This is a genomic window from Microbacterium ginsengisoli (genome assembly GCF_000956535.1).
Taxonomy (GTDB): Bacteria; Actinomycetota; Actinomycetes; order Actinomycetales; family Microbacteriaceae; genus Microbacterium; species Microbacterium ginsengisoli.
In genome coordinates, this window is record NZ_JYIY01000062.1 from 1 (window position 1) to 45,444 (window position 45,444).

Genomic DNA, 45,444 nt, shown 5'->3' on the forward strand with positions numbered 1-45,444 from the left:
AAGGCGGCGGGAAGAGGGGGAGCGAGTGGGGCGATCGCTCGCAGAGCGCCGAAGCGCCAGCGAGCGCTAGCTGCGCGAGAGCACGGCCAGCACGTTGCCGGCGGGGTCGCGGAACCAGGCGATGTCGGGGCCCCAGCCCCGCACGATGCCCTTCGCATCGGACGGCACCTGGTCGTCGGGATAGATCTTCGTCTCGACGCCGCGGGCACGCAGGTCGTCGACCGCGGCATCCACGTCGTCGACCGAGAAGTTCATGATCGTGAAGCTCGCCGGCTCGTGGTTGGGTTTCGAGTACGCGAGCACCCGGCCGCCGGAGGGCAGCGTGATGTCGAGGAAGCCCATCGCGTTCACCTCGACGTCGAGCCCCAGCGTGTCGCCGTAGAAGACCCGAGCCGCCTCGACGTCGTCGACGCTGAATCCGCTGAACGCCCCTTCGGTCGTGAACACGGCCGCCTCCTTCGCGCGCGGGGAACTCGAACGCCTCCACACTGCTCCGCGCCGGCCGCGCTGTAAAGGGCGGGGAATGCCGCGGCCCCCCTCAGCGCTCGACGAGCACGCCGTCGGCGTCGGCCCAGACGTGCAGTCCCGGCTCGAACACGACCCCGCCGATCACGATCGGCACGTCGACCTCGCCGACGCCGTCCTTCGCGGACTTTCGCGGGTTCGAGCCGAGCGCCTTGACGCCCAGGTCGAGGCCGCCGATCGCCTCACGGTCACGGATCGCGCCGAACACGATGATGCCCGCCCACCCGTTCGCAACGGCGGATGCCGCAATGAGGTCGCCGACGAGCGCCGACTCCAGCGACCCTCCCCCGTCGACGACGAGCACCGCCCCGTCGCCGGGCGTCGCGAGCGTCGCCTTCACGAGGGCGTTGTCGCGGTGGCAGCGGATCGTGCGCACGGGCCCGTCGAACGCGGTGCGCCCGCCGATGTCCTGGAACGGCACCGACAGCGAATCAAGGTCGTCGCCGCGCTCGTCGTAGAGGTCGGCTGTCGCGATGGTCATGCGCCCACGGTACGGGCCGGATGCCGCGGCATCCGCTCTGTTGCGCGGGGAAGATCGTCGATCCTTCTGTATCGGTCAATGACGACCTGTGCGTACCTGGGAACACCTCATCGCGCCATGCTGTTGGATGCACTGGGCCGACGATGTCCCGCGCCATCCGATTCCGAGGAGCAGACATGTCTCAGTCCATCGCGCATCCTGCGCTCATCGAGGCCCCCGTGCTCGACGTCTTCGCCGAGCGCTGGAGCACCCGCATCTTCGACGCCACCGCCGTCATCGACGAGGACGCCCTGCGCAGCGTGCTCGAGGCCGCGCGCTGGGCGCCGTCCGCGTCGAACACGCAGCCGTGGCACTTCATCGTGGGCCGCCGCGGCACCGACACCCACGCCAAGCTCTTCGACGGGCTGCTCGACTTCAACCAGGCCTGGGCGGGCACCGCCTCGGTGCTGATCGCGTTCGTCACCGAGACCGAGCGCGACGGCAGGGCGCTGCCGTGGAGCGAGTACGACCTCGGCCAGTCCGCCGCGTTCCTCACCGTGCAGGCCCACGCGGAGGGACTCGCCACCCACCAGATGGGCGGCATCGACCGCGCCAAGCTGCGGGCGGCGTTCGACCTGCCCGCGACCTACGAGCCCGTCTCGATCATGGCGGTCGGCACGCTCGGCGACCCGCAGCTCGCCTCCGAGCAGTTGCGCGAGCGCGAGGCCGCGCCGCGTGTGCGCAACTCGCTCGAGGGCATCCTCATCGCGAACGACTGAGCCGCGGCATCCGTCGCACGACACCCGAGACCCCCGGCGCCGACGCGGCGCGCGGGGGTCTCGACGTTCGGAAGGACGACGCCCCCGTCGCCCGCAGAGCGGGCGGCGGGGGCGCGGAGGCCGGGCGCTCAGTCCTCGATGATCGCCTCGATGACGTCGCCCTCGTCGTCGGCGGCGGGCGCCTGGCCGTCGCTCGTCAGCACGAGCTGCGAGCCCGCGGCATCCACGTCGACACGTACCACGTCACCGTCGTGCACGCGTCCGGAGAGGATCGCCATCGCGAGGCGGTCCTGGATCTCCGACTGGATGAGGCGGCGCAGCGGACGCGCGCCGAACACCGGGTCGTATCCGCGCTCGGCCAGCCAGGTGCGGGCGTCGGGGGTCACGGCGAGGGTGAGGCGCCGCTCCTTCAGCCTGCGCTGCAGGGCGTCGACCGACAGTTCGACGATCTGGGCGAGGTCGTCCTCGGTGAGCGCCTGGAAGATCACGACGTCATCGAGACGGTTGACGAACTCGGGACGGAACGCCTGGCGCACGAGCGCCTGCACCTGCTCCCGCTTCTCGTCGGGGGTGAGCAGCGGGTCGATCAGGATCGGCGAGCCGAGGTTCGACGTCAGGATCAGGATCACGTTCGTGAAGTCGACGGTGCGGCCCTGGCCGTCGGTGAGGCGGCCGTCGTCCATGACCTGCAGCAGCACGTCGAACACCTCGGGGTGCGCCTTCTCGACCTCGTCGAGCAGCACGACGCTGTAGGGGCGCCGACGCACGGCCTCGGTGAGCTGACCGCCCTGCTCGTAGCCGACGTATCCCGGAGGGGCGCCGACCAGGCGCGACACCGAGTGCTTCTCGCCGTACTCCGACATGTCGATGCGCACCATGGCGCGCTCGTCGTCGAAGAGGAACTCGGCGAGCGCCTTCGCGAGCTCGGTCTTGCCGACACCGGTCGGCCCGAGGAACAGGAACGATCCGGTCGGGCGGTTCGGGTCGCTGATGCCGGCGCGCGAGCGGCGCACCGCGTCGGACACCGTGCGCACGGCCGGCTTCTGGCCGATGAGCCGCCGGCCGAGCTCGGCCTCGAGGTGCACGAGCTTCTCGGTCTCGCCCTGCAGCAGGCGCCCCACCGGGATGCCCGTCCACGCGGCGATCACGGCAGCGATGTCCTCGTCGGTCACCTGGTCGCCGACCATGCGCTCATCGGTCGACTCGGCCTGCTCGGCGGCGACGAGCTCGCGCTCGAGCGCCGGGATCTCGGCGTACAGCAGCCGCGACGCCTTCTCGAGGTTGCCCTCGCGCTGGGCGCGCTCCGCCTCGACGCGGGCGGCGTCGAGGCGGGTCTTGAGGTCGCCGACGCGGTTGAGCGAGGCGCGCTCGCGCTCCCACCGGGCCTGCAGCTCGGTGAGTCGGGACTCCTCGGCGGCGAGGTCGGTGCGCAGCTTCTCGAGACGCTCCTTCGAGGCCGCGTCCTTCTCCTTCTTGAGGGCGAGCTCTTCGAGCTTGAGCCGGTCGACGTGGCGGCGCAGCTCGTCGATCTCGAGCGGAGCGGAGTCGATCTCCATGCGCAGCCGCGACGCGGCCTCGTCGATCAGGTAGATGGCCTTGTCGGGCAGCTGGCGCGAGGGCAGGTAGCGGTTCGAGAGGGATGCCGCGGCCACCAGCGCCCCGTCGGCGATGGCCACCTTGTGGTGGGCCTCGTAGCGCTCCTTGAGTCCGCGCAGGATCGCGATCGTGTCCTCGACGCTCGGCTCGCCGACGTAGACCTGCTGGAAGCGGCGCTCGAGTGCGGCATCCTTCTCGATGAACTCGCGGTACTCGTCGAGGGTGGTGGCGCCGATGAGGCGCAGCTCACCGCGGGCGAGCATGGGCTTGAGCATGTTGGATGCCGCGACCGACCCTTCGCCGCCGCCGGCACCCATGAGCACATGCAGCTCGTCGATGAAGGTGATGACGCGTCCCTCGGACTCGGTGATCTCCTTCAGCACGCTCTTGAGGCGCTCCTCGAACTGACCGCGGTACATCGCGCCGGCGACGAGGGCGGAGATGTCGAGGGAGACGAGCTCCTTGTTCTTGAGCGACTCGGCGACGTCGCCCGCGACGATGCGCTGGGCGAGGCCTTCGACGACCGCGGTCTTGCCGACGCCGGGCTCGCCGATGAGGACAGGGTTGTTCTTGGTGCGTCGGGTGAGCACCTGGCTGACGCGGCGGATCTCGCTGTCGCGTCCGATGACGGGGTCGAGCTTGCCCTGGCGGGCGCGCTCGGTGAGGTTGATGCCGAACTGCTCGAGGGCGCTCTGCGCCTCCTCCTGGCCCGGCTGCTGTGTGGCGTTCACGATGCTCCTGAAGTTCGCTGCTCAAAGTTGAGTCTTACGCGCTCAAGTTTAGCACTCGCGGATGTCGAGCGCTACGGGGCGGGCCGGAGGTATCGTGCCCCGAGGGGTGCGTCGACCCGCGCGCCCACGCGAACGAACGGACGCCCATGGCCTGGCGCATGCCCTCCGAAACCGCCCCGCACGACCGCACCTGGATGGCCTTCCCGGTCGAGGGCGTCACCCTGGGCGACACCGACGCGCTGCGCGAGGAGGGCTACCGCGCGTGGACCGACGTCGCACTCGCCATCGCCGAGTTCGAGCCGGTCACGATGGTCGTCGACCCGTCCGAGACCGCGCGGGCGCGGCGCCTGCTGGGCGGCGCGGTCGAGATCGTCGAGGCCCCGCTCGACGAGTTCTGGATCCGCGACTTCGGCCCCACTTTCGTCGTCGACGCCGACCGACCCGGCGCGCTCGGCGCCGTCGACTGGGTGTTCAACGGCTGGGGCTCCCCCGACTGGGCGAACGCGGCGCTCTCGAACGAGATCGCCGGCATCGTCGCCGCCCTCGTCGGCGCCGAGCGCATCCCGTCGCTGCTGGTGAACGAGGGCGGCGGCATCCACGTCGACGGCGAGGGCACCGTGCTCGCGACCGACACCGTGCAGCTCGGCGCGGAGCGAAACCCGTTCGCGACCCGCGAGCGCGTCGAGGCGGAGTTCGCGCGCACCCTCGGCACCACCCGCACGGTGTGGCTGCCCTGCGGCCTCACCCGCGACTACGACCGCTTCGGCACGAAGGGCCACGTCGACATCGTCGCCACGATCCCCTCGCCCGGCCGCCTGCTGCTGCACGACCAGCGGGATGCGGGGCACCCCGACCACGCGGTCACCCGCGACCTCGTCGACCTGCTGTCGCAGGAGACGGATGCCGCGGGCCGCCCCTTCGAGATCGTGCGCCTTCCCGCCCCGTCGACGCTCCGCGACGCGCACGGCGTCGTCGACTGGAGCTACGTCAACCACCTCGTCGTCAACGGCGGCGTGATCGCGTGCGGCTTCGGCGACGAGCGCGCGGACGCCGACGCGCGGGCGATCCTCGCCGAGGCCTACCCGGGCCGCCGCGTCGTCTCGGTAGAGTCGCGTCCGATCTTCGATCGGGGCGGCGGCATCCACTGCATCACGCAGCAGCAGCCCTCCCTCGGCGCGTCGGCATGATCGACGTCGTCGAGGCGTCGATCGCCGAGCTGCGGTCGGCCCTCGAGGACGGCCGCACGACGAGCGTCGCGCTCGTCGACGCCTACCTCGCGCGCATCGCCGCCTACGACGCCCCCGGCACCCCCACCGCACTCAACGCCCTCGTCGTGGCGAACCCCGACGCGCGGGCGGAGGCCGCGGCATCCGATGCCCGACGCGCCCGCGGCGAGGGACGCGGGCCGCTCGAGGGCATCCCGTACACCGCGAAGGACAGCTACCTGGTGCGCGGCCTCACCGCGGCGGCAGGCAGCCCCGCGTTCGCCGACCTCGTCGCGCAGCGTGACGCGTTCACGATCGAGCGGCTGCGGGGTGCGGGCGCGATCTGCCTCGGCCTGACCAACATGCCGCCGATGGCCAACGGCGGCATGCAGCGCGGGGTCTACGGGCGGGCCGAGAGCCCGTATGACGCCGACCACCTGACGGCGCCGTTCGGCTCCGGCTCGTCGAACGGCTCCGGCACGGCGACCGCCGCGAGCTTCGCCGCGTTCGGGCTCGGCGAGGAGACCTGGTCGAGCGGGCGCGGCCCGGCCTCCCACAACGCGCTCTGCGCCTACACACCCTCGCGCGGGGTGATCTCGGTGCGCGGCAACTGGCCGCTCGTGCCCACGATGGACGTCGTCGTCCCCCACACCCGCACGATGGCCGACCTGCTCGAGGTGCTCGACGTCATCGTCGCCGACGACCCCGAGACGCGCGGCGACCTGTGGCGCACCCAGAGATGGGTGACGATCCCCGCGGCATCCGCCGTGCGCCCCGCCTCCTACCCCGCTCTCGCCCACGGCACCGACGTCCTGCAGGGAGTCACCGTCGGCGTGCCCCGCATGTACATCAACGCCGACCCCGATGCCGGCACCGCCGCATCCCCGGGGATCGGCGGCTCCACCGGGCGCCGCATCGTCACCCGCGACAGCGTGATCGCGCTGTGGCAGGCGGCGCGCGCCGACCTCGAGGCGCACGGCGCGCGGGTCGTCGAGGTCGACCTGCCCGTCGTCAGCAACTACGAGGGCGACCGGCCCGGGGCATCCACCATCGCCACCCGCGGACTCGTGTCGCCCGCCTATCTGCGGCGCGAGATCGTCGACCTGTCGGCGTGGGCGATGGAGGAGTTCCTCGCGGCGAACGGCGACCCGGCGCTGCACTCGCTCGCCGGCGTCGACGGCCACCGCATCTTCCCGGCCCCGCCCGGCGCGCTGCCCGACCGCTACGACGGGTTCGAGGACGACCTCGTCACCTACCCCGACTGGGTGCGCGCGCACCCCGGCGCCGGGTGGGAGGGCATGCCCGAGCTCGAGGACGGCCTGCGCGGACTCGAGGAGACCCGACGCATCGACCTCGAGCAGTGGATGGACGCCCAGGGCCTCGACGTGCTCGCCTTCCCCGCCGTCGCCGACATCGCACGCGCCGACATGGACGTGAACCCCGCCTCGGCCGACGCCGGCTGGGCCAACGGCGTCTGGGTCGCGAACGGCAACCTGGCGATCCGGCACCTCGGCATCCCGACCGTCACCGTGCCGATGGGGCTGCTCGCCGACATCCGCATGCCCGTCGGACTCACGTTCGCCGGCCGCGCCTACGACGACGAGCGGATGCTGCGCCTCGCCGCCGCGTTCGAGGCGATCCGGCCGCGGCGCGTGGCGCCGCCGCGCACGCCCGCGCTCTGACGCGGATGGGGCGGGCGCGCCGGTCGCCCGGCACGGCCCGCCCCATCGGCGTGCGGCGCGTCAGGCCACCGTCACCTGCATCGGCGTCACGTGGAACGCGTTGCACGGGTTGTGCTCCTCCGGGCAGTTCGACAGACCCACGTAGAGGTCGTCGAGCGCTTCGAGCACGATGCAGTCGCCGGCCTTCGTCGTCGGCTCGACGATCTCCATGCGTCCGTCGGCGTGATGGATGATGTTCATGAAGAGCGAGATGCACTGGTCGGGGTTGATCTTCGTCTCGTCCAGACCCAGCTCGCGCCAGTCGCCGACGAGGTTGTCGAGGCATCCCCAGGTCTCCTCGACCCCGTAGCGGATCGAGTTCGAGTACTTCGAGCAGTAGCCGCCGGTCATGTTGTGGATGCCGTTGTCGTCGCGCACCACGCGGAACATCGGGCGGCAGCGGTCGGAGTAGATCGTGTACCCCTCGTTGAGGTCCCACTTGCCCGAGCTCACGCGCGTGAACATCGCCGACAGGCGCTCGTCGGGGTCGGAGACCATCGAGGCGATGAAGTCCATGACCTGCTGCCCCTCGAGGTCGGTGATCGTGAGGGTCTGCCCCCTGCGGAGGGCCAGCGCGAGGCGCTCCTTGGGAGCGAGCACGGTGGAGCCCGGCTCCGCCCAGGCGATCGTGGTCGTGTCGTGTGCGTCAGTCATGTGTGTTCCTTCGTCCGTCGTCGTCAACAGGTCTGTCATCGGGCGCCGTATCCGCCGCCGCCCGGAGTGCGCATGAGGATGCGGGATCCCGGCGCCCAGCGGATGCGCCCCTTGGGTTCCGCGACATCGCCGCCGTCGACCCGCAGCACTCCCGGGGCGCCGTCGCCGCCGCCGGCGAGACCCGGCGCGGCGTGCTCGATGCGCTCCGTCAGGAAGATCACGTCGAGCGGGGCGTCGTGCCGAGACACCAGCGCGACCTCCTGGCCGTCGCCGCCGCGCCACGCGCCCTCGCCGCCCGAGCCGCGCACGATCGACTTCGACTCGACGAGCACGGGAGCCTGGCTCTCGACGATCTCGACGGGCGTGTTCGACACGTTGCTCGGCGTCGACAGCGTCGCGTAGCCGGCCTGGCCGCGCGCGGCGCCCTGACCGCCGTTGAAGCACAGCAGCGAGGCGAACGGACCGGTCTCCTTCTCGCCGCGGATGCCGACCACCCAGAAGGGCGTGCCGGCGGCCGCCGAGACCCGGTCGGGCAGCACGTCGGCGAGCGCGCGGGAGAGCACCGAGGGGATGGCGTGCGCGGGGAAGTTGGCGCTCACCGCCGCGTTCGTTCGCGGGTTCAGCAGCGACCCTTCCGGCACGCGGATCGCGATGGGGCGCAGGGCGCCCTCGTTGTTCGGCAGCTCGGGTGCCAGCAGGCACGCGAGCCCGTACCGGGTGTAGCCGAACGTCGGCGAGGCGGAGTTGATGCCGAACGTCGACTGGCGCGAGGTGCCCTCGTAGTCGACGGTCATCGAATCGCCGTGCACCTCGACCGAGACCACGATCGTCTTCGGCTCCTCGAAGCCGTCGAGATCGATCGAGGCCGCGTAGTGGCCGTCGGGGATCTCGGCGATCGAGGCGCGCACCGCGCGCTCGGTGGCGTCGCAGATGTGGGCCGCGGCCTCGTCGAGATCGAGCCCCGCGTCGCTGTCGAGCAGCGCCGTCACGCGGCGCTCGCCCAGCGCGTTCGCGGCGATGAGCGCGTCGACGTCGCCAAGCACCTGCGCGGGAACCCGCACGTTCGCGGCGAGGATGCGGCGCACGAGGGCGTTCGGCACGCCCGCTTCCACAAGCTTCACGGGCGGCAGGCAGAAGCCCTCTTCGAACGCATCCTGCGCGAACGCGCCCTCTGAGGTGCCGCCGATGTCGGAGAGATGGCAGATCGAGGCGACGTAGGCCACGATGCGACCGTCGCGGAAGACGGGGGTGGCCGCGGTCAGGTCGGGCAGGTGCGTGTTGCCGTAGCGCGGCGAGTTGGTGGCGATCACGTCGCCCGGCCGCAGGTTGTGCTCGCCGAGCTCCGCCACCATCGCGCGCACGGTGCCCGCGACGGTTCCGGTGAACACGGGCACCGAGCGCCCGTACTCGACGAGCAGGTCGCCGCGCGCGGTGAGCACGGCGCAGGCCAGGTCGTTCGACTCCCGCACCACCGAGCTGAAGGCGGTGCGCAGCAGCACCGCCGCCATCTCATCGGCGACGGAGATGAGTCGCTGCCAGACGATCTGCAGCGTCGCTGCATCCCACTGGGTCATGGTGTGTACTCCTAGAACTCAGGCGTGTCGGAGGCTGTCGCCTCGGGGAAATGGCGCTCGAGCAGCTGGCGATCGAGCAGGATCTGTCGGACGATGCCCGCGACGACGGCCGGGGTGGGCGCGTCGTCCGAGAAGTCCTGGGCGGCGTTACCGGCCTTCAGATAGACCGGGGCGGCGACCCGCACGAACTCGGGCACGTCGTAGCCGCGCACGAAGCCGCCGGTCGAACGGGGGTTGTCGGTGTGCAGGTCGAGTGCGACCGCGGTCGTCGCGCGCACGGCGGCGAGCATCGCGACATCCAGATCGCGCTGCAGGTTGACCGAGTCGGCACCCGCATCGGCAAGCAGCAGCGCATGGGCGGGGTTGGCGGCACCCATGTTCGAGGATGCCTTCAGCCGCACCTCGGCGGGAAGCTCCCCCGCCGCGCGCAGCCGCGCGAGCACATGCAGCAGCCCCTCGTCGAACACGAGGAACCCGCGCACGCCCAGCTCGACCGCGTGCAGCACGTCCTCGAGGCCCTGCGCGAGCTGTTCCCCGCCGCGCAGGCGGTAGGCGCTGGCCGCCGCCACCGGACCGGCGGCGAACTTCTGGCCGCCGATGTCGTAGGTGCCGCGCGGCCCCACGGCCATCCGCAGTTGGATGCCGCGCCCCGCCGCCTCGTTCACGAGGTCGACGATCTCGTGAACGAGGTAGCGCATCGTGCCGACGGTGTTCGTCGCCTGGTGGAGACGCGCCCCGTCGCGGCGCAGCGCGTCGTCGATCGCGGCGACGGCCGCGGCATCGAGCGCGCCCGCGACCTCCCACTTGTACCAGCCGCCGTCGGCGAAGCGTTCGGTGCTCGTGGCGGGCTCACCACCGCGACCGGTGGAGATCCCGAGTCCGGCGAGCAGGCCCTCGGCCCGCTCGAGGCTCATGAGAGCGCCCCGCTCAGCGCCGCGGCATCCGCCGTCTCGGGGCGTCGCACCGCGATCTCGACGTGCAGGTTGCCGTGCTGATCGAGCCAGGCGATGTCGTCGGGGCCGACGACCGCGGTGCTCTCGGGCAGCTGGAGGATCGCGGGGCCCGTCACCCGCTCCTCGGGCGGGAGTGAGAGCATGCGCCGCACCGGCACCTCGACCAGACCCGTCTCGGCGAACCAGGCGGTGCGGGTGCGGGTGCGCTCCTCGCTGGCGTCGGGGCTCACCGTGCGGGTGAGGGTCGGCACGGTGAACGGCCCGTAGACCCGCACGCGCCAGGTGACGATCTCGATGCGTTCGTAGTCGGGTGTGACGCCGTAGATGTGCTCGTACTCGCGCACGAAGCGATCCCGGTAGCCCGCGGGGTCGTCGCCGTCGCCGACGGCCACCTCGATCTCGAAGCCCTGCCCGAGGAAGCGCATCTCGACGAACCGGTCGATGCGGGCGACATCGGTGCCGAGTTCGCGCTGGGCCTGGGCGACGAGGTCGGCGTAGATCGCCTCGACCGCCGCGGCGTCCCAGTCGCGCAGCTCGAGCAGGCGCGTGCGCGACTCCTCGACCATCGGCGGGGCCACGAGAAGACCGGTCGCCGAGAGCACGCCCGCGGCGGCCGGGATCACCACGTGGGACACCCCGAGGATGCGGGCGATGCGCGCCGCATGCACCGGGGCGGCACCGCCGAAGGCGACCATCGGGAAGGTGCGCGGGTCGTGCCCGTGCTCGGTCGCGTGCACCTGCACGGCGAGAGCCATGTGCTCGTCGACGACCCGGGCGATGCCGGCCGCCGCGGCCACCGGGTCGTGACCGAACGCGGAGCCGAGTCGCGACACCATCGCCTGACGGGATGCCGCGGCATCCAGTGTCATGCGACCGCCGAGGAAGTAGTCGGGGTCGAGGTAGCCGAGCACGATGTCGGCGTCGGTGACGGTGGGTTCCTCGCCGCCGAGTCCGTAGCCGGCGGGTCCGGGGCGTGAGCCTGCCGAGTGGGGGCCGACCTTCAGCAGGCCGAGCCCGTCGAGCGCGGCGATCGAGCCGCCACCCGCGCCGATCTCGATCATGTCGACGACGGGCATCGACACCGGGAGCCCCGAGCCCTGCTTCAGCCGGTGCACGCGCCCGACCTCGAAGCCGTTGCGCACGGTCGGCTCGCCGCCCTCCACGATGCAGACCTTCGCGGTGGTGCCGCCCATGTCGAAGGCGATGAGGCGGTCCATGCCGAGCTGGGCGCCGACATAGGCGGCGCCGATCGCTCCGGCCGCCGGGCCCGATTCGAGCAGGCGGATCGGGTAGGCGCGGGCGGTCGCGGTGGTGACGACACCGCCGTTGGACTGCATGAGCATGAGCGACTGGTCGATGCCGAGCGTCGTGAGCGCACGCTCGATGTCCTCGAAGTGCTCGCCGGCGATCGGGCGCACGTAGGCGTTGGCGAGCGTCGTGACGGTGCGCTCATACTCGCGGATCACGGGCACGAGATGTCCCGAGAGCGTGACGGGGACATCGGGGAGCCGCTCGGCGAGGATCTCGGCGATCGTCTCCTCATGGGCGGCGTCGACGTAGGAGTGCAGCAGGCACACCGCGATCGACTCCACGCCGGCCGCGGCGAGCTCGTCGGCGATGCGCTCGACGTCGGCGCGGTCGAGCGGGGTGAGCACCTCGCCGCGGGGGCCGCGGCGCTCGGTGACCTCGAACCGCTCGGTCGGCGCCACGAGGGGGTCGGGCAGCTGCAGGCGCGGGTCGTAGAGGTCGTAGCGCCATTCGCGTCCGATCTCGAGCACGTCGCCGAAGCCCCGGGTCGTCACGAGCGCCGTCTTCGCGCCGCGACGCTCGATGAGCGCGTTGGTCACGAGGGTGGTGGCACCCACGACGGCGGAGTCGATCGCGTCGGTGTGGTGGTCGGCGTCGGCGAGCACCTGGGAGATGCCCGCGGCGATGGCGCGGCTGAAGTCGTCGTAGGTGGTGAGGGCCTTGCCGAGCCAGGTGCGCCCGGTGGTCTCGTCGAGCAGGACGATGTCGGTGAACGTCCCGCCGATGTCGAAGCTGGCTTTCATGAGTGTCTTTCGGTCGGAGAGGGGTCGATGTGTCGGGGGCGCATCGACGCTGTCGGGGGTCGCGCGGGGATGAGGATCGTCGCGATCTCGATCACGGATGTCACAGGGTCACCGCCGCGGTCATGAGCACCGGCGGCACGACCAGGCCGAGCTGTCCGGCGCGCTGCACGGTGACGAGGGCGCCCACGGCGGCGCTGCGCCGCACGGCGAGGTCGTACACGAGTCCGGCGGCGGCGCCGAGGGCGATCCCCGCGACGAGGGCAGCGGCGATCGCGATCGGCGCGGGCCCCGCGACGGCGGCGACGATGCCACCGGCACCGATCGCGAGCAGCACCGCGAGGGCGGTGGGAAGCCGGCGGGCACGGCCGGCGCCGACGAGCAGGCGGGCGGCACCGGCCGAGAGCATCACGGTGCCCGCCGAGAGGCCGGCGACGAGGCTCGCGCCGCCCGCGAGCCTCGCGATCTCGCCGGGGAGCGTGGACGTGAACAGGGCCAAGATGCCGTTGGCGGCGAAGACGGCGGCGGCCAGCGTCACCACGCGGCCGGCGGACGGCGTCACGGAGACCGGCACAGCGATCGTCGACGCCGACGCGGCGGGTGCGGCCGAGCCGGCGTCGCCGGGCGTGAGCAGCGCAGCGGCCGCGACGACGGCGGCGAGCGCGAGCGCCCCGACGAGGAAGACCTGCGAGGCGGAGAGGCCCGCAGCGGCCAGCAGCCCGGCCGAGAGCGATCCGAGCCCGACGCCGCCGAACACCGCGGCCGTCACCCCGGCCGATCCGGCGCGGGAGGACACGACGACCAGGGATGCCGCCGCCACCACGACCCCGAGCGCGGCCCCGCAGACAACGCGCGCCGCGAGAAGCACCCCGAGCTGGTCGAGCGGCGCGATCACCAGCAGCGCGGCGCCCGCGGCATCCAGCACGACACCCACGACCACGATCGCCACCAGGCTCCGCCGTCGGGCGGCGCGCGCGGCGACGGTCATGCCGCCGATCGACGCGAGTCCGTGGCCGGAGAAGAGCAGCGCGGTCGCCCAGGGCGTGCCGGTCGCCGAGACGATGTGCGTGTAGAACGCGCTCGGCAGCGCCGAGAACGCGCCGACGACGGTGAGCGCCGTCGCGGTCCACCCGGTGCGGCTCACCATCGGTCCCTCACGTTCTGCGGCTCGCCGAGGGCCACGCTCGCCAGCGCCACGTCGGTGACCGCCGAACCGGCCTGATCGATCAGCACCGCCCCGTCGGGCGCCGGATCGAGTCCCGCGACGAGGCGCGCGAGCCCGCCCACCTCGTGCGCGGTGCTGCGGTCGTCGATCAGAGTCGCGTGAGCGGTCTCCCACACGCGGGCGCCGTCGAGGCAGACGACGGCCGCGCCCGGGGCGAGATCTGCGACGGATGCCACGGCGCCGCCGGCGCCCGTCGCGCTCACCGCGAGCACGGCGTCGGCCAGGGCGTCCCTGCCTCCGACGACGACCTCACCCGGGAGCGCCGCACGCGCACGGTCGCCTGCGGCGTCCGAGCGCACGAGCACCCGCCACGACCGCACGCCGTGGAGGGTGGCGAGCATGTCGGCGACGGCCCGGTTGGTCGGACCGAACCCGAGGAGCGCGACGGGGGAGGCGGCATCCGCGCGACCCAGCGCCTCGATCGCGGCGACGGCCGCCGCCGCGGTGCGCAGCCGCGTCGGCAGCATGCCGCGCAGCACCGCGGTCGGCGCCGAGCCGTCGGCGGGACCCGCGAGGATCGTCGACGTCGAGCGTCCGGCGCCGCCCTCGGCGGGAACGTACGACGCCCACTTCGAGATCGCCCAGCCGAGCGCCGGGACCACCGCCGAGATCGACAGGAAGAAGCCGCCGCCCGCGGCGGGGAGCATCTGCTTCGCGGCCTGCGACGCCTCACCGCGCCCGAGGGCGGCGAGGGCTGCCGTGCAGGCGTCCACGAGCGCGCGGTCGTCGACCGCGGCACGCACCTCGGCGTCGGTCACCTCACGCACGCGACGCCTCCCGGGGGTCGAGTCCGACGGCGGCTGTGGGCGAGACCGCCCCGAGCGCGAGCGACACGATCGTCGCCACCGTGCGGAAGAAGCCCGCCACCGCCGGGCTGAAGGCCTTCGGCGAGCGGCTGAGGAACGCGAGATCGCCCCAGATGCGGCCGCCGGTGTGCAGGGGGAAGAGCACGCACGCGTGCAGGTCCTCGGCGGTCGACATGCGGGCGGTCACCGGGAAGCGCCCCGACAGGTTCGACATGTCGCTGAGCTGCACGGTCTGCCCGCTGCGGTACACGTGCGATCCGATGAACGCGTTGTTGACCGGATGGCCCGTGGCGATCGTCTGCCGCCAACGGGCCGACATCCCGGCGCTCGCGATGAGGGTCGCCCGGGGGTCGTCGCTCGTCCCGCCGTCGAGGCGGAAGACGGTCGAGGCGTCGGCGAATCCGCGCGACACGGCCCAGGTGACCGTCGTGTCGGCGACCGCATCGACACTGCCGGCCGCAGCGAGCGCGTCGGCGAGGGCGCCGAGCGCGTCGGTCTGGGAGGTCAGGCGGGCCAGGGCGGCGCGCATGCGATCCTCGTTGCGGTTGTCGCCGATCTCGGCGGTCGCGGGGAGGAAGCGGTAGCCGACCCCGCGCACGGACGCGATCCACCGGGGGTCGCCGGACGGGTCGCCGAGCTTCTTGCGCAGGCGGGTGATCGCGAGACGCAGTGCGTTCTGGGCGTCGTCGTCGCCCCACTCCCACAGCTGCTGCACGAGTTCCTCGTGGGAGACGACGCGGCCGCTGTTCGACATGAGCGCGGTGAGCAGCTCGAACTCGTGCCGGCTGAGAGCGAGGTCGTCGCCATCGAGGGTGCAGCTGCGGGTAGCGACGTCGAGCGCGAGACCCTCGGCCTGGAGCCACCGCACGCGCAGGCTCTCCTCGCCCGAACGGGCGCGCACGAGGGCGAGGAGGCGCGCACTGAACTCCCGCGGCGAGACGGTCCTCCCGACCACGATGTTCGCGCCGGCGTCGAGCAGCACGAGCTCGACGTCGTCGCGCACGTCGACGTCGACGACGGCGATGGGTGTCTGCCCCGCGGTGCGGAGCACGTTCACGGCCGCGGCGATCCAGTCGATGCTCGATCCGCTGACGAGGATGAGCCGCGCATCCCGCTCGGTCGCGGCATGCGCGGCCGGCACCGGCGCACCGACCGCGACCGTCGGCCACGCGGCGCGACCGATCTTCACCCGCAACGCCGCCGCGGGACTCCCCGGTTCGGCGCAGAGCACGACGGGTCCGAGCAGCTCGGCGTCACGGGCGGTCAGGCCGCCGGTGACGAGGGAGGCGAGAGTCGGCGAGGGAGCCATGGTCAGAGCACCTTCGACAGGAAGGCACGCGTGCGCTCGTGCTGCGGGTTGCCGAGCACCTCGGCCGGCGTGCCGATCTCGACGATCTCGCCGCCCGACATGAACGCGATGCGCCCGGCCACTTCGCGGGCGAAGGCCATCTCGTGGGTGACGACGATCATCGTCATGCCGCTGCGGGCGAGGTCGCGCATGACGTCGAGCACCTCGCCGACGAGCTCGGGGTCAAGCGCCGAGGTGGGCTCGTCGAAGAGCATGAGCTTCGGGCGCATGGCGAGGCCGCGGGCGATGGCGACGCGCTGCTGCTGCCCGCCGGAGAGCGTGCGCGGGTACGCATCCTCTTTGTGCGCCATCCCGACCCGGTCGAGCAGATCGCGCGCGGTCGCCGTGGCCGTGGCACGGTCGAGCCGGCGCACGCGCATCGGCGCCTCGATGACGTTCTCGAGAACGGTCAGGTGCGGGAACAGGTTGAAGTGCTGGAACACCATGCCGATGTCGGTGCGCTGGGCATTGATGCGCCGCGGCGACAGCTCGTGCAAGCGGCCGTCGGCGCGCTCCTCGTAGCCGATGAGGTGGTCGCCGACGTACACGCGACCGCGATCGGGGCGTTCGAGGTGGTTGACGCACCGCAGCAGGGTCGACTTGCCCGACCCCGACGCCCCGATCAGGCAGACGACCTCGCCCGCGGCGACGTCGAGGTCGATGCCCGAGAGCACCTCGACGTGGCCGAACGACTTGTGGATGTTGCGCAGGCGGACTAGCGCTTCGCGATCAGCCATCGCGACCACCTCCTCGAGGATGTGCCGTGGGCGCCGACGGAGCGGAACCCGACGCCGAGGCGTCGCTCGAGCAGATGCTCGAGCCCGGTCAGGATCGTCACGACGACGAGGTACCAGATGCAGACGACGATCAGCACGGGGATCGTCTGATAGGTGCGGGCGTAGATCAGCTGACCGCTGTAGAGCAGCTCGGGCAGCGCGATGACGCTCACGACCGACGAGTACTTCAGCAGCCCGATCGCCTCATTCGCGGCGGGCGGCACGATCACGCGCATGGCCTGCGGCAGGATGATGCGGCGGAACGCGGTGGCGCGACCGATCGCGAGCGCGTCCGCGGCCTCCGACTGGCCTTTGTCGACCGACACGATGCCCGACCGGATGATCTCCGCGAGGTAGGCGGCCTCGTTCAGGGAGAGGCCGAGGATCGCGGCGGTCCACGGCGTGATGAGGGTGTTGGTGTCGATCGACCAGAGGGTCGGGCCGAACGGCACCCCGATCACGACGTCGGGGATGATGATCGCCAGGTTGTACCAGAGGATGATCTGCACGAGAACGGGCGTGCCTCGGAAGAACCAGATGTAGACGCCCGCAGCCCCGCCCAGCAGACCGCTGGAGGAGAGCCGCATGACGGCGAGTGCGAGGCCGATGACCAGCGCGATGACCATGCCGACGAGGGTCAGCAGCAGCGTGGTGCCGAGCCCCGAGAGGATGCGAGGGTCGAACAGGTACTGCAGGACGACGTTCCACTCGTAGTGCGGGTTTGTGAGGAACGACCACGCGACCGAGAGGACGACGACCGCCACGACGGCGATGCCGAGCCATCGCCACCGCCGAGGGCGGGGGACGATGACGTCGGCATCGGCCGCCGTGCGAGGGGTGTCGCTCATCAGAAGGGCGACCCGTTGACGATCGGGGCGGTCAGGCCACGGGACGGAACGCCCCACTTGTCGAGGATCGAGGCGTACGTGCCGTCAGCCATGATCTCGGTGAACGCCGTCTCGACCTCGGCGGTCAGCGCGCTGCCCTTCGGGAACGCCGCGGCGAAGTAGCCCTCGTTCTGGTAGCCGCCCGAGACCTTGAGTCCGCTGGCGCTCTTCATGATGTAGGCGTTGGCGGCGGAGTCGTTCGGGGTGACGTCGATACGCTTGGAGGTGAGGGCGAGCACGACGGCGTTGAGGTCCGAGTACTCGTTGACGGTGATCGCCGCCTTGCCCTCGGAGGTGCACTTCTCGGAGGCGGTCGCGAGGAGCGAGCCTTCGATGGCGCCCGACGGGATGCCGACGGTCACGCCGCAGAGGTCGTTCATGTCGGTGATGTCGCGGTAGTCCGACCGGGTGAGGAAGTTGTTCTCCGCCTTGAGGTAGTCGACGAAGTCGACGCTCTTCTGGCGTTCCTTGGTGTCGAACATGCCGGTGAGAGCCATGTCGAAGCGTCCCGAGGTGAGGCCGGGGATGATCGTGTCGAATCCGGCGCTCTGGAACTGAATCGTGCGGCCGAGCTTGGTCGAGAGGGCGGCGGCCAGGTCGACGTTGATGCCCTCCCACGTCGAACCGTCGCTGCCGGTGAAGTTGTAGGGCAGCAGCGACGGGTCGGCGGCGGCGATGATGACGTCGCCGGAGGTGGTGGAGGACGTGGCCTGAGGCGAGCCGGCGGCGCAGGCCGACAGCGCGAGGGCCGACAGGGCGGCGACGGCGAGTGCCGGGATGCCGCGGCGGATGGTGGATCTCACGGGTGCTCCTCGAGTCATGAGGCGGTGGATGTGGGAAGCGGTGCCCGCCCGGTCCGGGTCGACGAAGGGCGTGATGACAGGAGAACCCGTGAATGTTTCGTCCAGATGTCCGTGGCAGTCGCTTTCCGGTTTCCGAGCGCGATACCGACACGGAGACGACATGGAGCGGCTCCTACGATGTCGATATCCGAGCCTCCCCGACACGTTCCCGACTGTCGCCGCGGCCCTCACGATGATCGAAGGCACCCCATGACCTCACCCACGCCCACGAGCGGTTCCGATGCCGTCGCCCGCATGATGACGACGTCGACGGTGGCCGGGGCGATCGATCTGGCGATCGGCGAGCCGGACCAGCCGCTCCCGCAGGAACTGGCGGATGCCGCGGCCCGCGCCTTCCGCGACGGCCGCACCGGCTACACCCCGAAGCTCGGACTCCCTGAGCTTCGGGCCCTCATCGCGGCCGACACGACCAGTTCCTCCGGTCGCGTCCCGGTCGAGGACGTGGTGGTCACGGTGGGCGGCACGGGTGCGGTGGCCGTCGCCCTGATCGTCGGGGGCACGGCAGGTGTGGTCATCCCCGACCCGGCGTGGCCGAACGACCTGGTGCTCGCCGAGCAGCTCGGACTCCCCGTCGCCCGCTACCGCCAGGGACCGTCCGGTGACGACTTCTTCGCCCTCGACGAGATCGAGCAGGCGCTGCGCGCCGGCTTCCGGCTCGTCGTCGCCAACTCGCCCTCGAACCCGACGGGCGCGGTCGCGTCGGCCGCCGCGATGGCGGCGCTGGTCGCTCTCGTCGAGCGCTACGACGCGCGCATCCTCTCCGACGAGGCCTACGAGTCGATCGTGTTCGACGGGGGTCGCGCCGCGTCGCCGCTCGACGTCGGCGGCCGCGATGTCACGTTCGCCGCGCGCACCTTCTCGAAGCGGTTCTCGATGACGGGACTGCGGCTCGGCTCGTTGGTCGCGCCCGCGGAGGCGCGGCTCGCCGTCGCGGCGGTGCACGGCACGACGGTCGGGTGCGCGCCGATCACCGCGCAGATCGTCGGCGCCACGGCTCTCGAGCGACTCCCCGACCGCGGCACAGAGCTCTCCGCGATCTACCGGGCTCGGTACGAGAACGCCGCAGCGGCACTGCCCGGCCGCCTCGCGTCGGTCACTCCGTCGGGCCTCGGCGGCTTCTACCTCTGGCTCGACGTCCGCGACACCGGCCGCTCGGGTGCGGCCCTCGCCGACGAGCTCGCCGCCCGCGGCGTGCTCGTCTCCGCCGGCACCGTCTACTCCCCCGAGGACGGCTTCCTGCGCGCCTCGCTCACGGCTCCCGACGGGGCGCTCGCCACGGCGTGGCAGACGATCGACGAGGTGCTCGGGGCATCCTGATCAGGCGGCGGATGCCGCGGCATCCGCCCTCTCGTCGGGGCACGAGAAGCGCGATCGGTAGGCGCTCGGGCTGAGTCCGAGCGTGCGCACGAAGTTCTGGCGCAGCACGGCCGCCGAGCCGAAGCCGCTCTCGTCGGCGATGCGGTCGATGCCGTGGTCGGTGCGCTCGAGCAGCCGCTGCGCGTGCAGCACCCGCTGCCGGGCGAGCCAGGCCGCCGGCGTCGCACCGAGGTCCTGCTTGAAGCGCCGCGCGAACGTGCGGGTCGACATGTGGGCACGCGCGGCGAGCTGATCGACGGTCAGGTCGAGGTGCAGGTTCGCGAGCATCCAGTCGGTGACTGGCGCGAGCGAGAGCGAGGCGACGGCGGGCAGCGGCTGCGAGATGAACTGCGCCTGGCCGCCGTCGCGCTGCGGGGGCACGACCATCCGGCGGGCGATGGTGTTGGTGACCTCGGCACCGAGCTCGATACGCAACAGGTGCAGGCAGGCGTCGAGGCCGGCCGCGGTGCCCGCGCTCGTGATGATCGTGTCGTCCTGGACGTAGAGCACGTCGGGGTCGAGGTCGACGGCCGGGTAGAGCCGGGTCATCTCGGTCGCGTACTTCCAGTGGGTGGTGGCCCGCCGACCGTCGAGCACGCCCGCGGCGGCGAGCACGAACGCGCCCGAGCAGACGCTCAGGAGCCACGCACGACGGGCGGCGGCCGCCTGCACCACGGCGGCGACCCGCGGGTCGATGCGGGACCAGGATGCGCGCGGCACAGGGGTGACGACGACGAGGTCGGCGGTCTCGGCGAAGGTGAGGTCGTCGACGACGTTGATGCTGAAGCCGAGATTCGACGGGATCGCCCCGGGGTCGGGGGCGCAGATGCGGAACTCGAACGGCTCGATGCCGTCGTCACTGCGGTCGAGGCCGAACGCCTCGCAGGCGAGTCCGAACTCGAACGGCGCGAAGCCGGGCTGCACGATCACGGCGACGGTTCTCATGGGGCATCCTCTCGGGCGCCGCGACCCGCGCGGCTGTGGCAGAAAGCATACGCTCTCTGTCCATTCTGCCACTTTTGGCGTGATCACGACGACCGTAGCGTGAGAGCCATGATCCTCCTCGTGCTGCTCGCGCTCCTCGGCCTCGCGGCCGCCCTCTGGACGGTCGTCGAGGTGATCCGCGGCGACAGCCGCCCGGTGCGCACCGACTGGTCGCGCCTGCCCGACCGCGATGACAGGGCCGCGGTCATCCCGCGTGCACGGCGTCCGCGCCGGGGCGCGCGGCGTGCTCAGGCTTCGACGGGCTCGCCGCGGTAGAGCTTCTCGAACGTCGAGAGGGTGCGCTGGATGTCGTGCACCTTCACCCCGTCGAGCGAGGCCTGCTGCAGCCGGCGGCGCTCGGCGGCATCCGCCGTGAGCACCGTCGTGAGCTTCGCGGCGAAGTCCTCCGCGCTCGTCGGATCGAACAGATAGCCGTTCTCGCCGTCGTGCACGAGATGCGGCAGCGCCATCGCGTCGGCGGCCACGACGGGCAGGCCCGAGGCCATGGCCTCCATCGTCGCGATCGACTGCAGCTCGGCGATCGAGGGCATGGCGAACACGCTGGCGCGCGTGTAGATGCGCCGCAGCTCGTCGTCGTCGACGCGGCCGTAGAAGTGCACCCGCCCGTCGAGGCCCTGCTCGTGCGCGACGAGCTCGAGCTGCTTGCGCTGGTCGCCGCCGCCGACGATGTCGACGTGCACGTCGAGGGCCGGGTCGAGCAACGCGACCGCTTTGAACAGCAGGTCGATCTGCTTCTCGCGGGTGAGGCGACCCACGAACAGCACCCGGTTCTCGGTGCGCGGCTCGAGGTCGGCGGTGTAGTTGCCGGCGTCGATGCCGCAGCTGATCGGGATGACCCCCTGCAGGTCGATCGCGGCCACCAGGAAGTCCGCCGCGCGCTTCGTGGGGGTCGTCACCGCGCGCGCCAGGTCGAAGGTGCGGCGGGCGTCATCCCAGGCCAGCTTCACGAAGAGCCTGTCGAGCAGCGGGGGCAGGGTCGTGAAGTCGAGGATGTTCTCGGCCATCACGTGGTTCGTCGCGATCACGGGGATGCCGCGCTGCGACGCGATGCGCGCAAGCCCCCGCCCGATCACGATGTGCGACTGGATGTGCACCACGTCAGGCTTCACCGCGTCGAGCACCTGACGGGCGTAGTGCTTCGCCAGCCACGGCCATACGAAGCGCAGCCAGTCGTGCGGGTACCAGCGCCAGGACGGCAGTCGGTGCACGGTGACGTTCTCCCCCTCGATGACCTCGACCCGGGGGCCGTGATCGCGGTGGGTGATGCTGGGGGCCATCACGTGCACGTCGTGTCCACGCGCGACAAGGCCCGCGGCGAGGCGCTCGGCGAACCGGGCCGCACCGTTCACATCGGGTGAGAAGGTGTCGCAGCCGATGAGGATCGTCAGGGGTCTGTCGGACACGGAAGTCGAGCCTACCTGGCGCCCCGGACGGATCCCGGGTGATCGACGAGGGAAGACGCGACGTCCAGGAGTGTCTCAGCCGAGCGCCGCCACGAATAGCGGGCGACATGCGCGCGGCCCGCGGCGATGACCTCGGCGCGGTGCGCAGGATCGTCGAGTCGCCGCACGGCGCGCGCGACCGACCCCGGATCGTGAGGGTCGAAGTACTCCGCACCGGGGCCGGCGACCTCGCGGAAGATCGGCAGATCGGATGCCGCGACCGGCACGCCGATCCCGAGTGCTTCGGCGAGCGGCAGCCCGAAGCCCTCGTCGAGGCTCGCCGAGACGAGCACGGAGCCGTCGGCGAGCGCACGGGCGTACTGCTCGTCGCTCACGCCGCCGGCGAACTCGACCCGCGCGCCGGGCGGCACGAGCGCCTCGAGCTCGGCGCGGCGCGCCGGGCCGATGCGGCTCAGCAGCTGCAGCGTCTTGTCGGGCAGGTGGGCCATCGCCGCGATGAGCGTCTCGACGTTCTTGTAGCCCATGAACGAGCCCATGTAGACGAGGTGCGACGGAGTGGCCGCGGCATCCGCCTCGGTGTCGAGGAACGCGCCCAGGTCGTCGGGGGCGTTCGGGATGACCACGACCGGACGCTTCGTGAGCCGCACCCGCGCGAACTCGTCGCGGCTGGTCTCGCTCACCGTCGCGACGACGTCGGCGGCGTTGAGCGTCACCCGCTGCGGCACGTAGGAGAGGTGGAACAGCCGCCACCCGAGCCGCACGAGCGGAGAGAACTCGGCGGGCGGCGTGCGGTGCCGATAGTAGATCGTGTCGTGGAGGGTCAGGATGAGCCGGAACCGCCGGCCGATCGTGCCCATCGTCTGCATCGGCGAGAACACCACGTCGGGCTCGTAAGCGTTGAGGATGCGGGCGGTGAACGGCTCCTTCGCCGAGGTCGGCGCGTGCAGGAACAGGTGCTCGACGCCGTCGGGGAGCACGGCGAGCTGCTCCGGGTCGTGCACGAGGAACGTCACGTCGGCGAGCTCGGCGATCGCGGTCGCCAGCCCCGCGGAGTAGCGGCTGATGCCGTCGTGTCCGTGCGGGCGGATGTACCGCGCGTCGAAGAAGAATCGCATGCGCCCCAAGCCCCTCTCGTCGATCCAGACTAAAGGAGGCCCTGTGGTGCCAAGATGTGCGCATGCCGCTCGATGCACCCCTGCCGTCCACCGCCGACCTCCACGCCCGGGGCGTCGAGGAGCGGCGCGCCACCGCCCGTCGCGACCTCGCGACACTCACGGTCGCGACCCGTGATCCGCTGGGCATCCTCGCGGCGCAGAACGAGACCCGCATCCCCGATCTCATCGGGCTACGGGCCGAGCGCATGTCGACCGACCCGTTCGCCTTCTACCGGGGCACGGCCGCACTCATGGCGGCAGATCTCGCCGACGACCCCCACTCGGGCATCGTGGTCGCCTCCTGCGGCGACGCGCATGTGGCGAACTTCGGCTTCTACGCCTCGCCCCAACGCACGCTCGTGTTCGACCTGAACGACTTCGACGAGGCCGCGTGGGCGCCGTGGGAGTGGGATGTGAAGCGCCTGGTGACGAGCATCGTCGTCGGCGGTCGCCACACCTCGCGCGACGCCGCCGTGACCGAGCGGGCCGCGCGCGCCGCCGTCGGCGCCTACCTCGCGACGCTGCGCCGACTCACCGCACTCAGCGCCCGTGAGCGGTATTCGCTGCACCTCGACCCGAAGAAGGGCATGGGCGCTCTCGCCAAGACGTCGCGGAAGGCGCTGGCGGCGGCGATGTCCGACGCGCTGCGGCGCACCGGCGACCGCGCCGCGCGCCGCTGGACGACGACGGATGCCGCGGGCCGCGCGGTGTTCGTCGAGGCCCCGCCCACCATGACCCACGTCGACGACGAGATCGAGGAGCGCGCACGGAGCCTGTACGGCGCCTACCAGCGCTCGGCGAGCGTCGACATCGCGCTGCTGCTGCAGCACTACGCGGTCGCCGACGTCGCCCGCCGCGTGGTCGGCGTCGGCTCCGTCGGCACGCGCTGCTACCTCGCCGCGCTCGAGGACGGCGACGGCCGCGTCATGCTCCTGCAGATGAAGCAGGCAGGTCCCAGCGTGCTCGAGCAGTACGGCCGCATCGAGCAGCCGTTCACCCTGCGCGCGAGCATCGCCGACGGAGGCCAGGGTGCCCGTGTGGTGTCGCTGCAGCGCATCCAGCAGGCCTTCAGCGACCCGTTCCTCGGGTACGTGCAGGCGCCGGCCGGCGACTACTACGTGCGCCAGTTCCACGACCTGAAGGGCAGCATCGACACCGACACCCTCGAGGACGTGTCGTTCGTGGAGTACGCCCAGGCGTGCGGCGGGGTGCTCGCCCGCGCCCACGCGCAGGACCCGGTGGCGGCGGAGATCGTCGGCTACGCGGGCAACGGCCGCCAGGTGACCGACGCGATCCTCGAGTGGTCGCTCGCGTACGCGAACCTCTCGGCCGCCGACTTCCGCGACTTCGTGTCCGCGAACGCGGCCCCGAGCGACCCGGTCGCCGCCTGAGAGCGGATGCCGCGGCATCCGTCTCACTCGGTGTGACGTAACGACGGCGCAACAGCCGTGGGCCATGCTGTGCTCATGTCGATCAAGGTCGCGCTCGAGCACCGCACGAGCTACCGGTTCGCCCACCCCGTCAAGGCGTGGCCCCACACGATCCGGCTGCGGCCGGCGCCGCACGCGCGCACGCCCATCGAGGCGTACTCGCTGACGGTGTCGCCGGCGGGTCACTTCCTGAACTGGCAGCAGGATCCGTTCGGCAACTGGCTGGCGCGCATCGTGTTCCCCGAGAAGATCGACCACCTCGAGGTGACGGTCGGGCTCGTCGCCGACCTCATGGTCATCAACCCGCTCGACTTCTTCATCGAGGAGTACGCCGAGCGGTTCCCGTTCGCCTACGACGACGCCCTCGCCGCCGACCTCGCGCCCTACCTTCGGCAGGTCGACGACAGCGCCGCGGCGCTCGCGTGGCGGGAGAAGCTGCCCCCGCTCCCCGCCGACGGCGTGCCGACGGTGACGTTCCTCGCCGACCTGAACCGGGCTGTCTACGGCGATGTCGCCTACTCGGTGCGCATGGAGGCGGGCGTGCAGACCCCCGACGAGACCCTCGCCCGCGGCATCGGCTCGTGCCGCGACAGCGCGTGGCTGCTCGTGAGCCTGCTGCGCGGCTACGGCCTCGCCGCCCGGTTCGTGTCGGGCTACCTGGTGCAGCTCGCGCCCGACCGCGAGTCGCTCGACGGGCCGAGCGGCGCCGCCGCCGACTTCACCGACCTGCACGCGTGGGCCGAGGTGTTCGTGCCCGGCGCCGGCTGGATCGGCCTGGATCCGACGAGCGCCCTGTTCGCCGGCGAGGGGCACATCCCGCTCTCCGCGACGCCGCACCCCTCGTCGGCCGCCCCGATCGCGGGCGCCACCGAGCCGGTCGAGGTGACGTTCGACTTCGCGAACGAGGTGCGCCGGGTGCACGAGGACCCCCGCACCACGAAGCCCTACCCGGATGCCGCGTGGGAGCGCATCGACGCGCTCGGCGAGGCCGTCGACCGGCGTCTGGCGGACGCCGACGTGCGGCTCACGATGGGCGGGGAGCCCACCTTCGTCGCCCTCGACGACGCGACCGCGGCCGAGTGGAACACCGCCGCCGACGGGCCGCACAAGCGCGCCCTCGCGAACGATCTGGCCGAGCGCCTCCGGCGCGAGTACGCCACCGGAGGCGTCGTGCATCGCGGCCAGGGCAAGTGGTACCCCGGCGAGCCACTGCCGCGCTGGAACATCGCCCTGCAGTGGCGCGCCGACGGCGAACCCCTGTGGCGCGACCCCGCCCTGTTCGCCGACCCCTGGGGGGACGAACCGGATGCCGCGGCATCCGCTCATGCCGACGCGCTCGCGCAGCGCGTGATCGAGGTGCTGGGGCTGCCGCGCACACAGCTGCTGGCCGCCTACGAGGATCCGCTCGTGCCGCTCGCCGCCGAGGTGCGGCAGCCGGTGGGTGCACCCGCTGAGGAACCGGGCGGTGTCGCCGACGTCGCCGCGTTGGACGCCGCCACCGACGTGCCGGTCGGATGGGTGGTGCCGCTCGTGACGGGCGAGGAGTGGACGAGTCCGCGCTGGCGGTTCCGCCGCGGTCGGCTCGTGCTGGCGGCGGGGTCGAGCCCGGCAGGGCTCCGGCTGCCGCTCGACCAGCTGTCGTGGGTCGACCCGGAGGGCACCGGCGAGCCGTCGTATCTCGAGGCCGGCCCGCGGGTGCGGGTGGAGATCCCCGAGGTGACGGTCGTGCCGGTCGACGGCGCGCCGACCACGGCGCTCTCGATCGAGGCGCGCGACGGGCAGGTGCACGTGTTCCTGCCCCCGACCGACACGCTCGAGGCCTACGCCGCCGTGCTGCGGGTGATCGAGCTCGCCGCCGCCCAGACCGAGGTGCGCGTGGTGATCGAGGGCTACGGCCCGCCGCCGGACGCCCGGCTGCGCCAGCTCGTCGTCACCCCCGACCCGGGTGTGATCGAGGTGAACGTGCAGCCGACCTCGTCGTGGGCGGAGCAGCGGGAGCTGACCACCACCCTGTACGAGCACGCCCGGCAGGCCCGCCTCACCACCGAGAAGTTCGATCTCGACGGCCTCCACACCGGCACCGGCGGCGGCAACCACCTCACGCTCGGCGGCGCGCAGCCGGTCGACTCGCCGCTGCTGCGGCGCCCGCAGCTGCTCGCCAACCTCATCGCCTACTGGCAGCGCCACCCGAGCCTGTCGTACCTGTTCTCGGGCCGGTTCATCGGCCCGACGAGCCAGGCGCCGCGCTTCGACGAGGGGCGTCCTGAGGCGGTCTACGAGATGGAGATCGCGCTGCGCGAGATCGAGCGGATGTCACGGGCCGCCGCGACCGCCGGCGAGGATCCGAGCCCGTGGGTCGTCGACCGCGCATTCCGCCACCTGCTGACCGACCTCACCGGCAACACGCACCGGGCCGAGTTCTGCATCGACAAGCTCTACAGCCCCGACTCGTCACGCGGCCGGCTGGGGCTGCTCGAGCTGCGCGGATTCGAGATGCCGCCGCATCCTCAGCTCGCCCTCGTGCAGGCGCTGCTGGTGCGCTCCCTCGTCGCCATGCTCTGGGATCGGCCCGACGCCGGCCCCCTCGTACGCTGGGGCACCCGCCTCCACGAGGACGCCCTGCTGCCCGAGGGCGCGGCCGCCGACATCGCGGCCGTCATCGACGACCTGCGCGCGGCGGGCATCGCGTTCGAGCACGGCTGGCTTGACGCGTTCACCGAGTTCCGCTTCCCCCGCATCGGCCAGGTGACCCTTCCCGGCGGCATCGAACTCGAGCTGCGCCAGGCGATCGAGCCGTGGCACGTGCTGGGCGAGGAGGCCAGCTCCGGCGGAACCGCCCGTTACGTGGACTCGTCGCTCGAGCGCATCCAGGTGCGGGTGACGGGCCTCGATGTGCGCCGACACCTCGTCGCGTGCAATGGTGTGTCGGTGCCCCTCACCGCCGGCCGCGCGCCCGACACGCACTACGCGGGTGTGCGCTATCGCGCCTGGCAGCCGTGGTCGGCGCTGCACCCGACGATCGAGGTGCAGGCGCCGCTGACGGTCGAGGTGATCGACACGGATGCCGCGGTCAGCCTCGGCGGCGCGACGTATCACGTCGTGCACCCGGGCGGCCGGGCCTACCATCAGCCCCCGATCAACGCGAACGAGGCCGAGGCGCGGCGCGCGAGCCGCTTCGAGCCGCGCGGCCTCACGGCGGGCGCCGTCGACGTCGCCGCCGTGCGCGAGCGCGGGCGCGCCGCCGCGACCGCCGACTACCCGCACACCCTCGACCTGAGGAGGGCGCCCCGCCCGTGACGGTCATCCGCGACTACGCCGCCACCCTCGCCCAGCCGGCCCTGCCGCTGGGCGGGAGCGGTTTCGCGCGCGTGCGGTACGACGAGGTGATCGCCCCCGACGGCACGCTGCGCGAGGCGTGGAAGGCGATGGCAGAGAGCGTCGTCGCGCTCACGCCCGCGGAGCTTCAGCGGGCCGAGGCGGAGGTGCGGCAGTTCCTCGTCGACGACGGAGTGACGTACGCCCCCGCGGGCGGTGACGCGCAGCCGTGGCAGCTCGACCCGGTCCCGCTCGTGCTCGCCCCCGACGAGTGGACGCGCATCGAGGCGGGCCTGGCGCAGCGCGCCGAGCTGTTCGATGCGATCCTCGCCGACCTCTACGGCCCGCAGACGCTGCTCGCCGACGGTTCGATCCCGGCGGCGGCGGTGTTCGGGCACGCGGGCTACGTGCGCTCCGCCGTGCGCGCGGGCACCGGCGAGACATCCCTGTTCCTGCTCGCCTCCGATCTCGGTCGCGACGCGTCCGGCGAGTGGTGCGTGCTCACCGACCGCACCCAGGCGCCGTCGGGCCTCGGCTATGCGCGGGAGAACCGGCGCGTCATCTCGCAGGTGCTGCCCGAGCTCTACCAGGAGCACCGGCTGCACCGCATGGACCCCTACTTCGCGGCGCTGCGGCAGAGCCTGCTGAGCGCGGCCGAGGGGGTCGCCGACCCGCGGGTGGTGATCCTCACCCCGGGCGCCCTGTCGGAGACCGCGTACGACCAGGCCTACCTCGCCGGAGCCCTCGGCTTCCCGCTCGTGCAGGGCAGCGATCTGGTCGTCTGGGAGGGCTGGCTCTGGGTCAAGCCGTCGGGCTGGCCCGAGGTGCGCCCGACCGAGCGCGTCGACGTCATCCTGCGACGGGTGGATGCCGCGTGGTGCGACCCGCTCACGCAGCGCTCCGACTCGCGGCTGGGGGTCGCCGGTCTCGTCGAGGTCATCCGCCGCGGTCGCGTGCGGGTCGTGAACGGACTGGGCGCGAGCGTGCTCGAGAACCCGGCGCTGTCGCCCGTGCTGCCGGAGCTCTGTGAGCGTCTGCTCGGCGAGCAGCTGCGGCTGTCGACACCGGCGACCTGGTGGGGCGGCGACGCGACTGGCCTCGAGGTGCTGCTCGCCCGCCTCGACGACGAGTCGTTCGCGGTGCGCACGATCGACGGCGCCGGCATGCCCGACGCGGATGCCTCGCCCGACGCGGTGCGTGCGCTGATCCGCGAGAACCCGTGGCGCTGGGCCGGGCACGAGGTGCTCACCCTGTCGCAGGCGCCGGTGTGCGGTGCTGATGGGCAGGCGCTGGCCGCCCCCGTGACGCTGCGCACCTTCACGCTGCGGCATGGCTCGACCTATCGCCCCCTCGTCGGGGGGCTGGCCAACGTCGCGCACGCGCAGCGTCCGGGCCGGGTCTCGAAGGACGTCTGGGTCATGAAGAGCACGCCGGGCGATCCCGACCAGGGTCTGCTCGAGCTCGAGCCGGTGTCGGTCTCCGGGGTCATCCCCGCGCTCGGACCCCGCGCGATCGAGGACATGTGGTGGATCGGCCGCTACGCCGAGCGGGCGGAGGACCTGCTGCGCCTCGTCGTGGCGGTGCACACGCACGCCGACCGGCTGCCGGCGGGCGACGCGGCCGCCGACGACGCCGTGCTGGTCGCGATGGCCGCGATCGAACGCCTCATCGGGCGACGGCCGGGCACGGTGCACCAGGAGCTGCGGTCGGCGATCGTCGAGGCATCCCGACCCGGCACCGCGGCGCAGTCGCTCGCGCAGCTGCGCTTCGCGCTCGAGGCGGTGCGCGACCAGCTCTCGAACGACGTGTGGCGCAGCGTCGCGGCGAGCGACCGTGCGCTCGGCGAGCTGCGCGCCTCCGGCCAGCGTCAGATCGCCGACGGCGCGGGCCGCATGCTCACCGGCATCCTGTCGCTGCAGGCGGTGACGGCGAACATGATCCGCGACGACGGCTGGTTGGCGATCGAGGCGGGCCGCTGGATCGAGCGGTCGCTGCAGGTGTGCCTGCTGCTGCGGTCCACGGTCGTCGAGAAGCGCGAGCGGTTCGTCGAGCTGTCGGTGCTGGAGATGGTGCTCGCCTCGGCCGAGAGCGCCGTGACCCAGCGTCGCCGTTACCGCGGCAACGTGCGCGTGTACGGCGTGCTCGAGCTGCTGCTGCTCGACGCCCGCAACCCGCGCTCGGTGGCCTTCGCGCTGGGCGAGCTGCGCGCGCGCCTCACGGCGCTCCCCCGATCGACGGGTTCCACGCGCCCCGAGCGTCTGCTGGAGCAGCTCGAGCAGACACTGGCAGAGACGGATGCCGCAGCCCTCGCATCGACCTCGGACGGTCACCGTGACGGGCTCGAGCGCCTGCTGGACGACACGATCGCCCAGCTACGGCTGCTGGCCGAGGCGGTCGCCGACCTGCACTTCGCAAGCGGCCCGACCGCGCAGCCGATCACCGCGCTGTCGCTCACCGAGCTGCTGGCGGTGGCGTCGTGAAGTACCGCGTGAGGCACCGCACCGAGTACACGTACAGCTCGGAGGTCGAGAACAGCCTCGGACTCGCGCACCTCGCCCCGCGGGCGCTGCCGTGGCAGCGGGTGGGCGAGCACGAGCTGACGATCGACCCCGTGCCGGGCGATCGGCGCCTGGATGCGGACGTCTACGGCAACCACCTGACCTACTTCCACGTGACCGACCCGCACGAGCGGCTGGTGGTCGAGGCGCGCACCGAGGTCGAGGTCGTCGACACGGCCTACGACGTCGACGCCCTCGCGCGCCCGTGGGAGTCGGCGCGCCCCCTGCACGGCGCGATCGGCGCCGACGTGTGGACGGCGACCGAGTTCGCGATTCCGTCGCCGAAGGTCGCGATGCTGCCCGAGGTGCGCGACTACGCGACGGTCAGCTTCACCCCGGGCCGGCCGATCGGCGAGGCGGTCACCGACCTGATGCACCGCATCAAGGCCGACTTCGACTACGACAGCAAGGCGACGACGGTCACGAGCACCGTTGCCGACGTCTTCGCCAAGCGGGCGGGCGTCTGCCAGGACTTCGCGCACCTCGCCCTCTCGTGCGTGCGCAGCCACGGCCTCGCCGGGCGCTACGTCAGCGGCTACCTGTCGACGACGCCTCCGCCCGGCAAGACCAGGGTGCTGGGTGCGGATGCCTCGCACGCGTGGCTCGCAGTCTGGGTGCCCGGCTCCGACGCGTGGCTCGCGATCGACCCGACGAACGACCAGTGGGCGGGCGAGCGCTATGTCACCGTCGCGTGGGGTCGCGACTACGGCGACGTCACCCCGGTGAAGGGCATCATCTACACCGAGGCGAAGAAGTCGACCCTCAAGGTCGCGGTCGACGTCATCCCCGAGACCGAGTTCTCCCCGGCCTGAGCCCGCGGCGTCGCCACCGCGCCGCCGCACCCACCGCCGCGCCGCCGCCCCGCACCCACGAAAAGGCACGCTGCGCGACCCACGGGGCGCCGCGCAACGTGCCTTCCGGCGCGGAGAGCGGCGGCAGCCACGCGCGCCGCGCCGCGCAACGTGCCTTCCGGCGGGAGAGGGGCAGCAGCCACGGCACAGGGCGACGGACTGCCGCAGACGGGGGCCGGGCGCAAGCCCCGGGCCACGGCATCCGGATGTGACACCATCGTCGCGTGAAGGCCTTCGCCTGCCGCGTGTGCGGCTCCCGTCTGTTCTTCGAGAACTCTGTTTGCGTGACCTGCGGCACGGGCCTCGGCTTCTCCCGCGGCGAGGCCGACATCGTGCCCGTCGACGCGGCGGGCCGCTACGTCGACGCGGCGGGGCTCGTCTGGCACGTGTGCCGCAACCTCGCGCTCACCGGATGCACCTGGCTCGCCCCTCTCGAGGGCGGGCAGTGCGCGGCGTGCGATCTGACGCGCACGCGTCCGAACGATGCGGATGCCGCGGGCCTGGCCTACCTCGTGGACGCCGAGCGCGCGAAGCGCTACCTCGTGTTCGAGCTCGACCGCCTCGGGGTGCCGGTGGTGCCGAAGAGCGCGGACGCGATCGACGGGCTCTGCTTCGACCTGCTCTCGAGCGAGACGGCGCCGGTGGTCACGGGGCACGACGACGGGGTCGTCACGATCGACCTGGCCGAGGCCGACGACGCGCACCGCGAGAGCGTGCGCGCGCAGCTCGGCGAGACCTACCGCACGATGCTCGGGCACCTGCGGCACGAGGTCGGGCACTACATCCAGTGGCGGTTCCTGCGGGACGACGACCTCGTCGCCCGCTCTCGCGAGCTGTTCGGCGATGAGCGCGCCGACTACGGCGAGGCCCTCGACCGTCACTACGCCGACGGTGCGCCTGCCGGGTGGGAGGCCTCGTTCATCTCCGCCTACGCGACCATGCACCCCTTCGAGGACTTCGCTGAGACGTGGGCGCACTTCCTCCACATCTGCGACAGTGTCGAGACGGCCCGCGCCTACGCGCTCGCCGCGGTCGGCGACATCCGCTCGGCACCGCGGTTCAGCGAGGTCGTGAGGCTCATCTGGATGCCGCTGGCCACCGCACTGAACATGATGAACCGCGCGATGGGCAAGCACGACCTCTACCCGTTCGTCATCCCCGAGCCGGTGCTCGACAAGCTCGACCTGATCGCCCAGCTGCAGCACCGGGTCGCCGCCGGCGGCGTGGAAGACTGACCGGGTGAGCGACACCGCCGGAACCCCCGCAGCACCTCCCGGCGAGATCGACGGGTTCGCGGCGGCATCCTTCTCCGTCGTGCGGGACGCCTTCGCCCGCAACCTGGCCTCGGGCGAGGAGCTCGGCGGCTCGCTATGCGTCATCGTCGACGACGAGGTGGTCGTCGACCTCTGGGGCGGCTGGTCCGACCCCGCCGGCACGGTGCCGTGGGGCGCCGACACGATCACGAACACCTGGTCGAACTCGAAGACCGTCACCGCCCTCGCGGCGCTGCAGCTCGTCGAGCGCGGACGGCTCGACCTCGCCGCCCCGGTGGCGCACTACTGGCCCGAGTTCGCGGCGGCCGGCAAGGCGCACATCACGGTGCGGCAACTGCTCGACCACACGGCCGGTGTGCCCGCCTGGGAGCAGCCGGTGACGGTGTCGGACATCCTCGATCAGGATGCCGCGGCCGCCCGCCTCGCGGCCCAGGAACCCTGGTTCGCCCCGGGCACCTCGCAGTCCGGCTACGCACTCGTGTGCTTCGGCCACCTGATCGGCGAGGTCGTGCGGCGCATCGACGGGCGGCCTCTCGGCCGGTTCGTCGCGGAGGAGCTCGCCGACCCGCTCGGCGCGGACTTCTGGCTGGGGCTGCCGGAGAGCGAGGAGAACCGCGTGAGCCTCGTCGTGCCGCCGCCGCGCGTGCCGCGCGACCCGGCGTCACGGCCCGAGCCGGGGTCGATCGCGACCCGGGCCTACAGCGGTCCGATCCTCGGGGCGCGGGACAGCTGGACGCGGGAGTGGCGGGCCGCCGGCATCGGCGGGGCCGGCGGAACCGGCAACGCCCGCGCGCTCGCGCGCATGAACCAGATGCTCGCGCAGGGCGGCCTCGTCGAGGGCACCCGCCTGCTGTCACCGGCGGTGGTCGACGCGGTGTTCGCGCACCCCACCGACAGCACCGATCTGGTGCTGCGGCTGCCGTTGCGGTTCGGGCTCGGGTGGGCGCTGCCGCACCCGGTGTCGACACCGTGGCTGCCGGGCGATCACCGCATCGCCTTCTGGGGTGGATGGGGCGGCTCGCTCGTCATCTGCGACCTCGACCGGCGCATGACCTTCGCGTACGTCATGAACCGCATGGCGGCGAGCGTCATCGGCTCCGATCGCTCGATCGACTACGTCACCCGCGCCTACGCCGCACTCGCCTGAGCATCGCACCCCTGCGGGTGCGAGGGTCAGTCCCGTTCGTCGTCGCGGTGGGGCAGCTCCCGGCGCGGGCGCCAGATCACGACGTCGGTCGCGCGGCGCACGCGCGTGCCCTGGCGGATCGTGACGACCGAGCCGGTGGAGCCGGCCGCGAAGACCCGGGCGCGCTTGTCGAGCTCGGCGCGCAGTGCCTGCTCGAGGTCGCGCACCCGCAGCGTGAGGTCGCGCACGCGGTTCTCGAGTGACACGATGCGCGCGATCGCGGGCAGGCTCATGCCGTCGGCCGACAGGCGCGCGACCTCGCGCAGCTGCTCGACGTGACGCAGCGAGTAGCGCCGTGACCCGCCCTTGGTGCGGTCGGGCACGACGAGGCCGAGCCGGTCGTACTGGCGCAGCGTCTGAGGGTGCATGCCGCTCAGCTCGGCAGCAGTCGCGATCGCGAAGATCGGGGCATCCTCGTCGATCTGCTCGCTCACGACCGGGCCTTCGCCACCAGGTCTGCGCGCGGGTTCTCCTTCGGCTCGAACTCGCGGAAGCGTTCGAGCGCCGCACGGGCGTCGTCATCCAGGTGCGCGGGAACCGCGATCTGCACCTCGGCGAGCAGGTCGCCGGTGCCCTTCGCGGTCGTGATGCCGCGGCCCTTGACGCGCAGCACGCGCCCCGACGGGGTGCCGGGCGCGACCCGCAGCTTCACGATCTCGCCACCGAGCGTCGGCACCTCGATCGTCGCGCCGAGCGCCGCCTCGGTGAACGTCACCGGCACCGAGAGGCGCAGGTTCAGCCCATCGCGAGTGAAGACCGGATGCGGCCGCACAGTGACCTGCACGACGATGTCACCCGCCTCGCCGCCGTCGGGCGACGGGCGGCCGCGGCCGCGCAGCCGGATCTTCTGGCCGTCGGCGACGCCCGCGGGGATCTTCACCTTGAACGGCGCACCGTCCTCACCCTGCAGGGTGATGGTGTCGCCCGCCGCGGCGGTGACGAAGTCGAGCGTCGTGCGGGCCGTGACATCCGCCCCTCGGGTCGGACCGCCGAAACCGCGGAACCCGCCCGACGAACGGCCGAACGACCCGGTGCCGAAGCCGCCGCCGGGCTGGTTGAAGACGCTGTAGAAGTCGTCGAACCCGCCCGCACCGCCCCGGGGGGCGCCGCGGCCCTGGCCGAACATCGAGAACACGTCCTCGAAGCCGCCGGCGCCGGCGCCGCCCGCGGTGAAGCGAGCACCCGACCCCATCGCGCGGATCTGGTCGTACTCGGCGCGCTGCTCCGGATCGCTCAGCACGGCGTACGCCTCGCTGACCTCCTTGAACTTGGCCTCCGCCTTCGCATCGCCCTGGTTCGAGTCGGGGTGGTACTGGCGCGCGAGCTTGCGGTACGTCTTCTTGAGATCGGCCTCCGACACGTCCTTCGAGACGCCGAGCACGGCGTAGAAGTCCTTGTCGAACCAGTCCTGGCTCGCCACCTGTGCCTCCTACTCCGCCGGAACGGCGACGACGACCTTGGCGGGTCGCAGCTCGATCGAGCCGAGGCGGTAACCCACCTCGACGACCTCGAGGACCGTCGTCTCGGTCGCGCCGGGGGTCGGCTGCTGGAAGATCGCCTCGTGCTGCTGCGGGTCGAACACCTCGCCCGCCGCGCCGTAGGTGACGAGGCCGATGCGCTCGGCGACGCCGCGCAGCTTCTCGGCGATCTGCGCGAAGGGGGTGCCCTCGGCGAGATCACCGTGCTTCTCGGCGCGGTCGAGGTCGTCGAGCACGGGCAACAAGCCCTTCGCGACCGAGCCCTTGGCGCGCTCGATCTCGATCTCGCGCTGCTCCTCGGTGCGCCGGCGGTAGTTGGCGTACTCCGCCTGCACGCGCTTGAGGTCGAGCAGCAGGTCGTGGTCTTCGGCGGATGCCTCGGCCACCGCGGCCTCATCGGACTGCACGGCGTTCAGGATGTCGTCGATCGTCAGCTCCGCCTCGTCCGGGACGGAGTCGGAGGCCTGCGCCTCCGACTCCACCCGGTCGGGCTGAACCTCGTCGTCGCCTTCCGGCCGGTCGACGTTGTTCTCAGTCATGTGTCCGTCTTACTTCTTCTCGTCCTCGTCGTCGACCACCTCGGCGTCGATGACGTCTTCGTCGGGGTTGGGCACCTCGCCGTTGCCGGCGTCGGTGGCCGTCGGGTCGGCGGTCTCACCGGCGGCCTGCGAGGCCTGGTAGATCGCCTCGCCGAGCTTGCCCTGGCTCTGGTTGAGGGTGTCGAAGGCCGCCTTGACCGCGTCGTCGTCGTCACCGGCGAGGGCCGCCTTCAGCGCGTCGACGTCGGCCTGCACGCTGTCCTTGACCTCGGCGGGCAGCTTGTCGGCGTTCTCCGCGATGAGCTTCTCGATCGAGTACGAGAGCGTCTCGGCCTGGTTGCGCACCTCGGCCGACTCGCGACGCTTCTTGTCCTCGGCGGCGTGCTCCTCGGCCTCGCGCACCATGCGCTCGATGTCGTCCTTCGGCAGCGACGATCCGCCGGTGATCGTCATCGACTGCTCCTTGCCGGTGCCCTTGTCCTTCGCGGACACGTGGACGATGCCGTTGGCGTCGATGTCGAAGGTGACCTCGATCTGCGGGATGCCGCGCGGAGCCGGCGCGATGCCGGTGAGTTCGAAGGTGCCGAGCGGCTTGTTGTCGCGGGTGAACTCGCGCTCACCCTGGAAGACCTGGATCGCCACCGACGGCTGGTTGTCGTCGGCGGTGGTGAAGGTCTCGCTGCGCTTGGTCGGGATGGCCGTGTTGCGCTCGATGAGCTTGGTCATGATGCCGCCCTTGGTCTCGATGCCGAGGCTCAGGGGAGTGACGTCGATGAGCAGCACGTCCTTGCGCTCACCCTTGAGGACACCGGCCTGCAGGGCGGCGCCGACGGCGACGACCTCGTCCGGGTTCACGCCCTTGTTGGGCTCCTGGCCGCCGGTGAGCTTCTTGACGAGCTCGGTGACCTGGGGCATGCGGGTCGATCCGCCGACGAGCACGACGTGGTCGATGTCCTCGACCTTGATGCCCGCCTCGGCGATGACGTCGGTGAACGGCTTCTTGGTGCGGTCGAGGAGGTCCTTCGTGAGGTCCTCGAACTTGGCGCGCGAGAGCGTCTCCGACAGCGACACGGGGCCCGAGTCGGTGAGCGAGAGGTAGGGCAGGTTGACGCTGGTCGAGTTCGAGCTCGACAGCTCCTTCTTGGCCTGCTCCGCGGCCTCCTTGAGGCGCTGCAGCGCGATCTTGTCGCCCGAGACATCCACGCCGGTGGTGTCCTTGAACTGCTTGATCAGGTAGTCGACGACCCGCTGGTCCCAGTCGTCGCCGCCGAGCCGGTTGTCACCGGCGGTGGCGCGCACCTGGATGGTGGAGAAGTCGTCGTCCTTGCCCACCTCGAGCAGGGACACGTCGAACGTGCCGCCACCGAGGTCGAAGACGAGGATGAGCTCGTCCTCCTTGCCCTTGTCGAGGCCGTAGGCGAGGGCCGCGGCGGTCGGCTCGTTGATGATGCGCAGCACGTTGAGGCCCGCGATCTCACCGGCCTCCTTCGTGGCCTGGCGCTCGGCGTCGTTGAAGTAGGCGGGCACGGTGATGACCGCGTCCGAGACCGAGTCGCCGAGGTACTGCTCGGCGTCGCGCTTCAGCTTCTGCAGGATGCGCGCCGACACCTCCTGCGGCGTGTAGGCCTTGCCGTCGATCGCCTGCGTCTTCCAGTCGGTGCCCATGTGGCGCTTGACCGAGGTGATGGTGCGGTCGACGTTGGTGACGGCCTGGCGCTTCGCGGTCTCGCCGACGAGCACCTCGCCGTCCTTGGTGAATGCGACGACCGAGGGGGTCGTGCGGAAGCCCTCGGCGTTGGCGATGACCTTCGGCTCGCCACCCTCGAGGACAGAGACGACCGAGTTGGTCGTCCCGAGGTCGATTCCCACTGCACGGGGCATGTGTCTCTCCTTCAGAGGGGCGGATGTCGCCATCCGCCGGTGTTCACGTCGTCTCGCGATCAACGGGGTTGAGTCGCGATGACTCAAGGGTACGCCGACGCCGCGACGACGTCAACCCAACTTGATATGAGTTGGCTCAAGTTTGGGCGAGCGTCAGCTGCGCGCCTCGGGACCGGGCTCGCCGCCCAGACGCTCGACGAGGCGCTCGCGCGCGCGGGCGAGATGCTCGCGCAGCAGGGCGGCCGCGGCATCCCCGTCGCCCGCCTCGATGAGGGCGAGCAACCGCTCGTGCTCGTCGGCGATCAGTGCGGTCGGCAGCAGCGACGCCCCCTGCACCTGCGACATGCAGAAGACGACCTCGGAGGCGAGCGAGGCGTACACCCGGCTCGTACGCTCGCTGCCGAGCGCGTCGATGAGGCTGCGGTGGAAGCGCATGTCGGGGTCGACCACGTCGCGCGGCGACGCGTCGTCGAGCGCCGCGATCTCGGCGTTCGCGGCGCGCGCGTCGTCGGGCACGCGGCGGGTCTGCGCGAGGGCGCGGAGCGCCTCGGCCTCGATGATCGCGCGCGTGCGATAGATGTCGCGCGCGTCGTCGGAGGAGAGCCGCACGACGCGTGCGGTCTTGTGGGCGCTGCGCACGAGCAGGCGCTCGCGCACGAGGTTCTCGATCGCGGCCTTCGCGGTGGGTCGGGCGACCTCGTAGGTGTCGGCGACATCCACCTCGGCGAGGGCCGCTTCGGGCTCGAGCTCGCCGGAGAGGACGCGGGTGCGCAGGTCGTCGGTGACGGCGTCGATCACCGAGACGACGGCGACTCTGGTGACCACGGCGCGAGTCTATTCCTGAGAACTCCTTATCGAGCACTTGACTTACATGTGCACTTGTCTAACAATCACTGCGGAAGGACCGCGCCGCGAGTGGTCGCCTGTTCAGACGTCAGAGACTCAAAGAGGAGCTCCGCTCGTGTTCCATCAGATCCTCGACCCCGTCTTCGGGTCGCTCGTGCTGTCGGCGGTCGCCGCCGTCATCCCCCTCGCCACCGTGTTCGTGCTGCTCGGGGTGTTCCGGGTGAAGGCATGGAAGGCCGCACTCACCGGCCTCGCCCTCGCCCTCGTCCTCGCGATCGCCGTCTGGCAGATGCCCGCCCTGCAGGCGCTCAATGCGGCGGCGGACGGCGCCGTCTACGGCGTCATCCCGATCCTGTGGATCCTCGTGAACGCCCTCTGGATCTACCGGCTCACCGTCATCACCGGCTGGTTCGAGGTGCTCGGCGAGCGCATCCGCGCGATCAGCGACGACCAGCGCATCCTCGCGATCATCATCGCGTTCTGCTTCGGCGCCCTCCTCGAGTCCCTGGCCGGCTTCGGCGCCCCCGTGGCCATCTCGATCGCGATGCTGATCGCCGCCGGCATGAAGCCGCTGAAGGCCGCGATCGTGTCGCTGATCGCCAACACCGCACCCGTCGCCTTCGGCGCGATCGGCGCGCCGATCATCGCGCTCTCCGGCGTCACCGGCATCGACGTGCACACGCTCGCCCAAATGGCGGGCCGACAGACGCCGGTGCTCGCCGCCGTCGTGCCGCTGATCCTCGTGTTCCTCGTCGACGGACGCCGCGGGCTTCGGCAGACCTGGCCGATCGCCCTCGTGGCGGGCGTCTCCTTCGGCCTCGCCCAGTTCGTCACCTCGAACTTCATCACCGTCGAGATCACCGACGTCGTCGCCTCGATCGTCTCGGTCACGGCCGTGCTGATCATGCTCCGCTTCTGGGCGCCCGCGGGCGTCGTCGCGACCGACGACGGCGGAGCAGCCGGTGTCCCCACCGTCTCGCGGGCGATCCCGACACCGTCGGGCCGCACGGCCACGGCCGTGGTCACGGTGCCCGAGGCGACGCGCATCGACACCGCCACCCGCTCGAAGGCCGCCCTCACCTGGCTCGCCGTGCTGCCCTACGTCGTGATCGTCGCCCTCTTCTCGATCACCCAGATCCCGGCCGTGTCGCAGTTCCTCGCGAAGTCGGCGACGCTCGTCTTCCCGTGGCCGGGCCTCACGATCACGGATGCCTCGGGCAAGGCGGTCTCGACCGTGGTCAAGCTCCCCTGGGCCAGCACCGGCGGCACCGTCCTGCTGGTCTCGGGCATCATCGTGGCGATCGTCTACCGGGTCTCCGCTCGGCGCGCCGTGCGGGCGTACGGCGCCACCATCCACCAGCTGCGATTCACGATCGTCACCGTCGTCGCCGTGCTCGCCCTCGCCTACGTCATGAACTTCTCGGGCCAGACGCAGAGCCTCGGCCATGCCCTGGCGGCGACGGGCGGCTTCTTCGCCCTGCTCTCGCCCGTGATCGGATGGCTCGGAGTCACGATCACCGGCTCCGACACGTCCTCGAACGCGCTGTTCGGACTTCTGCAGGCCACCGCGGCGAAGCAGGCCGACCTCAGCCCCGTGCTCATGGCCGCGACCAACTCGTCGGCGGGTGTGCTCGGCAAGATGCTCTCGCCGCAGAACCTCGCCGTCGCGGCAGCCGCCGCCTCGATGACCGGCAAGGAGGGCGATCTGTTCCGCCGGCTCATCTGGTGGAGCCTCGGCCTGCTCGCCGTGTTCACCGTGTTCGTCTTCCTGCAGTCGACCCCGATCCTCGGATGGATGGTTCCCTGACCATGACCGCACACGCTCCCGCCCCCTCCCGTGCCGATCGCGGCGCACGGGAGGGGGCGGGCCTCCCCGTTCCGCTGCACGACGCGCTGGCGGCGGCATCCACCGTCACGACCCGCGCGATCGACCGCGTCGCGTACGCGAGCGACGCGTCCCATTACCTGCTGACCCCGCGAGCGGTCGTGACAGCGGAGAGCGCCGGCGAGGTCGCCGCCGTCATGGCCGCCGCAGGCGCCGGCGGCGCGAACGTCACCTTCCGCTCGGGCGGCACGAGCCTCTCGGGGCAGGCGGCGACCGACGACATCCTGATCGACACCCGCCGCGGCTTCCGCGACATCGAGGTGCTCGACGGGGGACGCCGCGTGCGCGTGCAGCCGGGAGCGACCGTGCGTCAGGTCAACGCGCGGCTCGTGCGGCACGGCTTCCGGCTCGGGCCCGACCCGGCGAGCGAGGCGGCGTGCACGATCGGCGGCGTCATCGCGAACAACTCCAGCGGGATGGCCTGCGGCATCACCGAGAACACCTACCGCACGCTCGAGTCGATGACCTTCGTGCTGCCCTCCGGCACGATCGTCGACACCGCCGACCCCGACGCCGACCGGCACCTGGCCGACAGCGAGCCCGACCTCGTCGAGGGGCTGCGCGCGCTGCAGCGACGGGTGCGCAGCAACCCCGCCTCGGTCGCGCTCATCGAGCGGCAGTTCGCGATGAAGAACACGATGGGCTACGGCATCAACGCGTTCCTCGACTTCGAGAGCCCGGCGCAGCTGCTTGCGCACCTGATCATCGGCAGCGAGGGGACGCTCGCCTTCGTCGCCGAGGCGGTCTACCGCACGGTGCCGATCCACTCGCGCATCGCGACCGCGCTCACCGTATTCCGGACGCTCGACGACGCGACCCGAGCCCTGCCGGCCTTGCTCGAGACGGGAGCGGCGACCCTCGAGCTGATGGATGCCACCAGCATCCGCGTGGGGCAGTCCTTCGCGGATGCGCCCGCCGCGATCCGCGGCTTCGAGGTCGCCGGCGAGGCCGCCCTGCTGGTCGAGTACCAGGCCGACGACGACGACCGGCTCGCCGAGCTCACGGCGGCCGGGGCGCGGCTGCTCGGCGAGCTGCCGCTGCTGGCACCTGCTCACCTGTCGACCGATGCCAGCGAGCGCGCCACGGCGTGGAAGCTGCGCAAGGGCCTCTACACGACCGTCGCGGGCGCGCGCCCCCCGGGCACGACCGCGCTGCTCGAGGACATCGTCGTGCCGGTGCCCTCCCTCGCCGCCACCTGCGAGTCGCTGCAGGAGCTGTTCACCCGCTACGACTACCGCGACAGCGTGATCTTCGGTCACGCGAAGGACGGCAACATCCACTTCATGCTCACCGACCGCTTCGAGGGCGATGCCGCCCTCGGGCGCCTCACCGGATTCACCGAGGCGATGGTCGACGTCGTGCTCGACGCCGGCGGCAACCTCAAGGCGGAGCACGGCACCGGCCGGGCCATGGCGCCCTACGTGCGCCGGCAGTACGGCGACGAGCTCTACGACGTGATGCGCGCGCTGAAGGCGCTGTGCGATCCGCGGCGGATCCTGAACCCCGGGGTCATCATCGACGACGACCCGACCGCGCACGTGCGCGACATCAAGCTGGCCGAGCCCATCGAGGAGGAGGCCGACCGCTGCGTGGAATGCGGCTACTGCGAGCCGGTGTGCCCGAGCAAGGACGTCACCCTCACCCCGCGCCAGCGCATCGTCACGCGACGCGCGATCGCCCGCGCGCGGGTGGCGGGTGACGAGCAGCTCGCGCGCGAGCTGGAGCGGGACTACGACTACGCGGGCGTCGACACCTGCGCGGTCGACGGCATGTGCCTGACCGCGTGCCCGGTGCTCATCAACACCGGTGCGCTCGTGAAGCGGCTGCGACGCGAGCAGCAGAATCCGGTACTGGCCGCCGGGTGGAAGGCGGCCGCGCAGGCGTGGGGTCCGGTGACCCGGGCAGGATCGGTCGCGCTCACCCTCGCCGACCGGGCGCCCGCCGGCGCCGTGCGGGGCGCGACATCCGTCGGCCGGGCGCTGCTCGGTGCCGACACCGTGCCGGAGTACTCCGCCGACCTCCCCGGCGGCGGGCCGGGACGTCGTCGCCGCGAGGGGGAGCTGGGTGCCGGATCGGGCGAGCCGGTCGCCGTCTACCTGCCGGCGTGCGTGAACAGCATGTTCGGCGGCGACGGCCTCGGGGTCACCGAGGCGTTCGCGCGCCTGCTCGAGCGCGCGGGGCTGCGCGTGCTCGTGCCGACGGGCATCGAGTCGATGTGCTGCAGCACCCCCTGGACCTCGAAGGGCTACACGGCGGGCCGGGCCGTCATGGCCGAGCGAGTGTCCCGCATCGTGCGCGAGGCGAGCCGCGACGGTGAGCTGCTCGTGCTCAGCGACGCCGCCAGCTGCACCGAGGGCTTCGCGCACATCTTCGACGACCAGGGCGTCGCCGTGCGCACCGAGGACGTCGTCGCCTTCACCGCGCGCGAGGTGCTGCCACGGCTGGGCGAGGTGTCGCCGGTGGCGACCTCCCTCGTGCTGCACCCCACCTGCTCGTCGACGCAGATGGGTCTCAACGACGCACTGCGCGCGCTCGGCGAGGCGGTCGCCGAGACCGTCACCGTGCCGGATGCCTGGGGATGCTGCGCCTTCGCCGGCGACCGCGGCATGCTGCACCCCGAGCTCACCGCGTCGGCGACCGCCGCCGAGGCCGCCGAGGTGCGCGCGATCGGCGCCGACCTGCACGCCTCGTGCAACCGCACCTGTGAGATCGGAATGACGCGGGCCACCGGACGCGACTACCGTCACGTGGTGGAGCTGCTCGAGGAGGCCACCCGCCCCTCGCTGTGACCGGCGGGCCGGCCGGGGGGGACGGCCGGCCCGCCGCCGTCTGCATCGCCCTGCGTGAACGAACGCTACCGTTCGTTCACGCACCGGCAATAGCGTGTGCTCATGGCATCACTCGAGCCCCCGGCCGCCGCGCCCGCAGGCGCCGGAGCCGCGGCATCCGTCTCGTCCCTCGACGCCCGCACGCGGCGCGGCCGCGTGTTCGCCTGGGCGCTGTGGGACTGGGGGTCGGCGGCGTTCAACGCGGTCGCGACGACCTTCGTGTTCACGGTCTACGTCACGGGTTCGAGCTTCGGAGACAAGACGGCGAACTCCGCGGCGCTCTCGTGGGCGCTCGCGATCGCCGGCATCGTCGTGCTGCTGATCGCGCCGGTCACCGGGCAGCGATCGGATGCCTCGGCCCACCGCAAGCGCTGGCTCGCGATCAACACCGGGGTCGTCGTCCTGACCCTCGCGCTCATGTTCTTCGTGCACCCGTCGCCCGCCTACCTGTGGTTCGGGCTCGCGCTGCTCGCGATCGGCACGGTGTTCTTCGAGCTGGCGAGCGTCAACTACAACGCGATGCTCGCCCAGATCTCCACTCCCCGCACCGTCGGGAAGGTGTCGGGCTTCGGGTGGGGGATGGGATACATCGGCGGCATCGTGCTGCTGCTGATCCTCTACTTCGGCTTCATCGAGCCCGACGTGGGCCTGTTCGGCGTGACGGGCGAGGACGGCCTCGCCGTGCGCGTGTCGATGCTGATCGCCGCCGTGTGGATGGCGCTCTCGGCCCTTCCGGTGCTGTTCGCGGTGCCCGAGAACCGGCCGCTCGACCCGGAGGCGCCGCGGGTCGGGTTCTTCGCGTCGTACGGCGTGCTGTTCCGCAGCATCCGGGATCTGTGGACGCACAGCCGCCAGACGGTGTACTTCCTGTTCGCGAGCGCGATCTTCCGCGACGGCCTCACCGGCGTCTTCACGTTCGGCGGCGTGCTCGCCGCCGGCACCTTCGGCTTCACGCCCGGGCAGGTCATCATCTTCGCGATCGCGGCGAACGTCGTCGCCGGGGTCGCGACCATCGCGAGCGGTGCCCTCGACGACCGGTTCGGGCCCAAGCCGCTCATCCTGACCTCGCTTGTGGGTCTCGTGATCAGCGGACTGGCGGTGTTCGTGTTCCACGGCGGCGGGCAGACGATCTTCTGGATCTTCGGCCTCATCCTGTGCCTGTTCGTCGGCCCGGCGCAGTCGGCGTCGCGCACCTACCTCGCCCGGCTCATCCCACCGGGGCGCGAGGGGCAGGTGTTCGGGCTCTACGCGACGACGGGCCGCGCGGCCGTGTTCCTCGCACCGACCGCGTTCGGCCTGTTCGTCACGATCGGCGGCGCGCAGGTGTGGGGCATCCTCGGCATCGTGCTGGTGCTGCTCGTGGGCCTCGCACTGCTCATCCCCGTGCGGGCGGCCGGCGCGCCGCGCTGAACCGGGTCAGACGGATGCCGCGCGGCGCATCGGCACGTGCGGGATGTCGTCCTCGACGAACCCCGGGCCGCTGATCTCGAAGCCGAACCGCGCGTACCAGCCGGCGAGGTGCTCCTGCGCGTCGAGCACGATGTCGCGGCCTGGCCACCGCTCGCCCGCGCGGTCGACGGCCATGCGCATGAGGTCCGCGGCGAGCCCCCTGCCGCGGGCGGGCGGCGCGGTCGCGACCCGCCCGATGCGGGCGGGACCGGCCTCGCCGTCGGCGAGCAGTCGCAGAGTGGCGAGCACGTCACCGTCCTCCTCGGCCCACAGCAGCTCGGCACCGGGCTCGATGTCGCGGCCGTCGAGCTCGGGGTAGGCGGCCTCCTGCTCGACGACGAACACGGCGACCCGCAGCCAGAGCAGACGGTAGAGGGTCTCGGCAGGGATGTCGCGCAGGGCGGCCCGGTGGAAGGCGAGGGTCACCCCGTCACGCTACCGGCGGGATCGGGCGTTGCGGCGGGTCTCACGCGGGCCAGGCCGCGGCGAGCTTCGCGAGCAGGCGCGCGAGCTCCGCGCGCTCGTCGTCGGTGAAGGCGGCGAGCGCGGTCTCGACGGCCTCCCGCCGGTCGATGCGGAATCCGCGCGCGAGGGTGCGGCCCTGCTCCGTGACGACGATGCGTGTGCGGCGAGCGTCGTCGGGGTCGGCCTCGCGGCGCACGAGCCCGAGGTCGACGCACTGCTGCACCAGCCGTGAGGCGCGCGGCTGGTCGACGCCGACGGCCTCGGCGATCTCGCTGACGGTGAGGGGCTCGGATGCCGCCACCACCGCGTCGAGCAGACGAAGGCGCGCCGGCCCCGCGAAGCGTCCGCTGCCGCCGCCCGCCCAGGGCGGCCCGCCCCATGCACCGGGGG

General features: G+C 72.0%; 37 protein-coding genes. 14 read left to right on the forward strand and 23 right to left on the reverse strand.

Annotated elements, in window-relative coordinates:
* Positions 1 to 66 precede the first annotated feature (66 nt).
* Both RR49_RS03520 and rraA read right to left on the reverse strand, forming a co-directional pair.
* Positions 67 to 447 (reverse strand): VOC family protein, encoded by a 381-nt coding sequence (locus RR49_RS03520; RefSeq protein ID WP_045246688.1) that lies wholly within the window; start codon positions 445 to 447, stop codon positions 67 to 69.
* 91 nt (positions 448 to 538) lie between these two features.
* Positions 539 to 1,006: a ribonuclease E activity regulator RraA gene (rraA, locus tag RR49_RS03525; protein ID WP_045246689.1), complete on the reverse strand. Its 468-nt coding sequence runs from the start codon at positions 1,004 to 1,006 to the stop codon at positions 539 to 541.
* Between the two features lie 176 nt (positions 1,007 to 1,182).
* On the opposite strand from rraA, the gene RR49_RS03530 reads away from it, so the two are divergent.
* Positions 1,183 to 1,764 (forward strand): nitroreductase family protein, encoded by a 582-nt coding sequence (locus tag RR49_RS03530; RefSeq protein ID WP_045246690.1) that lies wholly within the window; start codon positions 1,183 to 1,185, stop codon positions 1,762 to 1,764.
* A 128-nt stretch (positions 1,765 to 1,892) separates the two neighbouring features.
* On the opposite strand, the gene RR49_RS03535 is transcribed toward RR49_RS03530, so the two are convergent.
* Positions 1,893 to 4,091 (reverse strand): ATP-dependent Clp protease ATP-binding subunit, encoded by a 2,199-nt coding sequence (locus RR49_RS03535; protein WP_048809304.1) that lies wholly within the window; start codon positions 4,089 to 4,091, stop codon positions 1,893 to 1,895.
* A gap of 146 nt (positions 4,092 to 4,237) precedes the next feature.
* Here RR49_RS03535 and RR49_RS03540 point away from each other — a divergent pair, with 146 nt between their 5' ends.
* Both RR49_RS03540 and RR49_RS03545 read left to right on the forward strand, forming a co-directional pair.
* Positions 4,238 to 5,278: an agmatine deiminase family protein gene (locus RR49_RS03540; protein WP_045246691.1), complete on the forward strand. Its 1,041-nt coding sequence runs from the start codon at positions 4,238 to 4,240 to the stop codon at positions 5,276 to 5,278.
* Entirely contained in the window at positions 5,275 to 6,978 is a 1,704-nt protein-coding gene (locus RR49_RS03545) for an amidase (RefSeq protein WP_045246692.1), read from the forward strand. The genes RR49_RS03540 and RR49_RS03545 overlap by 4 nt, the downstream gene beginning before the upstream one ends.
* Positions 6,979 to 7,038: 60 nt before the next feature.
* On the opposite strand, the gene RR49_RS03550 is transcribed toward RR49_RS03545, so the two are convergent.
* From RR49_RS03550 to RR49_RS03595, 10 genes are all read right to left on the reverse strand, one after another.
* Complete coding sequence (locus RR49_RS03550; RefSeq protein ID WP_045246693.1) at positions 7,039 to 7,671, reverse strand: DUF1989 domain-containing protein; 633 nt, start codon at positions 7,669 to 7,671, stop codon at positions 7,039 to 7,041.
* A gap of 35 nt (positions 7,672 to 7,706) precedes the next feature.
* Positions 7,707 to 9,245, reverse strand: a complete 1,539-nt coding sequence (locus RR49_RS03555; RefSeq protein WP_045246694.1) for a hydantoinase B/oxoprolinase family protein — start codon at positions 9,243 to 9,245, stop codon at positions 7,707 to 7,709.
* Between the two features lie 11 nt (positions 9,246 to 9,256).
* Entirely contained in the window at positions 9,257 to 10,159 is a 903-nt protein-coding gene (locus RR49_RS03560) for a hypothetical protein (RefSeq protein WP_045246695.1), read from the reverse strand.
* Positions 10,156 to 12,249 carry a hydantoinase/oxoprolinase family protein gene (locus RR49_RS03565; RefSeq protein ID WP_045246696.1) on the reverse strand — a complete coding sequence of 698 codons (2,094 nt, stop codon included), beginning with the start codon at positions 12,247 to 12,249 and terminating at the stop codon, positions 10,156 to 10,158. The genes RR49_RS03560 and RR49_RS03565 overlap by 4 nt, the downstream gene beginning before the upstream one ends.
* 100 nt (positions 12,250 to 12,349) lie before the next feature.
* Positions 12,350 to 13,390 carry a hypothetical protein gene (locus RR49_RS03570; protein WP_045246697.1) on the reverse strand — a complete coding sequence of 347 codons (1,041 nt, stop codon included), beginning with the start codon at positions 13,388 to 13,390 and terminating at the stop codon, positions 12,350 to 12,352.
* Positions 13,387 to 14,229, reverse strand: coding sequence for a hypothetical protein (locus tag RR49_RS03575; protein ID WP_211255135.1), 843 nt, complete (start codon positions 14,227 to 14,229; stop codon positions 13,387 to 13,389). The genes RR49_RS03570 and RR49_RS03575 overlap by 4 nt, the downstream gene beginning before the upstream one ends.
* A gap of 1 nt (position 14,230) precedes the next feature.
* Entirely contained in the window at positions 14,231 to 15,586 is a 1,356-nt protein-coding gene (locus RR49_RS15075; protein WP_048809306.1) for a winged helix-turn-helix domain-containing protein, read from the reverse strand.
* Positions 15,587 to 15,588: 2 nt separating this feature from the next.
* Positions 15,589 to 16,362 carry an amino acid ABC transporter ATP-binding protein gene (locus RR49_RS03585; RefSeq protein ID WP_045246699.1) on the reverse strand — a complete coding sequence of 258 codons (774 nt, stop codon included), beginning with the start codon at positions 16,360 to 16,362 and terminating at the stop codon, positions 15,589 to 15,591.
* Positions 16,341 to 17,249 carry an amino acid ABC transporter permease gene (locus RR49_RS03590; protein WP_045246700.1) on the reverse strand — a complete coding sequence of 303 codons (909 nt, stop codon included), beginning with the start codon at positions 17,247 to 17,249 and terminating at the stop codon, positions 16,341 to 16,343. The genes RR49_RS03585 and RR49_RS03590 overlap by 22 nt, the downstream gene beginning before the upstream one ends.
* Positions 17,249 to 18,091, reverse strand: a complete 843-nt coding sequence (locus tag RR49_RS03595) for an ABC transporter substrate-binding protein (protein WP_048809307.1) — start codon at positions 18,089 to 18,091, stop codon at positions 17,249 to 17,251. Before RR49_RS03595 ends, RR49_RS03590 begins: the two co-directional genes overlap by 1 nt.
* A 249-nt stretch (positions 18,092 to 18,340) precedes the next feature.
* Between RR49_RS03595 and RR49_RS15080 the strand changes: the two genes are divergently transcribed.
* Positions 18,341 to 19,468 (forward strand): pyridoxal phosphate-dependent aminotransferase, encoded by a 1,128-nt coding sequence (locus tag RR49_RS15080; protein WP_048809308.1) that lies wholly within the window; start codon positions 18,341 to 18,343, stop codon positions 19,466 to 19,468.
* On the opposite strand, the gene RR49_RS03605 is transcribed toward RR49_RS15080, so the two are convergent.
* Complete coding sequence (locus RR49_RS03605) at positions 19,469 to 20,452, reverse strand: GlxA family transcriptional regulator (protein ID WP_045246701.1); 984 nt, start codon at positions 20,450 to 20,452, stop codon at positions 19,469 to 19,471. It lies immediately after the preceding gene.
* Positions 20,453 to 20,560: 108 nt separating this feature from the next.
* Between RR49_RS03605 and RR49_RS03610 the strand changes: the two genes are divergently transcribed.
* Positions 20,561 to 20,767, forward strand: coding sequence for a hypothetical protein (locus RR49_RS03610; RefSeq protein WP_045246702.1), 207 nt, complete (start codon positions 20,561 to 20,563; stop codon positions 20,765 to 20,767).
* Here RR49_RS03610 and RR49_RS03615 read toward each other — a convergent pair.
* Together RR49_RS03615 and RR49_RS03620 are read right to left on the reverse strand one after the other, a co-directional pair.
* The gene (locus RR49_RS03615; RefSeq protein WP_048809309.1) at positions 20,740 to 21,915 is read right to left on the reverse strand and encodes a glycosyltransferase; all 1,176 of its coding nucleotides are present in this window, start codon (positions 21,913 to 21,915) and stop codon (positions 20,740 to 20,742) included. The two genes, RR49_RS03610 and RR49_RS03615, sit on opposite strands and share 28 nt — an antisense overlap.
* Positions 21,916 to 21,926: 11 nt before the next feature.
* On the reverse strand, positions 21,927 to 23,030 hold the full coding sequence (locus RR49_RS03620) for a glycosyltransferase family 4 protein (protein ID WP_045246704.1): 1,104 nt from the start codon (positions 23,028 to 23,030) through the stop codon (positions 21,927 to 21,929).
* Between the two features lie 62 nt (positions 23,031 to 23,092).
* Between RR49_RS03620 and RR49_RS03625 the strand changes: the two genes are divergently transcribed.
* The 6 genes from RR49_RS03625 to RR49_RS03650 all read left to right on the forward strand — a co-directional run bounded on the left by RR49_RS03625 (position 23,093) and on the right by RR49_RS03650 (position 33,644).
* A complete protein-coding gene (locus RR49_RS03625; protein ID WP_045246705.1) occupies positions 23,093 to 24,460 on the forward strand; it encodes a DUF2252 domain-containing protein in 1,368 nt (455 codons plus the stop codon).
* 75 nt (positions 24,461 to 24,535) lie between these two features.
* Entirely contained in the window at positions 24,536 to 27,796 is a 3,261-nt protein-coding gene (locus RR49_RS03630; RefSeq protein WP_045246706.1) for a transglutaminase family protein, read from the forward strand.
* On the forward strand, positions 27,793 to 30,294 hold the full coding sequence (locus RR49_RS03635) for a circularly permuted type 2 ATP-grasp protein (RefSeq protein ID WP_045246707.1): 2,502 nt from the start codon (positions 27,793 to 27,795) through the stop codon (positions 30,292 to 30,294). The genes RR49_RS03630 and RR49_RS03635 overlap by 4 nt, the downstream gene beginning before the upstream one ends.
* 8 nt (positions 30,295 to 30,302) lie before the next feature.
* The gene (locus tag RR49_RS03640) at positions 30,303 to 31,184 is read left to right on the forward strand and encodes a transglutaminase family protein (protein WP_245610943.1); all 882 of its coding nucleotides are present in this window, start codon (positions 30,303 to 30,305) and stop codon (positions 31,182 to 31,184) included.
* 263 nt (positions 31,185 to 31,447) lie between these two features.
* Positions 31,448 to 32,458, forward strand: coding sequence for a zinc-binding metallopeptidase family protein (locus RR49_RS03645; RefSeq protein WP_045246709.1), 1,011 nt, complete (start codon positions 31,448 to 31,450; stop codon positions 32,456 to 32,458).
* A gap of 4 nt (positions 32,459 to 32,462) precedes the next feature.
* Positions 32,463 to 33,644 carry a serine hydrolase domain-containing protein gene (locus tag RR49_RS03650; protein ID WP_048809310.1) on the forward strand — a complete coding sequence of 394 codons (1,182 nt, stop codon included), beginning with the start codon at positions 32,463 to 32,465 and terminating at the stop codon, positions 33,642 to 33,644.
* Between the two features lie 26 nt (positions 33,645 to 33,670).
* Here RR49_RS03650 and RR49_RS03655 read toward each other — a convergent pair whose 3' ends face one another.
* From RR49_RS03655 to RR49_RS03675, 5 genes are all read right to left on the reverse strand, one after another.
* Complete coding sequence (locus RR49_RS03655; protein WP_045246710.1) at positions 33,671 to 34,117, reverse strand: heat shock protein transcriptional repressor HspR; 447 nt, start codon at positions 34,115 to 34,117, stop codon at positions 33,671 to 33,673.
* Entirely contained in the window at positions 34,114 to 35,103 is a 990-nt protein-coding gene (locus tag RR49_RS03660; protein ID WP_045246711.1) for a DnaJ C-terminal domain-containing protein, read from the reverse strand. Before RR49_RS03660 ends, RR49_RS03655 begins: the two co-directional genes overlap by 4 nt.
* A 9-nt stretch (positions 35,104 to 35,112) precedes the next feature.
* The gene (locus tag RR49_RS03665; protein ID WP_045246712.1) at positions 35,113 to 35,700 is read right to left on the reverse strand and encodes a nucleotide exchange factor GrpE; all 588 of its coding nucleotides are present in this window, start codon (positions 35,698 to 35,700) and stop codon (positions 35,113 to 35,115) included.
* 9 nt (positions 35,701 to 35,709) lie between these two features.
* A complete protein-coding gene (dnaK, locus tag RR49_RS03670; RefSeq protein WP_045246713.1) occupies positions 35,710 to 37,581 on the reverse strand; it encodes a molecular chaperone DnaK in 1,872 nt (623 codons plus the stop codon).
* Between the two features lie 153 nt (positions 37,582 to 37,734).
* Positions 37,735 to 38,406 (reverse strand): GntR family transcriptional regulator, encoded by a 672-nt coding sequence (locus tag RR49_RS03675; RefSeq protein ID WP_045246714.1) that lies wholly within the window; start codon positions 38,404 to 38,406, stop codon positions 37,735 to 37,737.
* Positions 38,407 to 38,542: 136 nt separating this feature from the next.
* Between RR49_RS03675 and RR49_RS03680 the strand changes: the two genes are divergently transcribed.
* The 3 genes from RR49_RS03680 (at position 38,543) to RR49_RS03690 (ending at position 44,550) form a co-directional block, all read left to right on the forward strand.
* Entirely contained in the window at positions 38,543 to 40,234 is a 1,692-nt protein-coding gene (locus RR49_RS03680) for an L-lactate permease (RefSeq protein ID WP_045246715.1), read from the forward strand.
* A 2-nt stretch (positions 40,235 to 40,236) separates the two neighbouring features.
* The gene (locus tag RR49_RS03685) at positions 40,237 to 43,101 is read left to right on the forward strand and encodes an FAD-binding and (Fe-S)-binding domain-containing protein (protein WP_084603797.1); all 2,865 of its coding nucleotides are present in this window, start codon (positions 40,237 to 40,239) and stop codon (positions 43,099 to 43,101) included.
* 102 nt (positions 43,102 to 43,203) lie between these two features.
* Complete coding sequence (locus RR49_RS03690; protein ID WP_045246724.1) at positions 43,204 to 44,550, forward strand: MFS transporter; 1,347 nt, start codon at positions 43,204 to 43,206, stop codon at positions 44,548 to 44,550.
* Between the two features lie 6 nt (positions 44,551 to 44,556).
* Here RR49_RS03690 and RR49_RS03695 read toward each other — a convergent pair whose 3' ends face one another.
* Both RR49_RS03695 and RR49_RS03700 read right to left on the reverse strand, forming a co-directional pair.
* The gene (locus RR49_RS03695) at positions 44,557 to 45,015 is read right to left on the reverse strand and encodes a GNAT family N-acetyltransferase (protein WP_045246716.1); all 459 of its coding nucleotides are present in this window, start codon (positions 45,013 to 45,015) and stop codon (positions 44,557 to 44,559) included.
* Positions 45,016 to 45,055: 40 nt separating this feature from the next.
* On the reverse strand, positions 45,056 to 45,444 hold a 389-nt coding region (locus RR49_RS03700), incomplete at its 5' end, for a MarR family winged helix-turn-helix transcriptional regulator (RefSeq protein ID WP_045246717.1).

What these genes read in the sequence shown, in the direction of transcription:
- rraA (WP_045246689.1), bottom strand. Translation starts at nt 1,006, where the DNA reads ATGACCATCGCGACAGCCGACCTCTACGACGAGCGCGGCGACGACCTT.
- RR49_RS03530 (WP_045246690.1), top strand. Translation starts at nt 1,183, where the DNA reads ATGTCTCAGTCCATCGCGCATCCTGCGCTCATCGAGGCCCCCGTGCTC.
- RR49_RS03540 (WP_045246691.1), top strand. Translation starts at nt 4,238, where the DNA reads ATGGCCTGGCGCATGCCCTCCGAAACCGCCCCGCACGACCGCACCTGG.
- RR49_RS03545 (WP_045246692.1), top strand. Translation starts at nt 5,275, where the DNA reads ATGATCGACGTCGTCGAGGCGTCGATCGCCGAGCTGCGGTCGGCCCTC.
- RR49_RS03550 (WP_045246693.1), bottom strand. Translation starts at nt 7,671, where the DNA reads ATGACTGACGCACACGACACGACCACGATCGCCTGGGCGGAGCCGGGC.
- RR49_RS03555 (WP_045246694.1), bottom strand. Translation starts at nt 9,245, where the DNA reads ATGACCCAGTGGGATGCAGCGACGCTGCAGATCGTCTGGCAGCGACTC.
- RR49_RS03560 (WP_045246695.1), bottom strand. Translation starts at nt 10,159, where the DNA reads ATGAGCCTCGAGCGGGCCGAGGGCCTGCTCGCCGGACTCGGGATCTCC.
- RR49_RS03565 (WP_045246696.1), bottom strand. Translation starts at nt 12,249, where the DNA reads ATGAAAGCCAGCTTCGACATCGGCGGGACGTTCACCGACATCGTCCTG.
- RR49_RS15075 (WP_048809306.1), bottom strand. Translation starts at nt 15,586, where the DNA reads ATGGCTCCCTCGCCGACTCTCGCCTCCCTCGTCACCGGCGGCCTGACC.
- RR49_RS03585 (WP_045246699.1), bottom strand. Translation starts at nt 16,362, where the DNA reads ATGGCTGATCGCGAAGCGCTAGTCCGCCTGCGCAACATCCACAAGTCG.
- RR49_RS03590 (WP_045246700.1), bottom strand. Translation starts at nt 17,249, where the DNA reads ATGAGCGACACCCCTCGCACGGCGGCCGATGCCGACGTCATCGTCCCC.
- RR49_RS15080 (WP_048809308.1), top strand. Translation starts at nt 18,341, where the DNA reads ATGACCTCACCCACGCCCACGAGCGGTTCCGATGCCGTCGCCCGCATG.
- RR49_RS03605 (WP_045246701.1), bottom strand. Translation starts at nt 20,452, where the DNA reads ATGAGAACCGTCGCCGTGATCGTGCAGCCCGGCTTCGCGCCGTTCGAG.
- RR49_RS03610 (WP_045246702.1), top strand. Translation starts at nt 20,561, where the DNA reads ATGATCCTCCTCGTGCTGCTCGCGCTCCTCGGCCTCGCGGCCGCCCTC.
- RR49_RS03620 (WP_045246704.1), bottom strand. Translation starts at nt 23,030, where the DNA reads ATGCGATTCTTCTTCGACGCGCGGTACATCCGCCCGCACGGACACGAC.
- RR49_RS03625 (WP_045246705.1), top strand. Translation starts at nt 23,093, where the DNA reads ATGCCGCTCGATGCACCCCTGCCGTCCACCGCCGACCTCCACGCCCGG.
- RR49_RS03630 (WP_045246706.1), top strand. Translation starts at nt 24,536, where the DNA reads ATGTCGATCAAGGTCGCGCTCGAGCACCGCACGAGCTACCGGTTCGCC.
- RR49_RS03665 (WP_045246712.1), bottom strand. Translation starts at nt 35,700, where the DNA reads ATGACTGAGAACAACGTCGACCGGCCGGAAGGCGACGACGAGGTTCAG.
- dnaK (WP_045246713.1), bottom strand. Translation starts at nt 37,581, where the DNA reads ATGCCCCGTGCAGTGGGAATCGACCTCGGGACGACCAACTCGGTCGTC.
- RR49_RS03685 (WP_084603797.1), top strand. Translation starts at nt 40,237, where the DNA reads ATGACCGCACACGCTCCCGCCCCCTCCCGTGCCGATCGCGGCGCACGG.
- RR49_RS03690 (WP_045246724.1), top strand. Translation starts at nt 43,204, where the DNA reads ATGGCATCACTCGAGCCCCCGGCCGCCGCGCCCGCAGGCGCCGGAGCC.